A 56,730-nucleotide genomic window follows, 5' to 3' on the forward strand; every position below is an offset into this window, starting at 1 on the left:
GCCCCTGCGTTCCGTTCCGTGCGCGCGGGCCTTCCATTGCCCGCAGCGGTGGCAACGATACGGCAAACGACGGGAAAAATTCCATCGGAAAACAATTTCAGGGACGCAACGGCGGTGTCGCAACCCGCTTCATCAGGACAGGGCGGCGGTTCCCTCCCGCTGTTTGCGGATGCGGTCGTAGGCGGCGTTGATCAGCGCGAGTTTCTGGGTCGCCAGATCGACGAACTCCTGCGGCATGCCCTGGGCGACCAACCGGTCGGGGTGGTGTTCGCGCACCAGCGCCCGGTGGGCGGCCTTGATCGCCGCGTCGTCGTCGGTGGGCGACACCCCCAACACCTGATAGGGGTCGGCGCCGTCGGGGCCGCCCGCCAGATGGTGGCCGGCGAGGATGCGGCGGAAGGCGGTTTCGTCGAAGCCGAAGATGCCGGCGACGGCGTGCAGATAGGCGACCTCGGTCTCGTGCAGCTCGTCGTCGGCCTCGGCGATCATCAGCAGGCTGTCGAGCAGCTCCTCCAGCACCGCGTGCCGGTCCTCGAACAGGTTGGCGATCTGGCGGGCGTACTCCTCGAAGCCGTGGGTGTCGCGGCGGGCGAGGTCGAAGACGCGGCCGACATTCGCCAGCTCCTCCGGCGGGACGCGGAACAGGCGCTTGAAGGTGTCGACCTCCACCCGCTTCACCACGCCGTCGGCCCGCGCCATCTTGGCCGCCAGCGCGATCACCCCGATGGTGAAGGCGACCGACTGCTTGGCGGCCTCCGCCTCCGCGTCGCTCATCGGCTTGGACGCGCCCTCGGCCGGGCCGCAGGGCGACCAGCGGTCCACCGCATGGCCGGCCAGCCCGCCGAGCAGGGCGCCCAGCGGCCCGCCGGTGACCAGCCCGGCCGCGCTGCCCAGGATCTTGCCCCAAATGCTCATGATCCGCCTTCCGCCTCTTGCCTTCCGCTGGCCGATCCGAGGTCGTGCCGGCCGCAGCATAACGGCCGGATCGGGCCGGGCCAACTGTGGCTTCGCGGCAACAAAGGGGAATTGTTCGCATTGCAAAGCTCTAATAAGCGCTTGCGAAAATCGCCCGAGACGCCATGTTGCAATGCAACAAAGAGCGGCGCCGACCATCGGGCGCCCATCGGCCGCCCGCCCGATCCACCAAGAGACCGGATCGCCGCGCGTGGCCCCAAGGTCTGGGGAAAAACGTTCTGCCTGAATGCGTTTTCGGATTCGAGAACCGTGAGCAGAGCCATGCCTGTCATCCGCAAGATCATGCCGACCGAACTGCCCCTGTACCGGGCCCATCTTCTCCGTCTCGACCGCGCCGACCGCTACGCCCGCTTCACCGGCACCCTGTCGGACGACGCGGTGGAGCGCCACTGCGCCGCCATCGACTGGGGACGCACCACGCTGGTCGGCGCCTTCCTGAACGGGGAGCTGCGCGGCGCGGTGGAATTGTGCGGCGACCGCATCCTGTGGCCCAACCAGGCCGAATTCGGGATCAGCGTCGAGAAGGAGCTTCAGGGCAAGGGGGTCGGCAGCACGCTGGTCCGCCGCGTCCTGACCGTCGCCCGCAACCGCGGCGTCCGCCACGTCCATATGATGTGCATGGCCGGCAATGTGCGCATGCGGGCGCTGGCCCGCCGATTCGGCGGCCGGTTGGCGCTGGATTGCGGCGAGATCACCGCGCAGTTCGAATTGCCGCCGCCCAACCAGTTCTCGCTGGCGCTGGAAGCGCTGGAGGACGGCACCGGCGCCTTCAACAGCATCCTGGCCGGTGTGTCCGGCGCCCACCGCGAGCCGATCGCGGCTTGATACCGGCACGTCATTGACGTGCCGTATTGCGTTCAAACGCCACGCGGGCTTGCCCGCGCCCATGGGGGCGCGCCGCCGCCGTCGCGGCGGCCGGCGAGCGCTTGAAAGGGGTCGGTTCAAGCGCTCGCCGGTAGGGTCCCTGTGTTGTTTCCGCCGCGGCGTGGCGCCGTCGTCACGTCGCGGCATGGTGGCGGTTGAAATTCGCTGCCGGATGGCGAAACTCCGGCCCACGCGCGGCGCGGTTGCCGCGCGCGGATTTCGGCGGGTGCGATCATGGGCGTGGGCGTGGGCGTGAGCGGGAACGGGGTGAAGGGCGGGGCGGCCGATGGGGCTGGTGCCGGGGCCGGGCCGGGGCGCTGGCAGTTCTGGGTCGACCGGGGCGGCACCTTCACCGACATCGTCGGGCGCCGGCCGGACGGTTCGGTCGTCACCCACAAGCTGCTGTCCGACAACCCGGAGCGCTACGCCGACGCCGCGGTGCAGGGCATCCGCGAGCTGCTGGGGCTGAAGCCCGGCGAGCCGATCCCCGCCGACACGGTGGAGGTGGTCAAGATGGGCACCACCGTCGCCACCAACGCCCTGCTGGAACGCAAGGGCGAGCCGACCGTCCTGCTGGTGACCGAGGGCTTCGGCGACCAGCTCCGCATCGGCCACCAGGCCCGCCCCAAGATCTTCGCCCGCCGCATCACCCTGCCCGAACAGCTCCATTCCCGCGTCGTCGAGGTGCCGGAGCGGGTGATGGCCGACGGCCGCGTCCTGAAGCCGGTCGACCTGCACGCCGTCCGCCGCGGCCTCGAGGAGGCCTACCGCCAGGGCTTCCGCGCTGCCGCCGTCGTGCTGATGCACGGCTACCGCTACCCGGAGCACGAGCGGCAGGTTGCCTCGCTGGCCCGCGCCGTCGGCTTCACCCAGGTGTCGGTCAGCCATCTGGTCAGCCCGCTGATGAAGCTGGTCGGCCGCGGCGACACCACCGTCGCCGACGCCTACCTGTCGCCGGTGCTGCGCCGCTACGTCGACCGGGTCGCCAACGACCTCTCCGCCGGCGGCGGCCCGGTGCCGCTGATGTTCATGCAGTCGAACGGCGGCCTGACCGACGCCCGCCGCTTCCAGGGCAAGGACGCCATCCTGTCGGGACCGGCCGGCGGCGTGGTCGGCGCGGTGCGCACCGCGACGATGGCTGGCTTCGACAAGGTCATCGGCTTCGACATGGGCGGCACCTCGACCGACGTGTCGCACTACGCCGGCGAGTATGAGCGCGCCTTCGACGCCGTGGTCGCCGGGGTGCGGGTGCGGGCGCCGATGATGCACATCCACACGGTGGCGGCCGGCGGCGGCTCGCTCTGCGTCTTCGACGGCACCCGCTTCCGCGTCGGGCCGGACAGCGCCGGGGCCAACCCGGGCCCGGCCTGCTACCGCCGCGGCGGCCCGCTGACCGTCACCGACTGCAACGTGATGGTCGGCAAGATCCAGCCGCGCTTCTTCCCCAACGTCTTCGGCCCGAACGGCGACCAGCCGCTCGACGCCGAGGTGGTGAAGGCCCGCTTCGCCGAACTGGCGGCCAAGGTCAACGCCGCGCTCGGCACCACCATGACGCCGCAGGAGGTCGCCGAAGGCTTCCTGCGCATCGCCGTCGACAACATGGCCAACGCCATCAAGAAGATCTCGGTGGAGCGCGGCTACGACGTCACCGGCTACACGCTGAACGGCTTTGGCGGCGCGGCCGGCCAGCATGTCTGCGCCGTCGCCGACGCGCTCGGCATGACGCGGGTGTTCCTGCACCCGCAGGCCGGCGTGCTGTCGGCCTACGGCATCGGGCTGGCCGACACGGTGGCGATCCGCGAGCGCGCGGTGGAAGGCCCGCTCAGCGACGCGGTGGTCGACCGGCTGACCATGCTGTTCACCGACCTGGAGACCGAGGGCCGGGCCGAGCTGACCCGCCAGGGCATCGCCGCCGACCGGCAGGTCATCCACCGCCGCGTCCACATCAAGGCCGGCGGCTCCGACACCACGCTGACCGTCGCCTTCGGGTCGAAGGTGGCGATGAGCAAGGCGTTCGAGGAGGCGCACCGCCAGCGCTACGGCTTCCTCACCCCCGGCGCCGCGCTGGAGGTGGAGTCGGTGACGCTGGAGGCGGTCGGCCTGACCGACGTGCTGGAGGACCCCGACCGCCCCGCCGGCACCGCCGTGTTGCCGCGCCGGCTCGCCACCGTCGCCATCCACAGCGGCGGCCAGCGCCGCGAGGCGCCGCTGTACGACCGCAGCCACCTGCAGCCCGGCAACCGCGTCGTCGGTCCGGCGGTGCTGGCCGAAGCGGTGTCGACCACGGTGGTCGAGCCCGGCTGGATGGCCGAGGTGACGCGCAAGAACCATCTGGTGCTGACCCGGCTGGAGCCGGCCACCCAGCGCACCGCCATCGGCATCAAGGGCGCCGCCAAGGTCGACCCGGTGATGCTGGAGGTCTTCAACAACCTGTTCATGTCGATCGCCGAGCGGATGGGCGTGACGCTGGAGAAGACCGCCCGCTCGGTGAACATCAAGGAGCGGCTCGACTTCTCCTGCGCCCTGTTCGACCGCGACGGCGGGCTGATCGCCAACGCCCCCCACATGCCGGTGCATTTGGGGTCGATGGGCGAGAGCGTGCGCGCGGTGATCGGGCGGCGCGGCGGCGCCTTCGCCGCGGGCGAGAGCTTCGCGCTGAACGACCCCTACCATGGCGGCACCCACCTGCCGGACATCACCGTCGTCTCGCCGGTGTTCGACGAGGCGGGCAAGGAGCTGCTGTTCTTCGTCGCCTCGCGCGGGCATCACGCCGACGTCGGCGGCATCACCCCCGGCTCCATGCCGCCCGACAGCACGACCATCGCCGACGAGGGCGTGCTGCTGGACTGCGTGCCGCTGGTCGAGGCCGGCCAGTTCCGCGAGGAGGCGATGCTGGAACTGCTGCGCTCCGGCCCGCACCCGGCGCGCAACCCGGCGCAGAACATCGGCGACCTCAAGGCGCAGGTCGCCGCCAACGAGCAGGGCACCCGCGAGTTGCACCGCGTCGTCCGCCTGCACGGGCTGTCCACCGTCACCGCCTACATGCGCCACGTCCAGGACAACGCCGAGGAGCAGGTCCGCCGCGCCATCGGCGTGCTGAGCGACGGCGACTTCGCGGTGACGCTGGACAACGGGGCGGTGATCAAGCTGCGGGTGTCGATCGACCGCGCCGCGCGGTCGGCCATGGTCGACTTCACCGGCACCAGTTCGCAGCTGTCCAACAACTTCAACGCCCCGTCGGCGGTCTGCCGGGCGGCGGTGCTCTACGTCTTCCGCTGCTTGGTCGACGACGAGATTCCGATGAACGAGGGCTGCCTGCGCCCGATCGAGATCATCATCCCGCCGGGCAGCATGCTGGCGCCCAACCCGCCGGCCGCCGTGGTCGCCGGCAACGTCGAAACCAGCCAGTGCATCGTCGACGCGCTGTTCGGCGCGCTGGGGGTGATGGCGTCGGCCCAGGGGACGATGAACAACACCACCTTCGGCAACGAGTGGCACCAGTATTACGAGACGGTGTGCGGCGGCTCCGGCGCCGGCAACGGCTTCGACGGCACCGACGCGGTGCAGACCCACATGACCAACTCCCGCCTGACCGACCCGGAGGTGCTGGAATGGCGCTTCCCCGTGTTGGTGGAGAGCTTCCGCATCCGCCGCGGCTCGGGCGGGACCGGGCGCTGGCGCGGCGGCGACGGGGTGGTGCGCCGCCTGCGCTTCCTGGAACCGATGACCGCCGCGATCCTCGCCAACCACCGCAAGGTCGCCCCCTTCGGCCTGAAGGGCGGCGCCGACGGGGCGCTGGGGCGCAGCTGGGTCCAGCGCGCCGACGGTACGGTGCTGGAACTGGCCTCGCAGGACCGCGCCGCGATGATGCCGGGCGATGCGCTGGTGATCGAGACGCCGGGCGGCGGCGGCTTCGGCGCGGCGGGCTGACGCGCGGGCAGGGGAGGGGCGGCCCGCGCCGCCCCGGCATTCCACCCCTGCGCCGCGCTGATCTTGCCAAGGGCTTGCCCGCCGCTTTAGCCTTTCTTGGTCATACGAATGAACCACCGAAGCGGGAGGACAAACCCCATGACCGTCATCGCCACCACCCAGCCGCGTGCGGCCCTGACCGAGGAGGCCCGGGCCGAGTTGTCGGCTCTGCTGGGCGATCGGTTCACCACCTCGCTGCCGGTGCGCGAGCATCACGGCAAGGACGAGTCCTACCACACCCCGTGCCCGCCCGACGGCGTCGCCTTCGCCACCTCGACCGAGGAGGTCAGCGCGATCGTCCGCATCTGCGCGCGGCACAAGCTGCCGATCATCCCGTTCGGCACCGGCACCTCGCTGGAGGGCGGCATCGCGGCGCTGGCCGGCGGCATCACCATCGACCTGTCGGGCATGCAGCAGATCCTGCGCGTCAGCCCGGAGGATCTGGACGTCACCGTCCAGGCCGGCGTCACCCGCAAGCAGTTGAACGAGCATCTGCGCGACACCGGCCTGTTCTTCCCAATCGACCCCGGCGCCAACGCCTCGCTGGGCGGCATGACGGCGACCCGGGCCAGCGGCACCAACGCGGTGCGCTACGGCACGATGCGCGAGAATGTGCTGGGGCTGACCGTGGTGCTGGCCGACGGCCGCGTCATCAAGACCGGCGGGCGGGCGCGCAAGTCGGCCGCCGGCTACGACCTGACCCGGCTGTTCGTCGGCTCCGAAGGCACGCTGGGCATCATCACCGAGGTGACGCTGAAGCTCTACGGCATCCCCGAGGCGATCTCGTCCGCCGTCTGCGCCTTCCAGACGATCAAGGGCGCCGTCGACACGGTGATCCAGACCATCCAGTCCGGCATCCCGGTCGCCCGCATCGAGCTGCTGGACGAGGTCCAGATGGGCGCGGTCAACGCCTACTCCAAGCTGGATTACGCCGTCGCCCCCACGCTGTTCTTCGAGTTCCACGGCACCGAGGCCGGCGTGAAGGAGCAGGCGGAGATGGTCGCCGCGCTGGCCGAGGAGCATGGCGGCCTGGAATTCACCTGGGCCACCCGGGCGGAGGACCGGTCGAAGCTGTGGCAGGCCCGTCACGACGCCTATTACGCGGCGCTGGCGCTGCGTCCGGGGTCGAAGGGCTGGCCGACCGACGTCTGCGTGCCGATCTCCCGCCTTGCCGACTGCATCATGGAAACCAAGCAGGATCTGGCGGAGTCCAACATGCTGGCGCCGATGGTCGGCCATGTCGGCGACGGCAATTTCCACCTCGTCTACGTCATCGACCCCGACAAGCCGGAGGAGATGGCCGAGGCCCAGCGTCTGGCCGACAAGATGGTGTCCCGCGCGCTGGCGATGGGCGGTACCTGCACCGGCGAGCACGGCATCGGCTATGGCAAGATGGCGTTCCTGGAGCAGGAGACCGGCGAGGCCTACGCCGTCATGGGCGACCTGAAGCGCAGCTTCGACCCCGACAACCTGATGAATCCGGGCAAGGTGGTGCGGGTCTGAACCACCGGCGGTCTCGCTCGGGGCTATCACCTGCGGCATAGTGCTTACGGTGAAGCCCTGGCTTGTGCGGCGGCGATTATCGCACCTACCGTTGGAGGTACCGACTGTCGGTGCGGCGCGACGATCCCGTGGCGCCGCCGCCCAACCTGGAGACCGCTCATGAAGCTCGCCGTCCTTGCTCTCTCCCTCGGTGTCCTGTCCTTCGGTGCGCTGTCCGCCGCCGCCCCCGTCCTGGCGGACGACAACGCGAAGTGGGTGGCCCAGTGCATGAAGGACAACTCCGATGCCAAGGTGTCGGAAGCGGTCGTGAACAAGTACTGCGTCTGCATGAACAACAAGATGGACGACAGCGAGACCCGCACCATCACCCAGTGGGAAAAGGCCAACCCCGAAGCCCGCAAGGCCTGCGAGAAGGCCGCCGGCTGGGAGTGATCCCGGTCGTCCGCGATTGAGGGTTCAGCCGTGATGGAGGCCCGGTTCCCGAGGGGGACCGGGCCCTTTTCGTGTCAGGCGTCCCTCACCGGAACCGTGGCCGCCGGCCCGCCTTCAGCGCCTGCACCGCCTGGTCCAGCGTCTGGAGGAATTGCGACTTGTCGCGCTGGCTCATCGGGGCGTTGCCGCCGCCGACCACGCCCATGTCGCGCAAATCCTGCATCAGCGCCCGCGTCGCCAGCGCGGTGCCGACGCTGTCCGGCGTGAAGGGGCGTCCCGTCGGGCCGATCACCACGGCGTTGCGCTTCACGCAGCGGTCGGCCAGCTGGATGTCGGCGGTCACCACCACGTCGGTCGCGCCGGCGTGCTCGGCGATCCAGTCGTCGGCGGCGTCGAAGCCGTCGCTGACCACCACCAGCTCGGCCACGCACTCGGTCGGCAGGCGCAGCGGCGCGTTGGCGACCAGCCAGACCTTGCAGCCGGTGCGGCCGGCGACCTTGTAGATTTCCGCCTTCACCGGGCAGGCATCGCCGTCCACGTAGATCTCGACCAACGCCGCTCTCCCTCTCGTCCCGATCAGCCAACATGGTTTCGCCCGCCGTTCTTATGCGCTAAAACCTCGAGTCAGCGAAGTGGCGCCGTTCGGCGGCGCCTTTTTCTTTCCCCGGTTGAGAAAGTCGGAGCGGCGCATGGCGTCCTATCAGTATGTCTACGTCATGAAGGGCCTGACCAAGGTCTATCCTGGCGGCAAGAAGACCCTCGACAACGTGTGGCTCTCGTTCCTGCCGGGGGTGAAGATCGGCGTGCTCGGCGTGAACGGCGCCGGCAAGTCGACGCTGCTCAAGATCATGGCCGGCCTCGACAAGGACTACTCCGGCGAAGCCTGGGTGGCGGAGGGCGCCAAGGTCGGCTACCTGCCGCAGGAACCGCAGCTCGACCCGACCAAGACCGTCCAGGAGAATGTCCTGGAGGCGCTGGGGGAAACCAAGGCCCTGCTCGACCGCTTCAACGAAGTGTCGAACCTGATGGCCGAACCCGACGCCGACTTCGACGCGCTGCTGACCGAACAGGGCGAGCTGCAGGAGAAGATCGACGCCGCCGACGCCTGGGACATCGACCGCACGGTCGAGATCGCCATGGACGCGCTGCGCTGCCCGCCGGGCGACGCCGACGTGACCAAGCTGTCGGGCGGTGAGAAGCGCCGCGTCGCGCTGTGCAAGCTGCTGCTGGAAAAGCCCGACCTGCTGCTGCTCGACGAGCCGACCAACCATCTCGACGCCGAATCGGTGGCGTGGCTGCAGAAGCACCTGGAGGACTACAAGGGCACCGTCGTCCTGGTCACCCACGACCGCTACTTCCTCGACAGCGTCACCGGCTGGATCCTCGAACTCGACCGCGGCGCCGGCATCCCCTACGAGGGCAACTACTCGTCCTGGCTGGAGCAGAAGCAGAAGCGCCTGGAGCAGGAAGGCCGCCAGGAGGAGTCGCGTCAGAAGCAGCTCGCCACCGAGCTGGAATGGATCCGCCAGTCGCCGCGCGCCCGTCAGGCCAAGAGCAAGGCCCGCATCACCGCCTACGAGACGATGCTGGCCGAGAGCGGCAAGGAGCAGGCCGGCGAGACGAAGATCGTCATCCCGGTGCCGCCGCGCCTGGGCAACGTCGTCATCGAGGCGGAGAACATCGCCAAGGGCTTTGGCGACCGCCTGCTGATCGACGGCCTGTCCTTCCGCCTTCCGCCCGGCGGCATCGTCGGCGTCATCGGCCCGAACGGCGCCGGCAAGACCACCCTGTTCCGCATGATCACCGGGCAGGAGGGGCCGGACGCCGGCACCTTCCGCGTCGGCGACACGGTGAAGCTGGGCTATGTCGACCAGAGCCGCGACAGCCTGAACCCGAAGAAGTCGGTGTGGGAGGAGATCTCCGACGGGCTCGACCTCGTCGAGCTGGGCAAGAAGACCATGCCCAGCCGCGCCTACGTCTCCAGCTTCAACTTCCGCGGTCCCGACCAGCAGAAGAAGGTCGGCCAGCTGTCGGGCGGTGAGCGCAACCGCGTCCACCTCGCCAAGATGCTGAAGTCCGGCGCCAACGTCCTGCTGCTCGACGAACCGACCAACGACCTCGACGTCGACACCCTGCGCGCCCTGGAAGACGCGCTGGAGGGCTTCGCCGGCTGCGCCGTGGTCATCAGCCACGATCGCTGGTTCCTCGACCGCATCGCCACCCACATCCTGGCCTTCGAGGGCGACAGTCACGTCGAGTGGTTCGAAGGCAACTTCCAGGACTACGAAGCCGACAAGAAGCGCCGCCTGGGCGCCGACGCCGACCAGCCGCACCGCATCAAGTACAAGCCGCTGGTGCGCGGCTGACCTTACCGGCCGCACCCCCGTCCGTCGGGCGGGGGTGCGGCCCTCCGCCGTCCCGTTCCGGCAGGAGATGTCTCCCATGGCGCGCCCGGACACGGCCAACCTTGTCCGTTACTGGCAGGACCGGACGGTGGGCGGCCTGTTCCTTCTGCACGCCGACTTCACCCGGCATGACTATGCGCCGCACACCCACGAGGCGATCGTTGTCGCCGTCACCGAAGCCGGCGGGTCCGAGTTCCGCAGCCGGGGCGTGACGCAGGAGGCGACGAGCCGCTCCCTGCTGGTGTTCAACCCCGCCGAGGTCCATTCGGGGCGGATGGGGTCGAGCGGCAACTGGCGCTATCGCTCCTTCTATCTGCGCCGTCCGGCCATCGACCATGTCGCGCGGCTGGTCGGCATCGACCGCGTCCCCGGCTTTACCGAAAACCGCATCACCGACACCGGCCTTGCCGACGCCTTTCTGGCGCTTCACCGCCTTTTGGACGGCGATGGTGACCCGATGCTGGCCCAGGAACGGCTGGCCGGCTGCTTCGGCGGCCTGATCGACCGGCACGCCGCAGGGGCCGCGATGGTTCCGCGGGCGCCGGGGGACGCGGTGACGGTGGCGCCGCTGCTGGCGCTGATCCACGACCGTCACGCCGACCCGCTGACCCTCGACGACCTTGCCCGCGAGGCGGGCCTGACCGTCTTCCAACTGATCCGGCTGTTCAAGCGGACGGTCGGGTTGACGCCGCATGGCTACCTGACCCAGGTCCGGCTGACCGCAGCCGTCCGCCGGCTGGAGCGCGGCGCGCGTCTGGCCGACGCCGCAATCGACGCCGGCTTCTACGACCAGAGCGCCTTCACCCGCCATTTCAAGCGGGCCTACGGCATCACCCCGCGCTGCTATGTCCGGGCCTTCCGCGGCTGACATCCCAGCCGGACCGACCCTGCAATTTCCGCCAATACCGTCGTCGACGCGGCCGCCATCATCGCCGGGAACACGGGCGGAGTCCGGAACAGAACGGATGGGGAGCGGGATGGTGGACTTGGTCGGAAGCGGCTTTGGCGGCCAGGTGGTTCTGGTCACCGGTGCGACGTCGGGCATCGGGCGGGCGACGGCGTTGGCCTTCGCCCGCGCGGGCGCCCTGGTGGTGGCCGCCGGCCGCGACCGGGAACGGGGCGAGGCCGTGGCCGGCGCCTGCGCCGACGCCGGGGGCAGCGCGGTCTTCCTGGCCGCCGACCTGACCGAACCGGACGCGGTGCGCGCGCTGGTCGCCGCGGTGGCGGCGCGCTTCGGCCGGCTGGACATCGCGTTCAACAACGCCGGCTATCAGGAACCGCGCGCCGCGCTGGCCGACCAGCCCGACGACGCGTTCCGGCGGGTGTTCGCCACCAACGTCGAATCGCTCTTCCACGCGATGAAGGCGGAACTCGCCGTCATGCTGGAGCAGGGCCAGGGCGTGATCGTCAACAACGCGTCGGTGAGCGGCGTCCGCAACCCCAACCCGGGCCTGTCGCTCTATTCGGCGTCGAAGGCCGCGGCGATCTCCCTGACCCGGTCGGCGGCGCTGGAGTATGCCCCCCGCGGCATCCGGATCAACGCGGTGTCGCCGGGCCGGGTGGTCACGCCGATGATGCTGGGCTCGGGCATCGCCGACATGGCGACGGTCGCGGCCGGGCTGCCGTCACGCCGCCTGGGGGAACCGGGCGAGGTCGCGCAGGCGGTGCTCTGGCTGGCGTCCGATGCCGCGTCCTTCGTGATCGGCCACAATCTGTGCGTGGACGGCGGCTTTCTGGCCACGTGATCGCGTGCGCCGGCCCAAACGGACGGAGGCGGCCCTGGGGCCGCCTCCGTTTGTCGTTGCCGGGACCGTTGGAAGCGTCAGCGCTTCAGGTCGGTGCGGTCGGTCGGCAGGTCGGTGCGCTTTTCGCCGCGGGCGTCGTCGATCTCGACCTCGGTGCGGCGCACGGTGTCGCGGACGGTTTCGGCGCGCTCCTCGACGTCCTTGCGGACCACCACCGTTTCACGGACATGGGCGGTCTTGCCCACCACCGCTTCCTCGTCGGTTTCCGTCACCTCGATGGTGCGTTCGCGGAAGGCGTCGGCGGGGATCTCGGCGGTGCCGCCCGGGCGGCGTTCGACGGTGACCGTCTCGTCGCGCAGGCGCACCTGCTCTTCCACCGGGGTTTCGACGACGTAGCTGCGGACGCGGACGCCGCCGCGCTCGACGGTGCGCTTGCCGATGTGGACCTCTTCCTCGACCAGCGGGATCTGCTGCTCGCCTTCCACCGTGCCGGTGCGGGTGGTTTCGGCGTTGACGTCGCGCATCGCCGTGGCGGCGTCGGTCAGGCGCTCGTCAGCCAAGGACTTGTCGGTCATGGAGGTGTTGACCGAGGTCTGGCCGACCGAGTAGCGCAGGCGCTCCTCGTCCGCCGACCGCTCGTCGTAATAGTCGGAGGTCTCGTCGAAGCCGGTCCAGCCGGCGTTGCGGTAGGCGGTGCTGCGCTCCTCGACGTCGACGACGTTGCCGCGCTCCAGCACATCCATGGCGCGGCTGACGTCGTCCTCGTCGATGCGGAGCTTCAGCAGCGAGCCGCCGCGGCGCACGCCCTCGGCGTAGACCTGGGCGTCGTGGTGCGGCACGCCCCAGCCGGTCAGGCGGGAGAGGATGCTGCCGGCGGTGCGGCCGCTGCCGGAATAGGCGCCGGTCGAGCTGTCCGACGGCACGCTGGTGGGCACGTCGCTGCGCGCCGTCGCCATGTCGGTGTCCCACAGCGCCGCATCCGTCGGGTCCGGGCGGCTGTCGCCGAGCGTTCCGCCCGTGCCGACCCCGGTCAGGTCGGCGTGCGACAGGATCTCGATCGCGCTGACGTCGAAACCGGAGGATTGCAGGTCCTGCGAGGCGCTCATCGCGTCGGTCCGGTGGTCGTAGAGGGCGACGATGGTCTTGGTCATCGGCTTTACTCCTCGAAAGGTGGCTGTGTGGTGGCGGTGGGGGGCCCGGACGCGGCGTCGTGATCCCGCCCGGCGCCGCCTTCCAGGGCGATGCGCTCGACGGTGGCCTGCTCGGAGCGCAGGGTGACGGGCTGCTCGACCTCGGTGGTCCGCTTGGTCTTGCGGACGTGGATCTCCTCGCGGAGCACCAGACGGCGCTCCACCACCAGGACTTCCTCGACCAGCGGGATCACCGTGACGTCGCCCTCCTGGCGGACATCCGGGTAGGCGTCGATCTCCCGGTCGACGGGAACGCGGGTCACGATGGCGTCCTCGTGATCCAGCGTGTCCCGGACCAGGGCCTCGCGTTCGGAGACGCGGGTGGTCACCCGCACGCGGCTGCGGTCCACCCGCTGCTTGTCGACGGTCACCGACTCGTCGTGCAAGGGGATGACCGCGTCCCGTTCATCGGGCGGGGTCATGGCGGGCCGGCCAGGGCGGGTGAGCCCATGGCTCAACGGAACAGAAGGTAGAGGACGATCGCGACGATGATCAGGCCGAGGATGATCCACATCCAGTTCATCCCCGACCCGGCGACTCCGCCGCCGGCGCCGTCATACACACCAACTTTCTTGGGCTTTTGTTCGTCTGCCATGGGAAGCCTCCGGTGATTGTGGCCATGTCTGGCGTGCCACCATCAAACAGGAGGTCGACAAGATCGTTCCGGTGAATAAACGATCCCTATGGTTGAACGATTTCAGATGGAAACCAAGGGCTTGTTCGGGATGCGTCCTGCACGCGGACCGGGTCCGTCCGCGTTCACCCGGCCATCTTCTGGTGTTCCAGGAAGGCGGTCTTCAACAGCGCCTTCAGGTCGTCGCCATACTGGTGGAAACGGACCGACAGTTGCCCGCGCTCCTCGTCGCGGTGCAGGACGACCAGGTTGGCGACGGCGGCGACCTCCTTGCGGTCGGTCATGACGACGCGGGCCTGGAAGGTCTGGCCGCGCTGGTAGGGCTGGTCGACCGCCAGCAGGCACAGGCCGCCGACCGACCAGTTGCGCGCGGGAAAGCTGCCATGTTCGGTGTGGACGACCAGACCGGGGCGGACGAAACGCTTCTGGCGGCGGCGTTCTTCCGGCGGCGGGGGCGGGAAGGGGCTGGCGGCCGACTGGAGGTCGATGCCCGAGCCGTCGGTCAGCGTGTGCGTGAAGACGGCGCCGCGGACGATCGCCGGCCCCATCGTCGAATCCCGCAGGTCGGCGTCGGAGAAGTCGGCGCCCTCGAAATTCGCCGGCCAGGCGCGGCCGCCGGCCAGCGGCACCGGGCGGGCGTCGATTCCGTTCATCAGCGTGTGGGCCAGATAGGCGCGGCGCAGCGTCGCCCCGCGCAGCACGGCGTCGCGCAGGTCGGCCTCGTCCAGGTCGATGTAGGACAGCTCCGCCATTTCCAGGCTGGCCTTGGTCAGGCGGGCGCCGGGCAGGCGGCAGCGGCGCAGGCGGGCCGCCGCCAGCGTGCGCCCGTGCAGGTCGACCCCCGCCACCGTCACGAGGTCGAGGTCGAGTCGCAGGCCCTCCGCGCCGCCGCTGTCGACCCAGCGTTCGTGCCGCTCGACCAGCTCCAGGAACTCGGCGACCGGCATCGCGGTGTAGGTGGGCGGCACCACCGCTTCCGGCGGCAGCGAGAAGGGGATGAAGGTGCGGGTCAGCGTGGCGTGGTCCATCACCGTGTTGCCGAACACCACGCCGTCCAGGTTGGCCCCGCAGAAATCGGTGCCCATCAGCACGGCCGACGTCAGCTCCGCCCCGGTCAGGTCGGCGTCGTTCAGGTCGGCGCCGGTCAGGTCGCAGCCGGTGAAGTTGGCCCCGGCCAGGATCGACCGTTCCATCTTGGCCTCGGTCAGCCGGGTGGTGCCGGTGCCGCGGGGCTGCCCGCCTTCGGCCGTGGCACCATCGACCAGGGAACCGGCGCGGAAATCGGCGCCGCGCAGGTTGGCGTCGGTCAGCAGCGCCCGGTGCAGGTTGGCGCCGCGCAGGTCGGCCCCGGTGAGGATGGCGCCCGACAGGTTCACCCCCTCCATGTCGGCGCCGAACAGGTCGGCCTGCGACAGGTCGGCCTTCACCATGCGGGTGTTGACCATGCAGGCCCCGGCCAGCTTGGCGCCGGCCAGCGACACCCGTTCCAGGTTCAGCCGCGACAGGTCACGAAAGCTGAGGTCGGCGCGGCGGCCGCTGCTGGGACGTTTCAGCCACGCCTGATGCGACTGGATGATCGTCCGCAGTTCGTCGACCTCGGTCGCATCGCGTTCGGCCATGGCGGCGGGATCCCGGTTTCAGCGTATGACGAAGGGCAGGCGCATCGCCGCAAGATAGCCCTTTCGATGCGGCGCGTCACGGGTGCGATCACCCGCCGCTCACCATGCGCGCGCAACCCGCGCATGAAAAGGGCCGCCTTCGCGGGAAGGCGGCCCCTGCAGCCCGGTTGCCGATCCGGCCTGGATCAATCCGCCGGCACCAAATCCGCCGGCACCGATCAGCCGGTCTGGCCGACCTTCTGGCGCAGCGCCTGGATGAGCGCGTCGACCCGGCCGCCGTTCTGTTCGACGACGGAGGCGAATTCCTGCCGCTGGGTTACGCCCATGCTGACATTCTCCACCACCACGTCGATGATCTTGAAGCCGGTGGGGGTCTTGCGGACACGCCAGCTGACGTTGACCGGCGGACCGCTCGGGCGGACGATCTGGGTCGTCACCATGCTGTCGGCCTCGCCGGCCGGCGCCGTGCCGGTGATCTTGAACGTCTCGCCGGAATATTCGACGAAGCGCTCGGCGTAGGTGTTGACGATCATCTGCTCGAACAGCTTCTGGTACTCGGCCCGCTGCGGTTCGGTCGCCGAGTTCCAGTAGCGGCCGAGCACCCAGCGGCCGATGTACGGCACGTCGAAGCCGGCGTTCAGCAGCACCCGGAAGCGCTCCGTCGCCTGGGGACGCGACAGGCTCTTGTCCGAGAAGGTTGCGATGGCGTCGTTCCCCAGTTTCTGGATGAACGCGCTGGCCCCCTGGTCGGCGCCTTGGGCAGCGGCCGGGGAGATGAAGGTGTGGCCGGCCCAACCGCTCACCGCGAGCAGGGCAGCGCACGCGACGAAATGGCGGCGTGTCAGCATGATTGGGCGAAAAGTGGCGGTTGTTGCGGCTTTGTCAACGGTCATCTGACCTTTTGGGCGATCCGGGCCGGCACCGCGGTGACGCGGTGCCGGTCTTGCGGGACCGGTCCCCGTGCCGATCAGGGCTTGGGGGTGCTGGTGTAGTCCGGGAAGTCCGGCGTGGCCGGGCCCTTGCGGTTCTCGATCTCCGCCTGGCGCTGCTGCTGGTGCAGGCTGCGCACGGTGGCGTAGAAGTCCAGCGAGTTGCGGCGCAGGTCGTCCACCGACTTCAGCACTTCGGAGCGGCGGTCGACCGCGCCGACGCCGGCGCGGGTGTACATCAGGCCCTGGCCGTGATGGGCGTAGGCCCAGATGCGGACCGGGTCGCCGACGGTGTCGACGCCATAGCCGACGGCGTCGCGCACGTTCGACGGGCCCAGCAGCGGCAGCACCAGGTACGGCCCGTCGCCGAGGCCCCACACCGCCAGCGTCTGGCCGAAATCCTCCGGCGCGTGCGGGATGCCGGCCTGGCTCGCCACGTCGGCGATGCCGCCGACGCCCAGGATGGTGTTGGTCATGAAGCGGCCGGTCGCGTTCGTCGCCCCGTCAACGTTGCCCTGGAGCAGGTTGTTGGCGATGTAGAGCGGCCCCATCAGGTTGTCGATGAAGTTGTGGATCGCGTCGCGCACCGGGTCGGGCACGACGCCGACATAGACCTCCGCCGCCGGGCGCAGCGCCAGGACGTCGACGGCCTCGTTCGCGGCGAACACGAAACGGTTCGGGATTTCCAACGGGTCGTTGACCTGATAGGCGGCGTCCTTCGCGCCCGGGTCGGCCGGGTTGGTTGCGCAGGCCGTGGCCGTCAGCGCGAGCGCCACCACGGTGACCGTGCGGAGGAGGGAGCGGGAAAGGCTGGCCAGCTTCATGTGCGACGGCTCTTTGGCTGATGGCTCGACTCGGGGCGGGGCGCCGCGGCATCCCTCCACAACCGAAGACTCCGTCATCGGGAGTCCTCAACTCTGGCAAGGTGGCGGCGCGGTCGCTGTGAAGATTGGGCGAGAAATCCCATAATTTCCACTGCTTCGTGACCTAACACAGGCTCGGCCGTTTGGCCAGCGCCCGCCGCCGGTCGATCCGGGGCGCGGCGGCGACTGTGATGGCTTTGCCGCACCGGCCGCGGACACAGTGGAATCCTGCGGCTATGACCATGAAACAGGAGGCAAACGGGGTGGCGGAGCGAAGCGCGGCGCCCGCCGTGCGAAAAGCGGTTTACGACGCATAAAGATATCTTTATATCTGTATCCGGATCGGCGGGGCGTGGTGTCCCGTCCGGCCGGCTGCCATTCTGACCCGAATCGGACACGAGGCGATGGACGATCTGCTGGCGACGCTGAAGGCGGCGGCGGAGACGACGCGGCTGAGGCTGCTGGCGCTCTGCGCGCACGGCGAGCTGACGGTGACCGAGCTGACCCAGATCCTGGGCCAGAGCCAGCCGCGCGTCTCGCGCCATCTGAAGCTGCTGTGCGACGCCGGGCTGCTCGACCGTTTCCGCGAGGGCACCTTCGCCTTCTACAGGCTGGCGGAGCGCGGCGCCTCGGCCGGGCTGGCGCGCGTGCTGGTCGACGCCATCCCGGAGGATGATCCCACCCTGACGCTCGACCTGGAGCGGCTGGAGGCGATCAAGCGCGGCCGGTCGGAAACCGCCGCCGCCTATTTCCGCGAGAATGCCGCCCGTTGGCACGAGATCCGCTCCCTTCACGTCGCGGAAGGCGAGGTCGAGGCCGCGCTGCTGCGCCTGTTCCCGAAAGAGGGGGTGGAGGAGCTGCTGGACATCGGCACCGGCACCGGACGGATGCTGGAGGTGCTCGCCGGGCGCGTCCATCGCGCGGTCGGGGTAGACCAATCGCGCGAGATGCTGGCGGTCGCCCGCACCAAGCTGGAACAGGCGGGCCTGCGCCACTGCCATGTGCGGCAGGCCGACATGTACCAGTTGCCGTTCCCCTCCGGCTCGTTCGACGCCGCGGTGATCCACCAGGTGCTGCACTTCACCGAATCGCCGGCCGAGGTGCTGGCCGAGGCGGCGCGCGTGCTGCGTCCCGGCGGCCGGCTGCTGGTCGTCGATTTCGCCCCCCATCAGCTGGAGGCGCTGCGCGAGGAACACGCGCACCGCCGGCTGGGCTTCTCCGACGCGGAGGTCGCCGGCTGGTGCCGCCAGTCGGGCCTGGAGTGCGGCCCGGTGGTGCATCTGCCGGGCGACCCGCTCACCGTCTCCATCTGGCCGGCCACCCGCCTCGCGGCGGCGGCATCGGCGTCCACCCCTCAAACCGCCCTTTCGCTCAGCGGAGTCCCGTCATGACCGCGCCCCTCTCTGCGCCGCCGTCCGTCAGCTTCGAGTTCTTTCCGCCCAAGACGGAGAAGATGGAGCAGAGCCTGTGGCAGTCGATCCAGCGGCTGGCCCCGCTGGCGCCCAGTTTCGTGTCGGTGACCTACGGCGCCGGCGGCTCGACCCGCGAGCGCACCCACGCCACCGTCTGCCGCATCCAGGATGAGACCGGCATCCCGGCCGCCGCGCACTTCACCTGCGTCGGCGCCACGCGCGACGAGATCGACGGCATCGCCCGCACCTATTGGGACGCCGGCATCCGCCATCTGGTGGCGCTGCGCGGCGACCCGCCGGAAACCGCGGGCGGCGTCGGCGGCCGCTACGAGCCGTTCCCCGGCGGCTACGCCTACGCCGCCGATCTGGTTGCCGGGATGAAGCGCATCGCCGACTTCGAGATCTCGGTCGCCGCCTACCCGGAGAGCCATCCGGAGGCGCCGAGCGCCCAGTTCGACCTGGACAACCTGAAGCGCAAGGTCGACGCCGGGGCAACCCGCGCCATCACCCAGTTCTTCTTCGACAACGACGTCTATTTCCGCTTCCTCGACCGTTGCGCCGCCGCCGGCATCCATGTGCCGATCGTGCCCGGCATCCTGCCGATCACCAACTTCGCCCGCGCGGTGGAGTTCGCCGGCAAGTGCGGCGCCTCGATGCCCGCCAAGCTGGCCGAAACCTTCGAGGGCCTGGACGCCGACCCGGAAACCCGCCTGCTGGTCGCCGCGACGGTGGCGGCGGAGCAGTGCCAGGATTTGCAGGCGCAAGGCGTCAACGACTTCCACTTCTACACCCTGAACCGCTCCGACCTGACCATCGCCATCTGCCGGATGCTGGGCGTGAAGGCGAAGGCGGCGCCGGCGGCGGTGGCCGGGTAGGGCACTGAACGCCGCTCTGTGGTAGCGTGGGGCGGCGGAACGTCACGGGAGGGCGATGCCATGGACAGCCGGATCGGATACGACGCCGATTTCCTCGCCTGGACCGAGGAGCAGGCCCGCATGCCGGCCGACGCATTGCCCGTGGATTGCCCTTACACACTGGATCTTCTGCTGAACGACGATTGGTGGCCGATCAACCGCCACGGCCTCGCCTGACCCCGCCTTTGCCCCGAACCCGCCCAAGCAACGGATAAGAACCCTCCCCATGCCCCACATCCTCGACACCCTGCGTGACCGTGTACTGCTTTGCGACGGCGGGTTCGGCAGCCGCATCCAGGCGCTCGACCTCGACGTGGAGAAGGATTACTGGGGGCACGAGAACTGCACCGACATCCTGCCGCTGTCGCGCCCCGACATCGTCCGCGACATCCACCGCGGTTATTTCGAAGCCGGCGCCGACATGGTGGAGACCGACACCTTCGGCGCCTCCCCGGTGACGCTGGGCGAGTTCGGCATCTCCGAGAAAGCCTTCGAGATCAACCAGCGCGCGGTCGAGCTGGCGCGCGAGGCGGCGGAGAGCTTCAGCGACGGGCTGCCGCGCTTCGTCATCGGTTCGATCGGGCCGGGCACCAAGCTGCCCAGCCTGGGCCACATCGCCTACCAGGCGGCGGAGGACAGCTTCTATGTCCAGGCCGCCGGCCTGATCGCCGGCGGGGCCGACGCCATCCTGGTGGAAACCTGCCAGGACCCGCTGCAGATCAAGGCCGCGGTCAACGGCATCAAGCGGGCGCGGCTGGAGGCCAAGGCCGACACCCCGGTCTTCGTCCAGGTGACGGTGGAGACCACCGGCACGCTGCTGGTCGGCACCGACATCGCCGCGGCGGCCACCGTCATCCAGGCGCTCGACGTGCCGCTGATGGGGCTGAACTGCGCCACCGGCCCGCTGGAGATGAGCGAGCATGTGCGCTGGCTGTCGCAGAACTGGCCGGGGCTGATCTCGGTCCAGCCCAACGCCGGCCTGCCGGAGCTGGTCGATGGCAAGACCCACTACCCGCTGCGCGCCGACGACTTCGCCCACTGGCTGGAGCGCTTCGTGACCGAGGACGGGGTCAACCTCGTCGGCGGCTGCTGCGGCACCAACGTGCCCCACATTTCCGCGGCGAACGCCATGCTGCGCAAGCTGGCGCCGGCCGGCTCGCACCGGCCCAACCCGAAGGGCCGCACGGTGCATTGGGTGCCGGCGGTGGCCTCGCTCTACGGTCAGGTCACGCTGCGCCAGGAGAACGCCTTCTTCGCCATCGGCGAGCGCTGCAACGCCAACGGCTCCAAGAAGTGGCGCGAGCTGCAGGAAAAGAACGACTGGGACGGCTGCGTCGAGATGGCGCGCGATCAGGTCAAGGAGGGCTCCCACGCGCTCGACGTCTGCACCGCCTTCGTCGGCCGCGACGAGGTGGCGGAGATGAACGCGGTGATGTCGCGCTTCGTCGGCTCGGTCACCGCGCCGCTGGTGGTCGATTCCACCGAGTACGGCGTGCTGGAGCAGGCGCTGGCGCTCTATGGCGGCAAGGCGATCCTGAACTCGATCAACTTCGAGGACGGCGAGGAGCCGGCGCGCAAGCGTCTGGCGCTGGCCAAGAAGTTCGGCGCCGCCGTCATCGCGCTGACCATCGACGAAGAGGGCATGGCGAAGACGCCGGACCGCAAGCTGGCCATCGCCAGGCGGCTCTATGATCTGGCGGTGAACGAGTATGGGCTGGCGCCGTCCGACCTGCTGTTCGACCCGCTGACCTTCACCATCGCCACCGGCAACGAGGACGACCGCAAGCTCGCCATCTGGACGCTGGAGGGCATCGAGGCGATCGCCCGCGAGATGCCCGGCTGCCAGATCATCCTCGGGCTGTCCAACGTCTCGTTCGGCCTGAACGCGGCGGCGCGCCATGTGCTGAACTCGGTCTTCCTCGACCATGCGGTCAAGAAGGGCATGACCGGGGCCATCGTCCACGTCTCCAAGATCCTGCCGCTGCACCAGATCCCGGAAAACGAGGTCAAGACCGCCGAGGACCTGATCTTCGACCGCCGCGCCGAGGGCTACGACCCGCTGCACGCCTTCATCGCCCTGTTCGAGGGCCGCAAGGCGGCCGACGCGAAGAAGAAGGCGCGGGCGGAGACTGTCGAGGACCGGCTGAAGGAGCGCATCGTCGACGGCGACCGCACCGGCCTGGAGGACGATCTGGCGGAGGCGATGAAGAGCCACCCGCCGCTGGAGATCATCAACACCTACCTGCTCGACGGCATGAAGGTGGTCGGCGAACTGTTCGGCGCCGGCAAGATGCAGCTGCCCTTCGTCCTGCAATCGGCCGAGACGATGAAGGCCGCCGTGGCGTGGCTGGAGCCCCACATGGAGAAGGTGGAGGGCCAGCAGAAGGGCACGCTGGTGCTGGCGACGGTGAAGGGCGACGTCCACGACATCGGCAAGAACCTCGTCGACATCATCCTGACCAACAACGGCTACAAGGTGGTCAACCTCGGCATCAAGCAGCCGGTGACCGCCATCATCCAGGCCGCCAAGGAGCATAAGGCCACCGCCATCGGCATGTCGGGCCTGCTGGTGAAGTCCACCGTGGTGATGCGCGAGAACCTGGAGGAGATGACCCGCGAGGGGCTGGAGGTGCCGGTGCTGCTCGGCGGCGCCGCGCTGACCCGCGCCTATGTCGAGGGCGACTGCGTCGCGTCCTACGGCTCCGGCCGGGTCGCCTACGCCGGCGACGCCTTCGACGGGCTGACCCTGATGGACAAGGTGGTGGAGGGCAGCTTCGACCAGCAGCTCGCCATCCAGCAGGCCAAGCGCGTCGGCAAGGCGACCAACCGCCGCCGCGTGCTGGGGCAGGCGACCAGCGCCGCCACCGGCCCGGTCGACAAGGACGCCGTCCGCGCCCGCCGCCACCGGCTGGCCGAGGGCGTGCCGGTGCCGACCCCGCCCTTCTGGGGGCCGAAGCTGATCGACCATGTCCCGTTGAAGACGCTGGTCACCTACCTGAACGAGCGGATGCTCTACCAGCTGCAATGGGGCTACCGGAAGGACGGCAAGTCCTTCGAGGAGTTCAAGGAGTGGTCGAAGAAGGAGCTGCGGCCGGTGCTCGACCGCATTCTCCAGATCGCGGCGAAGGAGGAAATCCTGCGCCCCACCGCGGTCTACGGCTATTGGAAGGCGGCGGCCGACGGCAACGACGTCATCCTGTTCGAGCAGGACGGCACCACCGAGGCCGCCCGCTTCTCGCTGCCCCGCCAGGGCAAGGAGGATGGCGAGTGCATCGCCGACTTCCTGCGCGACGTGAACGATCCGGAGCGTGACGTGCTGGGCCTCCAGGTCGTCACCATGGGCCAGCATTGCGCCGAGGTGGCGCGGTCGTGGTTCGCCGAGAACCGCTACCAGGACTACCTCTACCTGCACGGCCTGTCGGTGGAGATGACCGAGGCGATGGCGGAATACGTCCACGCCCGCATCCGCGCCGAATTGGGCTACGGTGCCGAGGACAGCCGCGACAAGGAGAAGCTGCTGCAGCAGGCCTACCGCGGCAGCCGCTACAGCTTCGGCTATCCGGCCTGCCCGAACCTGAAGGACCAGGAGCAACTGCTGACGCTGCTGGACGCCGGCCGCATCGGCATCGAGATGTCGGACGAGGACCAGCTCCATCCGGAGCAGAGCACCTCGGCCATCGTCCTGCACCACCCGCGCGCCAAGTACTTCTCGGTCTGATGGGATCCTCCGCCGCCCGTTCCGTGTTAGGATGGGCGGCGGAGGGCTTCCATGGCGGTTGTCGATGAAAAGCTGCAAACCCTGCTGGACCGGATCGTCCCGGCCCTGCAGCCGGAGGCCGTCTACCTGTTCGGCAGCCGGGCGCGCGGCGACTTCCATGAGGACAGCGACTACGACCTGCTGGTGATCGTGCCGGACGATGCGCCGAAGGAACGGCGGTCGGCGGTGTTTGCCCATGCGGCCAAGGCGGGCACCGGAATCCCGGCGGACATCGTGCCGTGTCGGCGCTCGTTCTTCGAGGCGAACAGGGACCAGGTCGGGACATTGAGCTACAAGGCCACCCATGAAGGGGTGCGGGTCTATGGGGCTTAGGGTCGGACCGGAGGCGTGGCTGACCGCGGCGTCAGTCGATCTGCGTGCGGGCCGGGCGTGCCTGTCCGTTCCCGACCCCATCGTCACGGCGGCGACCTACCATTGCCAGCAGGCTGCTGAGAAGCTGGTCAAGGCCGTGCTGGTCTGGCTCGACGTTGATGTGCCGCGCTCCCATGACATCGACGCGCTCGTGATGCGTATTCCCCGCGGGCTGCCGCTGCGGGAGGCCCTGCTGCCGCTCGGGCGCTTCACCGCCTACGCCACGCTGTACCGATACCCGGGAGAAGCGGGGGATGTCACCGATGAGCCGACCGCGGAGGACGTGTCCGGTTGGCTGGGCGAAATCGCATCTCTGCGGGATGGTGTTGCGCTGGCCATCTCCGCTGGGAACGGAGCCCATCCATGACCACCGCCGCCCCGCTCGACCTCCACCGCGCCACGGTCCGGCCGGAGTGGATCGATTACAACGGGCACATGAACGTCGCCTATTACCTGTTGGCCTTCGACCATGCGACGGACGCCGTGCTCGACCGGTTCGGGATCGGCAAGGCGTATGTGGCGGCGGAGAACCGGTCGGTGTTCGTGGTCGACGCGCATCTGACCTACGCCCGCGAGGTGACGGAGGGGGCGCCGCTGCGCTTTGCCTCCTGGGTGCTGGGGGCCGATGCGAAGCGGCTGCACCTGTTCCACGAGATGCGGCACGGGGATGAGGGCTGGCTCACCGCCACCGCCGAGTTCATGCTGCTGCACGTCGATCTGGCGGAGCGCCGGACCTGCCCCTTTCCGCCGGCGGTCGCCGCCGCGCTGGCCGGGCAGGCCGCCGCCCACGCCGCCGGGCCCTGGCCGCCCCAGGCCGGGCGGGCGGTGCGGCGGTTGGGCGGCGCGAGCGACCCTTGACGGTTGGGCGCGCCGGACGCCGAAGCGTTGAGTTGGCCGCCGATGCCCCCATCTATCGAGGCATGATGCACGTTCCCATCCGGTTGCCCGCCATTCCGCCGTCCCGCCTTCCGCAACACGGTGTCCGCGCCGCCTTTGCCGCCCTGTTGATCCTCGTCGCCGGGCCGGCGCTGGCGGACTGCACCGATGCGGCGCAGCCCAAGGTGAACTGGCGGCGCTGCTCGTTCGAGGGGCAGACGCTGACCGGCGTCGACCTCAGCGGGGCGATGCTGCGCGATGCGACCTTTCAGCGCGCCACGCTGGGGCAGGCGGTGCTGACCGGGGCGGACGGCTATCGCGCCAAGTTCCTCAGCGCGACGGCGCCGGGGGCGGTGTTCGACGGGGCGCGGCTGATCGAGGCCGACTTCACCCGCGCCGATCTGGCCGGCGCCTCGTTCCGCGACGCCGACCTGCGCAACGCCAAGCTGGTGGGGACCACCCTGACCAAGGCGGACCTCACCGGCGCCCGGCTGTCGGGGACCGACCTGCGCAACGCCGATCTGGCGGGCGCGCGCTGGACCGACGGCACGCACATCTGCGCGGAAGGCTCGATCGGCCAGTGCAACTGAAAATACCGAAGCGCTGCAAGCCGGTAGCGAAAACCCGCTTGCCGTAGGGGGAACGTCCGCGTACCGTTCGAAACCTAATGATTCGAGCGGGCGACAAAATTGGCGACCATGGAGGATTTTGACCGGTCCGGCGGCCTCGCCGCGAAGGCCATGGAACGGATGCTGTCGGAGCGCCTGCCGCCCACGCCCGAAAACTTCACGCTCTGGTACATCTATTTCAGTGGCCGCAACCCGGACCTGACACGCGCCATCGATCTGGCGCGGCGCGACGGGCTGACCACCTCGCAAACCCTGTGCGACGAGCTGTACAAGCGCTTCTTCACCCTCGACGCCGAGGCGCAGGCGATCCGCGAGACCTCCGACAAGGCGCGCTACGCGCTGGGCCGCATCCTGGAGCAACTCGGCAATGTCGGGTCGGAGACCGAGCGCTACGGCAACGCGCTGAGCGGTTTCCGCGACGAGCTGGACCAGCCGCTCAGCCTGCCGGAACTGCGCGCCATGATCGCGGCGATCGCGGTGGAGACGAAGGAGATCGTCGACCGCCAGACCGCGCTGCAACTGCAACTCCAGGAATCGAGCCAGCAGTTGGCGGAGATGCGCGTCAGCCTGGACAGCGCCCGACGCGAGGCGATGACCGACGGCCTCACCGGCATCGCCAACCGCAAGGCCTTCGACCTGATGCTGGTGGAGGCGATGGACGAGGCGACGCGCGAATCGCTGCCGCTGTCGCTGCTGATGCTCGACATCGACCATTTCAAGGCGTTCAACGACACCCACGGCCATCTGGTCGGCGACCATGTGCTGAAGCTGGTCGCCCGCATGCTGACGGAATGCATCAAGGGCCGCGACACCGCCGTCCGCTATGGCGGGGAGGAGTTCGCGATCATCCTGCCGCGCACCTCGCTGGAGAACGCGACCAAGGTGGCGGAGCAGGTGCGCGCCTTCGTCGGTGGCCGGCAGATCGTCAACAAGGCGCGCAACGCCAATTACGGCACCGTCGCCCTGTCGATCGGCGTCGCCCAGTTCCACCCCGGCGAGCCGTCGACCACGCTGGTCCGCCGCGCCGACCACGCGCTGTACAGCGCCAAGCGCGGCGGCCGCAACCGGGTCGCCGTCGGCGACTGACCCACCCCCGGGGCCGGGGCTCCCTTACCGGGCGAGCCGGCCCAGCGTCGCCTCGGTGCCGCGCAGCAGGTCGGCCACCAGCCCGGCCGCCGGGCGCCGGCGCGCCAGGCCCAGGCCCTGACCGGCCCACAGCGACAGGAACTCGGCCCGGCCGGCCTTGCCGGCGGCGGTGCGCAGCGGCCGCGTCAGCGTGTTCTGCATCGGGAAGGGCAGCACCGCGTCGGGCGCCCGCGGGTCCTCCACCGTTGCCATGAAGCGGTTGACGATGCCGCGCGCCGGCCGGCCGGAGAAGGCGCGGGTCAGCCGGGTCTGGTCCTCGCGCGCCGCCAGGATGGCGTCCTTGTGCGCGTCGGGCACGCCGGCCTCGTCGCAGGTCAGGAACACCGTGCCCATCTGCACCGCCGCCGCGCCCAGCGCCAGCGCCGCGGCGATGCCGCGCCCGTCCATGATGCCGCCCGACGCGATCACCGGCACGCCCACCGCGTCGACCACCTGCGGCACCAGCGCCATCGTGCCGATCAGGTTGGCGGCCGGGTCGCCGATGAAGCTGCCGCGGTGGCCGCCGGCCTCGCTGCCCTGGGCGATCACCGCGTCGACGCCGACCCGCTCCAGCGCCACCGCTTCCGCCACCGTGGTGGCGGTGCCCAGCACCCGCAGGCCGTGCGCCTTGGCGGCGGCGACGGTGTCGGCCGGCGGCAGGCCGAAGGTGACGCTGTAGAAGGCGGCACCGCTGTCGAGCAGGGCCGCGAACCGCCGGTCGAAGCCGTCCTCGGCATAGGCAGGAGCCTCCGGCGCCGGCAGGCCGAGTTCGGCGTGGAAGGGGGCGACGCGGGCCAGCGCCTCCGCCAGCGCGGGGGAGGGGGCGGGCGCCGGGGTGGGGGCGAACAGGTTGACGCCGAAGGGCAGGGCGGTGCGCCCGCGGATGTCGCGCGCCCGCTCGGCGATCTGGGCGTCGGTCAGATAGGCGGCGCCGACGAAGCCCAGCCCGCCGGCCTCGTTGACCGCCGCGACCAGCGCCGCCGTGTCGCCGCCACCGGCCATCGGCGCCTGGATCACCGGCGAGCGCAGGCCGAGCCGCTCAAGAGATTCGGCGAGGGATTCGCTGTGCGCGGGCATGTCCGCCTCCGTCGGTTCAACAACGGAGGCGATGCTACGCCCGGGCGCCGTTCACGACCAATGACTTGTTCTGAAGGCGGCGTTCACTTCGGGTGAAGTTTCGCGGGACTGCGCCGCCGCAACGGAACCCGGGCCGCCGGCGACGCGAGCACGGCGGCAAGGCGCTCGATCCCGTGCGCGATGTCGCCGGTGTCCAGGCTGGCGTAGCCGATCACCAGGCCGGGATGGTCCGGACGATCATCCGACACCGGATGGTCCGAGATGGGCGACGGGGCGTAGAGCGGGGTGATGGGATGGACGCCGACCCCGGCCAGCCGCGCCGCGGCGACCAGCGCCTCTACGTCACCCCCTCCTGGTACGAAGCCAAGAGCCGGGATGGAAAGGTCGTTCCGACCTGGGACTACGCGGCGGTCCACGCCTACGGTCCGGTCGAGTTCTTCGAGGATGCCGACCGCCTGCCTGGGCGGTCGGCGACGCTCCGCCCGACGTCATCCAGGCACAGCTGCGGGGCATCGTCGGTGTGCGGCTGCCCATCGCCCGGATCGACGCCAAGCGGAAGATGAGCCAGAACCGCAAGGCGGAGGACCGGGCGACGGTGAAGGAGGAGCTTTCCCGGAGTCCGGAGGCGCGGGACCGCCAAGCCGCCGCTCTCATCCCGGACTGAGACCTACAGACCCGTTTCCTGCGCCAGGGCCAGGAAGCCGGCGATGTATGGCACCGCCTCCTCGCCGCGACGGGTGCCGAGATGGATGCTCTTGCCGATCCCCTCGGGCCCGAGACGCACGGCCCGGATCGGCAGGTCCGAGCCCTCCTCGCGCACCAGCCAATCCGGCAGAACCGTGACGCCCCGTCCGGCGGCGACGAGTTGCAGCATGAGGTCGGTCGTTTCGGCGGTGCGATGGCGGCGCGGCCGGCAATGGGCCGGCACGAGGAAGCGGGTGTAGACGTCGAGCCGTTCGAGGCTGACCGGCACGGCAATCAGCTCCTCGTCCAGCAGGTCGTGCGGCAACGCCACGTCGCGGGTGGCCAGCGGATGCGCCTGATGCACCACCAGGACGAGTTCATAGTCGAAGACCGGCGTGAACAGGACCTCGGGCTGATCGATCGGATCCGGGGTGATCAACAGGTCGATCTCGTTGTCCAGCAGCGCGGCGAGGCCATCGAAGCGGAAGGCGGTGCGGACATCGAAATCGACCTCCGGCCACCGCGCCAGATAGGCGGCGGTCATCCGCATCAGCCATTTCTGGCAGGGGTGGCATTCCATCCCCACCCGCAGGGCGCCGCGCCGGCCCGCGGCGAAGTCGGCCAGCACCCGCTCCGCATCCTCGATCTGCGGCAGAACGCGCTGCGCCAGCGCCAGCAGATGGTCCCCGGCCTGGGTGAAGCGGAGGCTGCGCCCCTTCTTCATCCAGATCTCGGTGCCGCAGCGCTCCTCGAACTTGCGGATGGTGTGGCTCAGCGCCGACTGGCTGACGTTCAACCGGTTGGCGGCGGCGGTGACGCTGCCCAGACGGTCCACCTCCCGCAGGATCGCGAGAAGCTGGCGATCAAGCATCCATGACCCCGGATCATCCCTTCATGAAGGAAAACCATTTCCGTTCATAATGGATGACCGTTACTCCTGGATCAATCGCCCTGGGCAATAGCCGCTCCACGCATTGACGGGGTGCCGGCACGACCGGCTCACCGCCTGAGGACCCCAATGTCGCACGCCGAAGCCAGCACCACGACCGACCACGCGCCCGCCAACCCGTATCGCCATGAGTTGGGTAATGTTCTGCGGCTGGCCGTCGCGCAGGCGCTCGCCGGCGCGAACGCGGTGGTCGTGTACGCAACCGGCGCCATCGTCGGCAACACGCTTGCGCCCAGCCCGGCGCTGGCGACGCTGCCGATTTCCATCTTCGTGGTGGGGATGGCGCTGTGCACCCTGCCGGCCGGCGTCATCGCCCGGCGCCACGGCCGCCGTGCCGCGTTCCTGGCGGGAACGGGCTGCGGCGTCGTCGTCGGTCTGCTGTCCACCCTGGCGGTCATCCTGGGCTCGTTCTGGCTGTTCTGCGCGGCGATGATCTTCGGTGGGGCCTATGCCGCGGTGGTCCTTTCCTTCCGCTTCGCCGCCGCCGACTGCGCCCCGTCGGAGCGCCGTCCCCGCGCCATGTCCGCCGTGATGGCCGGCGGGGTGTTTGCCGGGGTCATCGGTCCGCAGCTCGTCACCGTGACGATGAACCTGTGGCCGCCCCACCTGTTCGCCGCCACCTATCTGGCGCAGGCCGCGGTGGCCGCGCTGTCCGCCCTCGTCCTGCTCGGTGTCCGGCTGCCGATGCCGACGGCGGCGGAGGTTGCCGGCGGCCGCCCGATCGGCGCCATCGCGCGCGAGCCCCGCTTCATCACCGCGGTGATCTGCGGGCTGGTGTCCTACCTGCTGATGAACTTCATCATGACCGCCGCCCCGCTGGCGATGCGGTTGTGCGGCTTGTCGCAGGAGGCTTCCAACCTCGGCCTGCAGTGGCACGTGCTCGCCATGTACGCCCCGAGCTTCGTCACCGGGCGGCTGATCACGCGCTTCGGCGCCCCGCGCATGGTGGCCGCCGGCCTGACGCTGACCGCCGCCGCCGCCGCGGTCGGGCTGGCGGGGATGGATGTGGCCCATTTCTGGCTGAGCCTGATCCTGCTGGGCTTCGGCTGGAACTTCGGCTTCCTGGGCGCTTCGGCCCTCGTTCTCCAGTGCCACCAGCCGGAGGAACGGACGCGGGTGCAGTCGTTGAACGACTTCATCGTGTTCGGGACGATGGCCCTGGGGTCCTTCGCATCCGGGAGCCTGCTGACGGCCTATGGCTGGGAAACCGTCCTGCGCATTTCCTTCGTGCCGCTGGCGGTGGCGACCGTGGCGCTGATCGCGGCGGCGCTTTACCGCTCCAATTCGAAGGCGGCGTGAAAACACGTCGGGCGCGGTCTTTCCCCCGCGCCCGACGGCCTTACCCTGACCGCGTCGCTCAGATCACGTAGGTCAGCTCTTTCCCCGACTTCAGGCTGTTCCTGCCCAAGGTCTCGTCGACATAGTCGAGGAGCTGCGCCAGCGCCTCGCTGCGGCTCAGCGTGTCGGTGTCGATCACCAGTTCGGGCTGGTCCGGCGCCTCGTAGGGAGCCGAGATGCCGGTGAACTCGGCGATCTCGCCGGCGCGGGCCTTCTTGTAGAGGCCCTTGGGGTCGCGGTCCTCGCAGGTGGCGAGGTCGGCGGCCACATGCACCTCGTGGAAGCGCTCGCCGCCGATCACCCGCGCCCGCGCCCGGTCGGCCTTCAACGGCGAGATCAGCGAGGCGATGACGACCATGCCGGCGTCGGCGAACAGCTTCGCCGTCTCGGCCACCCGGCGGATGTTCTCCGCCCGGTCGTCGGCCGAGAAGCCCAGCCCGGCGTTCAGGCCGTTGCGGACGTTGTCGCCGTCCAGCACGAAGGTCTGCCAGCCGCGGTCGAACAGCGCGCGTTCCAGCGCCATCGCCAGCGTCGACTTGCCGGCGCCCGACAGGCCGGTCAGCCAGACGATGCCGCCCTGGTGGCCGTTGGCCTGGGACCGCTCGTCCACCGACACGGTGTGCGACACCTCGGTGATGTTGGACGCCGCGGCGTCCTCGATCTCCACCACCAGGCAGCCGCCGACGACGTCGTTGCCGTCGATCAGCGCGCCGCGGCCGGTGCGCGGCAGGTCCGCCGCCAGATCCAGCGCGATCGGCGAGCGGGAGCGCAGGACGACCTCCGCCACCTCGTTGCGGTGGACCGACTTGCCGGGCGTGCTCGACAGATCCTCGACGTTGATGACCGCCGTCACCTGCTCCACCGTCACCCGGTGCTCGGCGGTGGCGATCTTCAGCGTGTAGGTCTTACCGACCACCAGCGGCTCCGACACCAGCCAGAACAGCCGGACGCTCAGCCGGTGGGCCAGGGTCGGCGCGTCCGCCTCGTGGTGGGCGATGTGGCCGCGTTCGGCGAAGATGCGCTTGTCGAGCGTGATGCCGATGCTCTGGCCGGCCTGGGCCGACAGCACCGTCTCCGGATGGTTCCACGCCTCGATGCTGACCACCGTGGCGCTGGTCCCGGTGGGGGAGAAGCGCAGGGTGTCGCCGACGCGCAGGCGACCGCTTTCGATGCGGCCGGCCAGGATGCGGCGGTCGTCCGGCTTGTAGACGTCCTGCAGCGGGAAGCGCAGCGGCTGGTCGGGCGAAACCTGCTGCGGCCGGAAGGCGTCGAGCTGCTCGATCACCGTCGGCCCCAGATACCACTCGGCCGCGTCGCTGCGGCTGACGATGTTGTCGCCGTTGCGGGCGGACACCGGGATCACCGCCTTGGGGAACAGGCCCAGCTCGGCCAGATAATCCTTGATCTCCTGCGCCACCTGCTCGTAGCGGCGGCTGGAGAACTCGACCTTGTCCATCTTGTTGACGACGACCGCGACCTGGCGCACGCCCAGCAGGTGCAGCAGGAAGGCGTGGCGGCGCGACTGTTCCAGCGCGCCCTCGTCGGCGTCGATCACCAGCAGGGCGGCGTCGGCCTGGGACGCGCCGGTCACCATGTTCTTCAGGAACTCGGTGTGGCCCGGCGCGTCGATGATGACGTAGGGGCGCTGCGCCGTCTTGAAGTGGATCTGCGTGGTGTCGATGGTGATGCCCTGGTCACGCTCGGCCTGCAGCGCGTCCATGACGAAGGCCCATTCGAAGGGCATGCCGCGCTTGCGGCTCATCTCGCGGACCTGCTCGACCTTGCCGTCGGGCAGGCTGCCGGTGTCGTTCAGCAGGCGGCCGATCAGCGTGGACTTGCCATGGTCGACGTGGCCGACGATGACGATGCGGAGTTGAGAATGCGGCATCTTACATGTACCCCACGCTGCGCAGACGCTCGAAGCTGTCTTCGGATTCATTGTCCATGGCGCGGCCGGCACGTTCCGGCACGCGGGTCACCTGAAGCTCGGCGATGATCTCGTCGATGGTCGAGGCGGTGCTGTCGACGGGGAAGGTGATGTTCTTCTCGCCCAGCGAACGGTAGCGCTTGCCGTCCCGCGCGAAGTACAGCGGCACGATGGGAATCCCCTCGCGCTGCGAATAGCGCCAGATGTCCAGCTCGGTCCAGGCCAGCAGCGGGTGGATGCGGACATGGACGCCTTCCGGGAAGCGGGTCTTGTAATGGTCCCAGAACTCCGCCGGCTGGTCCTTGACGTCCCAGTCGCCCTCCAGCGAGCGCGGCGAGAACACGCGTTCCTTGGCGCGGGTCGCCTGCTCGTCGCGGCGGATGCCGACCATCACGCCCTGATAGGCGTGGTCGCGCAGCAGGTTCTTCAGCCCTTCCGTCTTGCGCGCGGCGGCGCGGGTCAGCGGCGGCAGGGTCTGGTCCATCTCCGCCTCGGGCGGGCACTGCTCCACCTTCAGGTCGAGGTCCCATTCCTTGGTGATGCGGTCGCGGAACTCGTAGACCTCCGGCAGTTCCATCGCGGTGTCGAGCTGGACCACCGGGAACGGGATGCGGCCGAAGAACGCCTTGCGGCACAGCCACAGCAGCGCGTTGCTGTCCTTGCCGATCGACCAGAGCATCGCCAGCTTGTCGATGCGGTTGTAGGCTTCGCGCAGAATATAGATGCTCTGATTCTCAAGCTGGTCGAGATCGGCGCTCATCGGGCGGTTCCAATCATGGTGGTGTGTATGCCGCATTCGGTCTTGGCGCTGCCGGCCCAACGGCCGGAACGCGGGTCGGCGCCGGGCGCCACGCGCTCGGTGCAGGTGTAACAGCCGATCGACAGGAACCCGTCGGCCTCCAGCGGGTGGCGCGGCAGGTCGCGCCGGGTGAACTCCTCCTCCAGCCGGTCCTTGTCCCAGTTGGCCAGCGGGTTGACCTTGACGCGCCCGCCCTCCGCCTCGAACAGCGGCAGGGCGGCGCGGGTCGTCGCCTGGAAGCGCTTGCGCCCGGTCACCCACGCCTCCAGCCCGGCGGTGGTCAGCGCGCGCTCCAGCGGCACCGTCTTGCGCAGGTGGCAGCAGGCGTCGTAGTCGTTTTTGAACAGCATGCCGCGCGGGTCGTGGACGGCGAGGTCGTCGGCGGTCGGGCCGATCTCCCGCAGGTCGGTCAGCCCCAGCCGCTTCACCAACTGGTCGCGGTAACGCAGCGTCTCGCCGAACAGCTTGCCGGTGTTCACGAACAGGACCGGGAAAGCCGGGGTCGCTTCCGCCGCCAGCGCCAGCAGCACCGCGGATTCGGTGCCGAACGACGACAGCAGCGCGATGCGCCCGCCGAACTCCGCGTGCAGGGCGGCGAGCAGTGGCGCGCCGTCCAGCGTGCCGTAGCGTTCGGTCAGTTCCTTCACCCGTGTCGCGGCGTCCATCATGAGCGGCCTTTTCCGGTGTGGTATTATCTACTTGTCTAGTAGAATTAACGTTTCTGTTTGCACATTACCATCGGCGGAAAACCCGCGCAACGTAAATACATTCTCTACTTGTTTAATAGGTTTGTTGTGCATTGCAGCGGTTAGTGTGAAATGTGTTGATTGTGGCGCGGGCTGTCGGCTAAATACCGCCATGCAGTGCAAACCCGCCCTTTCCGCCGTGATTTACCGGTCGCAACCTGCGGCGTGCCCCGTCGTGTGCCGTCTGGTGCCGGCATGATCCCGCTGGCGCTCGATCCGGCGCGGGTGCCGATCGCGCTGGCCGGCAACGGTCCGCTTGCGGTGCGGCGCCTGACGCAACTGCGCGAGGGCGGGGCCGATCCGGTGGTGTATTCACCGGAGCCGGATGGGGAATTCGCGGCGCTGGCCGGCGACCGTCTGGTGCGGGCGCTGCCTTTCACCGGGGATTTGGACGCGGTCCGCGTGTTGTACGTGATGGGGCTGGAGCCGGCGGTCGAGAAGGCGCTGGCGGAGCTGGCGCGGTCGCGCGGCGTGCTGGTGAATGTCGAGGACGTCATCCCGCTCTGCGACTTCCACTCGCCGTCGGTGGTTCGCCGCGGCGATCTGGTGCTGACGGTGTCGACCGGCGGGCGCAGCCCGACGCTGGCCAGCCTGATGCGCCAGCGGCTGGAGGCCCTGTTCCCGGAAAGCTGGGGGGAGCGGCTGCGCACCATCGCCGCGCTGCGCGACCGGCTGCGCGGGGAGGGGGCGTCGATGTCCGCCGTCGCCAAGGAGACCAAGGACCTGATCGCGCGGGAAGGGTGGCTGCCATGACCGGCGGTCGTCAGTTGCCGACCGCCGATTCCACTGCCCGGCCGGTCCCGGTTCGGGTATGACACCACCGCCTTTCAAGACGACAAGCCAGGAGAGCCAGATGTCGGCCAAGGATCGATCGAAGGAAGGGTCGATGAAAGCCATCACCGCCAACCGCCTGCGCGACGGGGACGTCGTGTTCCTGGGCGAGGGCGGCCGGTGGGTCGAGTCCTTCGCCGAGGCCGCGCTGTTCGCGCGCTCCGACGCCGACGCCGTGCTGGCCGCCGCCAAGGAGAAGGCGGAGCGCGAGCAGTTCGGCGTCGACATCTACGCCTTCGAGGTGACCGAGGAGAACGGCGTCCCGGTCCCGGCGACGATGCGCGAGCGCATCCGCACCGCCGGCCCGACCGTCCGCACCGATCTCGGCAAGCAGGCCGCCTGACCGACTTCGACCGCTTATCCGTGATCGGCGGCCGTGACGGGCGCCCTAGGGATTGATCGACATGAACCACATCGCGCCCGGCGCCCGCGCCGGCATCTACCATTACGACGAGATCGACCGCCGCTTCGTCGCCGAGCGGGTCGAGCAGTTCCGCAAACAGGTCGACCGCCGCCTGTCCGGCGAGCTGACGGAGGAGGAGTTCAAGCCGATCCGGCTGATGAACGGCCTCTACCTCCAGCTTCACGCCTACATGCTGCGCATCGCCGTCCCCTATGGCGTGATGAGCGCCACCCAGCTGCGCAAGCTGTCGGAGATCGGCCGTGTCTACGACAAGGGCTACGGCCACTTCACCACCCGCCAGAACCTGCAATACAACTGGATCAAGCTGGAGGACACCCCGGCGATCCTGAACGCGCTGGCCGAGGTCGACATGCACGCGCTGCAGACCAGCGGCAACTGCGTGCGCAACGTGACGACCGACCCGTTCGTCGGCGCCGCCAAGGACGAGGTGGTGGACGGCCGCGTCTACGCCGAGATCCTGCGGCAGTGGACGACGATGCACCCCGAGTTCACCTATCTGCCGCGCAAGTTCAAGATCGCCATCTCCGGCGCCGCCAGCGACCGCGCCGCCGTGCGTATCCACGACGTCGGCCTGCTGGCGCGGCGCAACGACCAGGGCGAGGCCGGCTTCTCCTTCTACGTCGGCGGCGGTCTCGGCCGCTCGCCCTTCGTCGGCAAGCTGGTGCGCGACTGGGTGGCGGAGGAGGATTTCCTCGCCTATCTCGAAGCGATCCTGCGCGTCTACAACCAGTACGGCCGCCGCGACAACATCTACAAGGCGCGCATCAAGATCCTGGTGCACGAGCTGGGACTGGAGACGTTCACCGCCGAGGTGGAGGAGGAGTTCGCACGGCTGCGCGGGCCGAAATACCGCCTGGACAAAGGCATCGTCGAGGGCATCCGCCACCATTTCGCCCCGCCGCCCTTCGAGGAGCTGCCCGACCATTCCGAGGCGCTGGAGCGTGCCAAGGCGTCCGACCCGGCCTTCGCCAACTGGCTGGCGGTGAATGTCGCGGAGCACAAGGCGCCGGGCTACGCCATCGCCACCATCTCGCTGAAGCCGGCCGGCGGCATCCCCGGCGACGCCACCTGCGACCAGATGGACCTCGTCGCCGACCTCGCCGAGCGCTACAGCTTCGGCGAGCTGCGCGTCACCCACGTCCAGAACCTCGTGCTGGCGCACGTCAAGAAGGACGAGCTGTACGATCTGTGGAAGCAGTTGGATGCCGCCGAGCTGGGCAGCGCCAACGCCGGCCTGATTGGCGACATCATCGCCTGCCCGGGGCTGGATTACTGCGCGCTGGCCAACGCCCGCTCGATCCCGCTGGCCCAGGCGATCTCGGCCCGCTTCGCCGACCCGGTCCGCCAGCGCACCATCGGCGAGCTGGGCATCAAGATCAGCGGCTGCATCAACGCCTGCGGCCACCATCATGTCGGCGCCATCGGCATCCTCGGCGTCGACAAGAAGGGCACCGAGTATTACCAGATCACCGTCGGCGGCGACGCGACGCTGACGACGGCGATCGGCGACATCCTGGGCCCGTCGGTGACCGAGACCGAGGCCGTCGACGCCATCGAGGCGATCGTCGACGTCTATCTCGCCAATCGCAGCGATGAGGGCGAGCGCTTCGTCGACACCCTCCGCCGCGTCGGCCATGCCCCGTTCAAGGAGAGAATCTATGCCGCTGATTGAGAATGGGCGCATCGGCGAGGACGCCTGGAGCTTCGTTCCCGACGGGGAGCCGGTGCCGAACGACCGTCCGGTCATCATCAGCTTCGAGCGCTGGCAGGCGGAGCGTGACCGCTTCGACGGCCGCAACGCCAAGCTGGGCGTGCGGCTGAAGGGCGGCACGCTGGCCGGGGCCATCGCTGCCGACCTCGACCGCTTCGCCCTGGTGGCGGTGGAGTTCCCGAAGTTCCGCGACGGCCGCGGCTTCTCCACCGCGCGCGAGCTGCGGGAGCGCTACGGCTACACCGGCGAGATCCGCGCGGTCGGCCACGTCATCCCCGACCAGTACCTGTTCCTGGTCCGCACCGGCTTCACCTCGGTCGAGGCGCCGGAAGGCACCAACCCGGAAAGCTGGGCCAACGCGCTGACCGAGATCACCGTCGCCTTCCAGCCCAGCCTGGACGACACGGCACCGCTGTCGCTGCTGCGACGCAAGCTGGGCGTGGGGTAAGGGGGGCGGGCGCCGGCATTCCCGGCGTTCTTTCCTGGCATCCGAATGGGCGCCGGTTCCTGCGGGATCCGGCGCCCATTGCCTTTTCCGGGCCCGTCGGCTTGGCAGGCCGGAACGACCCGGCCGAGCGGAACAATTTCAAAGGGAAAATGGACGGACTCCAATCTGCTTCGGATCATTGTTGTATTTTTTATCAATCTGCACGAGAATTTCTCCCCGACATATCGGGTCCGACGGTGTGCCGACCGCCGGGCCATCGTGACGGGGGACCTTTCCAATGGATGCCAAGGCACAGACACCGGACAAGACCATCTATCTCGGCCTGGCGATGTCCGGCGCGATTTCCGCGGGCGCTTACTCCGCCGGCGTGCTCGATTTCCTGGTGGAGGCGCTGGAGGAATGGGAGGAGGCCAAGCGACGGGATATCGCCAACGGCACCAGGACGGTCCCTCACCACAAGGTGGTCATCGCGACGATGACCGGCGCGTCGGCCGGCGCCATCACCAGTTCGATCGGGGCGCTGTGCGCCGGGATGGGTGCTAGGCCCTCGAAGGCCGGCCGCGAGACCGACAAGACCTATGCGGCGCGTGACGATGCCGATCCCAAGGGAAAGATTCCCTGGCACGTCCTGCCCGAGCTTTACCGCGCCTGGGTGGACGGTCCCGCCTTCGTCAAGTCCGAGCTGGAGACGGCGGTCGCCAAAGCGGCACCGGGCAGGACGCCGCCGGTCGTCGGGCTGCTGGACAACTCCGATCTGCCGACCGGGACCAAGCTGGACGGCGTGTATTCGCTCCTCAATGCCCAACCGCTGATGAACATCGGCCGCAAGGCGCTGGAGGAGCTTGAAGCGGCGGCCAGCGATCCGAAGCGCCTCCCGCCGCGCCCCTACATCGCCGAAACCCTTCACCTGCTTCTGACCCAGACCAACACCCGCGGCATCCCCTACAAGATCGAGGTGCAAGGCGGTACGGGTGGGTCGGCCTACGGCATGATGAATCATCTCGACCACGCCCACTTCGCCTTGCAGGGCTTGGGAAGCGCCACCTTCGTCAGCCCGTGGGCGCAGTCCGACGCGGCCCACGGCTACAGCGTCGAATCGAACGCCAACGGCGCGGCGGCGCGGAACAAGGGCTGGCTCTGGTACGATGGCAAGGATGGGGAAAAGCCCGAGGACTACACCCAGCCCAACAGCAAGCGGCTGGTCAAGAACACGCTGGCGTCCGGAGCCTTCCCGATGGGGCTGTCGGCGCTGGACCTGATCACGCCCCTGACCCACTACAACCAGCGCGCCTGGCCGCTGAACATCCTTCCCAGCCGGTTCAAGGAGATCAAGCCCGAATGGCCGTGGCGGCCGGTCGGCGCTGCCGTCGACGGGGCTGTCCTGCAGCCGCCGGTGGACTACCGGTTCGCCGCCGTGGATGGCGGCGCCATCAACAACGATCCGTTTGACCTCGCCCGCTACGCGCTGATGGAGAATCCGCCCGAACGGTCGCCGAGCGATGTCGCCGAGGCCAACCGCATCGTCGTGATGATCAGCCCCTTCCCGGAGGCTCCGACGATCGATGGCCTCAACCAGGATGGGACGGCAAACACCCGGCTGACCAAGATCCTCTCGAAGATGATCGGCATGTTCGTCGAGCAGAGCCGCTTCCGGCCCGACGTGCTGATGCGCGCCCTGGACAACACCGGTGCCGACCTGTGGCGGATTTCCCCGTCGCGCAAGATCGGTGATGAGTCGCAGCCTGCGGCCATCGCCTGCGGCTTGTGGGGCGGCTTCGGCGGCTTCCTCGACATCGAGTTCCGCCGCCACGACTACGAGCTGGGGCGCGCCAACTGCCGGAAGTTCCTGCAGTCCTGGTTCGGCCTGCCCAGCAACAATCCCCACATCGACATCGTCGGGCCGCCCATCAACACGGTGATGGCCACCGACCAGCGCGGCGAAGAGGTCCGTTATCCGATCATCCCGCTCTGCGGCAGCGCGCTCACCGATGTGACGCCCCGCGCCTGGCCAACGATCACCCCCGAAACCTACCAGCGCTTCATCGATGCGGTCATCGCCCGCTATCTCCGGCTGAGCGATCCGGCTTGGGACAAGGTGAAAGAACTGCTGGGGGGATGGAGCAAGTTCTTCCTCGGCAAGAACCCGCTCGGCTGGTTCACGGGCACCGTCGAGAAGAAGGTCCGCCGTCTCACCTTCCCGGATCTGGTCCGCCGCGATCAGATCCTGCTGGAAGAACAGCGCCGGGTGCTCGAATGCTGCCTGGACGACAAGCCGTCCCCCTACATCCTGACCATGCGGCTGTTGAGGAGCTTCCCCGACCTGAAAACCTCCAAGCGGGTGATCTTCGACGTCATGCGCAGCACGGTTTCGCTGCCGACCGACGTCATGGCCCAGAACATCTGCCTGCTTTTGCAGAATTCGATCAAGCCTTGCCCGGTCAAGATCGACCACGCCAAGGCGTTGTTTCTTGAAGACGCTCCGATCTACCGCACGCCGGCCAGCGTGCTCGATGAGCTCCTGTTGACCTTCTCTGATATTCCCCGTGATACCTCCCCCGACGACGTGGCAAGGATCATGGAGAAGCTCAAGGAGTACCGCTATATGGAGGTCAGCTGGTGGACTGGGGTCGGCACCGACACGCCCAGAAAGGCGGGCTGGGCTCCCTGGAGTGAAACCACGGCGGCCTACCGCTACACCGACCGTGACGACGGCGACACGCTCGACATCTGAGCGCGCGGCCGGCCGTCAGACGCGTGCGATGGAGGCCCGCTCACCAGTGGCGCAGCGGGCCGACGTCGACGTGGACGAAGTTGCTCTCCGGGTAGTAGCCGACCCCGCCGCCGCGCAGGCTCAGCGCGGCGCGCTGCAGGTTGCGGGTCGACATGCCGGGGACGCGCAGGTCGATCGCCATGCCGCGCATGTGGAAGCTGTTCTGCGCCACGCCGGAGCCGTCGGCCTCGTGCAGCATCGCGTTGCTTTCCGGCGAACGGTAGCCCGACACGATCTCGACCGGGCCGCGGCGTCCGATCTTGCGGCCCAGCGCGTGCACCAGATCCAGCAGCTTCGGGTCGATGGGATGGACCGCGTTGGTGCGGTGGTCGCGCAGCACCCGGTTGATCGCCCGCATGGCGTCGCGCTGGTAGCGGCCCTTCGACCAGTATTCGGCGCTGATGCGCTCGCCGGTGTGCAGGTTCACCAGCGACAGCAGGCGCGGCGGGGCGCGCAGTGCCGCGGCCTCCGCCTCCTCGGCGCCCAGACCCGCGGTGGCGGCGGCCGCCGCGGCCAGCCCCAGGCCGGCGCGCAGAAGATGACGGCGGTCGAGATGACGGCATTCGGCGGCGCGGCGGTTGCCGGCGCTCGGGCGGTCGGTCGTGATCGACCGGGCGTCCGCATCCTTCATCATGCTTCTTTCATGTCCCGTTGTTGCGGCCCTGTGGGTCCGGTCCCGTTGTCCGGGAACCGTCGCCCCGGCCCGGAGTGATCCGGCCAAGGCCAAGGCGCGTTGCGGTGCGTTAATCCGAAAGGTGGGACACTTTTAGGATGCCTGTGGTCTTTGCTGTCAAGACACCAATGTTTAACGAATTCTGTTTCTTCGGATTCGCAAGCGTTTCCGCGGCGTTGGGCCCGGAGAGCGAAAGTACAGGCTTCGAAGACGTTCGCGACTCGTTCGCAAGTGGTTCGGTTACAGAACGGTAACGGCCGCGACTCGGGTGCGAATCGGGCGCTGCGACCGGATCGACCCGGCGTCCGGGCCGGTCGCGGCGGCGGGCGGGGAGGGGACCGGGGGCCGACGCCGTGTCGCGACTCCGGCCAAGCCGCTGTTTTCGCCAGCCCGAACCGTCCGGGCGCGGATGGTTCCGACCGAATGCCATAGCCGTGCTGCACCGAAGCGCATCCTCCGAAAGAGAGCGCGCGAAAGAGGGACTCATTCAGCCTTCGGTAAGGAATGAATCGCATGATTGTCGCGGTGTAACCCTTTTCGCGGCGTCAACCTGCCCGTGCCCACTGCGATCATCCCCACCGCTGCGCCCGTGTCCTTCTTTCGGCCCGATCAACTGGCCGAGGTGCTGGACCGGCATGCCCGCTGGATCAAGGGCCAGCCGGGCGGCGTGCGCGCCAACCTCGCCATGGCCGACCTGGAAGGGGCGGACCTGTCGCAGCGCGACCTGCGCGGCGCCCGGCTGGTCGGTGCCCGGCTGGCCCGCGGGCGGCTGAACGGCACCAACCTGGCCGGCGCCGACCTGTTCGGGGTCGATCTGCGCGACGCCGACATCAGCCGCGCCAACCTGATGCAGACCGACCTGCGCGGCGCCCGCCTGCGCGCGGCCGACTTTTCCAACGCCAACCTGAAGGGCGCCGACCTGCGCGCCGGCACGCTGGAGCCGGGCGGGACTGCGCGGCGCGGCGCCGGGCCCGACGCCCAGGACGCCGACGGCGCCCGCCAGATCCACAAGGCGGCGCTCGCCCGCCTCCACAACGGCGCCACGGCCGACGGCGGGGCCGGGGGCGGTGTTCCCACCGACCTGACCGGCGCCGTGCTGCGCGGCGCCAACCTGTCGGACGCCGACCTCGCCGAGGCGGTGCTGCGGAACGCCGACCTGTCGGGGGCGGTGCTGACCGGCGCCAACCTGTCGGGGGCGCGTCTGAACGGCGCCAACCTGTCCGGCGCGGCGCTGGAGGGCACCCGGTTCGACAACGCCGACATGGTCGGCACCCGCATGGCCGACTGCGACCTGTCCGCGACCCAGATCGGCGCGGCGCAGATGCCCCGGCCGATCGACAGCATGGGATCGGAAATCCAGCGGGCGATCTTCGACCACGAACGCTGGATCGACAGCGTCGGCCAGCGCGGCGAGCGGGCCGACCTCGATGGCGCCGACCTCAGCCGCGCCGACCTGCGCAACGTCAACCTCAGCGCCGCCTCGATGCGCGGGGCGAACCTGTCGTCGGCGGCGCTGACCGGCGCCCGCCTGATCATGACCGACCTGTCCGGCGCCAACCTGGAGGGCGCCAACCTGATGGGCGCCGACCTGTCGGGCGCCAACCTCAGCTACGCCGTGCTGACCGGCGCCGACCTGACGCGGGTGCGGCTGGGCCCGGCGGCGATCAAGGATCCGTCCGGCCGTCCGACCGGCCGCTCCTGGGCGGCGAACCTGATGGGCGCCGACCTGCGCCGCGCCCTGATGCTGGGCACCTGCCTGGTGCAGGCCAACCTGTCGGAAGCGAACCTGGACAACGCCGACATGGACGGCGCCGACCTCGCCGGGGCCAAGCTGCAACGCGCCACCCTGCCGGGCCGCCCGCCGCGGCGCGGCTGACGCCGCCGCCCCGTCACCGTCTTCACCACGACGCCACCGGCCCTCACGGCAGCCGTATCGTCACCGTCGTGCCGACGCCGGGGCTGCTCTCCAGGGTCAGGGTGCCGCCATGCGCCTCGACGAAGCGGCGGGCGAGCGGCAGGCCGAGCCCGGTGCCGGCCTCCGCCTTGGTCAGGTAGTTGTGGACCTGCCGGAACGGCTCCATGGCGATGACCAGCTCGTCCGGGCTCATGCCGACGCCGGTGTCGGCGATGACGATCACGGCGCCCTTGCCCTCCGGTCCGGCGGCGGCCTCCAGCCGCACGGCACCGCCGGAGGGGGTGAACTTGATGGCGTTGGACAGGATGTTCAGCACCGCCTGCCGCAGCCGCACCCCGTCGACGGTCACCTGCAACGCCGGATCGACGGCGCCGCCGGTCACGGCGACGCCCTTGCGCAGGGCCAGCGCCTCCACCAGCCCCAGGCAATCGCCCAGCAGTTCGCCCAGGGCGACGCGGGCCGGGAACAGCTCCAGCCGCCCGGCCTCGATCTTGGCCATGTCCAGCAGCTCGTTCACCAGATCGAGCAGATGGTGGCCGGACTGGTGGATCGCCGTGATGTACTCGACATGCTTGGGCGGGGCGGGGCCGAAGATGCCGGACATCAGCGCCTCGGTGAAGCCGATGATGGCGTTCAGCGGCGTGCGCAGCTCGTGGCTCATGTTGGCGAGGAACTCGCTCTTGGCCCGGTTGGCGGCCTCGGCGTGCTCCTTCTCCGATTCCAGGCGGCGGCGCTGTTCCAGTAGGATGGCGTCGCGGCTGCGGCGGACCTCCTGCTCGGCGCGGGTGCGGCGGCGGAAGGCGCGCGACACCAGCAGGGCCAGCGCCAGCGTCGCCGCGCAGGCGCCGACGGCGCCGCCGATCACCACGGCGCGTTTGGCGTTCAACTGGTGCTCGACCACGCGGACCGGCACGCCCAGCGCCACCGCCCAGCCGGTCTCGGGCGAGCGGCGGTAGACGGCGAAGACGTCCTCGCCGTCCTTGGTCTTGGCGATGAACGCCCCCTCCGGGCCGGCGGTCAGGCGCGCTTCCAGCGACGGCGTGATCCGGTGGCCGAGGAAGGCGGCGGCATCGCGCGAGCGGGCGGCGATCAGCATCGTCGGGTCGATCGCCGCCACCGTCCAGTCCGGCGGGATGTCGCGGGTCTTCAACGCCCCGCCCAGCCCTTCCAGCCCGACCGCCAGCGACAGCACGTAGCGCACCTTGCGGTCCTGGGCGAGCGGGTCGGCCTGCAGGATGGGCGCGCGCAGGATCAGCGACGGCCGGCCCGGCGGCCCGCCCGGCGGCAGCACGCCGCCGATCACCGCGCGGCCGCTGTCCACGACACGGCGGGTGACCTCGTCCAGCCGCGGCGGCGGCAGCGGCTGGACGCCCAGCGGGTAGAGGGTGTGGAAGACGAAGCGGGTGCTGGCGGCGTCGATCAGCCCGATCGCCAGCCAGCCCGCCTGACTGTGCGCGGCGGTGGCGGTCTGGTCGTAGAGCGCCGGCAGATCGTCGGCCCGCGGCTGCGACAGCGCCGCCAGCAGCTCCAGCGGGCGCAGTTGGCTCGCCAGCTCGCGGTCGACCGACAGCGACAGCGACTGGGCGATCGACCGCAGCTCGTCTTCCAGCGCCGCGCGCTGGCGGACGTCGATCTGCCAGACCAGCACGGCGCTGAACAGCAGCAGCGGCGCGCTGACGGCCAGACCGATGGCGAGCAGGGAACTGGGCAACCGTATCCGCAACCGCCGATGCTCCAACCGCTGTCGAATGGTTTGTATACGCGTGGCGGACCCCGGTTCCAAGAACGGCCGGCGCCGGCTGACGGTTTCTCCGGGGTCAGGCGGCGCCGGTCAGCAGCCGGGTCAGCTCCACCGCGGTCTTCACCCGCATCTTCTCGAAGACGTGGGAGCGGTGGACCTCCACCGTGCGCATGCTGATGCCAAGCTCGTCGGCGATGACCTTGTTCAGGCGGCCGGCGACGACCAGGTCCATCACCTGCCGTTCGCGCTGGGTCAGGGTGGCCAGCCGCGCCGCCAGCCCGGCCTGACCGGCCTCGCGCTCGCGCTGCTCGGCGTCGAAGGCCAGCGCCTGGATCACCCGGTCGACCAGCTCGTTGTCGTTGAAGGGCTTCTCGACGAAGTCGCGGGCGCCCTTCTTCAGGGCGTTGACGGCGATCGGGACGTCGCCGTGGCCGGTCAGGAAGATCACCGGCATGCGGCAGCCGCGGGCCAGCAGCCGGTCGAACAGCTCCAGCCCGCTCATCCCCTCCATCCGGATGTCGAGCAGCAGGCAGCCGCCGGTGTCGGGCCGCCACGCCTCCAGGAAGGCTTCGGCCGACGCCCAGCCCACCACCGGCACGTTGCGCGACTGGAACAGCCAGCCCAGCGCGTCGCGGATCGCCTCGTCGTCGTCGACGATGTGGAGCGTGGTCATTCGGCGGCCTCCGCGGCGTGGGCATGGATGGGCAGCGTGAACAGGAAGCGGCTGCCTCCCGCCGCCCCGTCGGCGCCGACCACCGCCGGCTCGAACCACAGCCGGCCGTGGTGGTGCTCGACGATGGACCGGCAGATGTTCAGGCCCATTCCCATACCCTCGCGCTTGGTGGTGAAGAAAGGGGAAAACAGCCGGTCGGCGACATCGGGCGTCACGCCGCAGCCGCGGTCGCGGATCGCCGTCAGCATCACGCCGTCCTCGACGCGGACGGTGACGGTCAGCCGGCGGTCGGCGCGCGGGGTGCGGGCCATCGCCTCGATGCCATTGCGCATCAGGTTCAGCACCAGCTGCTGCAGCAGGATGCGGTCGCCGGTCACCGCCGGCAGGTCGGCCGGGGCGTCCAGTTCCACCCGCACGCCCAGCCGGGCGGCGTCGGCGCCGGTCAGCCCGACGCAGTCCTCCAGCACCTGGGCCAGCGAGCAGGGGGCGATGTTCGGCTCGCGCTTGCGGACGAAGTCGTGGATGCGCCGCACCACCAGCCCGGCGCGCTTGGCCTGCGCCGCCAGCTTTTCCAGCGCCGCCGCCACCTCGTCGGTGTCGAAACGGCCGGAGCGCAGCCGGTTCAGGCTGCCGGTGCAGTAGCTGGCGATGGCCGACAGCGGCTGGTTCAGCTCGTGCGCCAGGGTGGAGGCCATCTCGCCCATGGTGATCAGGCGCGAGGTCTGCTGCAGCCGCTCCTGCTGCTGCCGCGCCAGATCCTCGCTGCGCTTGCGCTCGGTGATGTCGAGGACCGAGCCCATCCAGCCGGTCTGGCGGCCGTTGGCGTCGATCAGCGGCGCCTCGTAGATCAGCGCGTCGAACCGCTCGCCGTTGGCACGGCGGAAGCGCATCTCCAGCCCGATCTCCGGTGCCCGCCCGGCCAGCACGTCGGCGAAGGCGGCCTCCGCCCGCTCCAGCTCGTCGGGCAGCCAGTAGGGCATCGGCGGCCCGCAGCCGACCAGCTCCGCCGCGCTCAGCCCGACCATCCGGCAGAAGGCCGGGTTGACGTAGGTGATGCGGCCCTCCAGGTCGCGGGCGCGCATGCCGACGGTCAGGCTGTCCTCCATCGCCTTGCGGAAGGCGTGCTCAGTGCGCAACGCCTCCTCCGCCCGCAGCCGGCCGGCGATGTGGCGGCGCAGCGACCACAGGCTCCACAGCGCCGAGCCGGTCAGCGCGAAGATCGCCGCCACCAGGATGGTGCGGACGAGGTTCGAGTCGCTGGGGTAGGCGGTCGCCACCAGCGTCACGCCGTGGCCGGGCGGGTCGAAGGGGATGACGTGGCTGCGCGCCGGGTCGGGCGCCGGCCCGGCCATCGACCCCGGCACCGCCATGCGCGACTTCGCCCCCAGCACCGTCCCGGCGGCGTCGACCACCTCGAGCTGGTAGCGCTGGGCGAACCACCAGGGGACATGGTGGGTCAGCATCTGCTCGAACGAGAAGACGCCGACCAGCATGCCGACGAACACCCCGTCGCGGTGGAGCGGGAAGGCGACGTCGAAGCCGTGGTCGGTGGCGTCGATCCGGTAGGGAGCGCCATAGGCCCGCAGCCCCGACGACCGGGCGATGCGGAAGGCGTCGGTCCGCGTCGGATTCTCCGCCGCCTCGCCGCCGTCGGAAAGCGGCGGTTCGGCCAGCGTGGCGTGGCCCTGGGCGTCCAGCCACAGCAGCCGCTCGATCGCCGGGTTGGTGTTCACCACCAGCCGGGCCATCGTCGCGAACTGGCGCATGTCCACCTCGCTGCGGCCCAGCGCCTCGGCCAGCCGTTCCAGCTTGTCCTCGTCGGAGGCGAGCTGGAAATGCAGGTTCTGCTCCACCCACAGCGCGTCCTTGATCAGCGCCAGCGCCTCCTCGTCGCGCTCGTTGCGCTGGAGCAGCCACAGGAAGGCGCCCAGCAGCACGACGACCAGCACCATCGCGACGATCGGCATGGCGTGCGGCACCGTGCGGGCCGGGCGGGGACCGGCGGTCGGCTGCGGGGTGGGGGATGGCTGATCGGGCATGGACCAAGGGCGGGGGGCGTGGATGGCGGGCTGCGACGAAAGTGGGTGCGGCGGACTCTGCGGATATCCACAATAGCCGCAAACGGCCGCATCATGAACAATGCGCGATAAGTTTGATGCGGAACATTCCGCATCGCCGATAATCAATACGAAACCCAGAGGGGGACGCACCCATGAAGATCGTCAAGCTCCTGTGCGCGGCTGCGGTCGGCTGCCTGATGTCGGCGCCGCTGGCGCTGTCGACGGCCTACGCCCAGGACCCGATCGTGATCAAGTTCAGCCACGTCGTCGCCCCGGACACCCCCAAGGGCAAGGGCGCCGAGAAGTTCAAGGAACTGGCGGAAAAGGCCACCGCCGGCAAGGTGAAGGTCGAGGTCTACCCGAACAGCCAGCTCTACAAGGACAAGGAAGAGCTTGAGGCGCTGCAGCTCGGCGCCGTCCAGATGCTGGCCCCGTCGCTGGCCAAGTTCGGCCCGCTCGGCGCCAAGGAGTTCGAGGTCTTCGACCTGCCCTACATCTTCCCGAACAAGGAGGTGCTGCGCCGCGTGACCGAGGGCCCGATCGGCAAGCAGCTGTTCCAGAAGCTGGATTCCAAGGGCATCGTCGGTCTGGCCTATTGGGACAACGGCTTCAAGATCATGAGCGCCAACAAGCCGCTCATCAAGCCGGAGGACGTCAAGGGCCTGAAGATGCGCATCCAGTCCTCCAAGGTGCTGGACGCCCAGATGCGGGCGCTGGGCGCGCTGCCGCAGGTGATGGCCTTCTCGGAAGTGTACCAGGCGCTGCAGACCGGCGTCGTCGACGGGACGGAGAACCCGCCGTCGAACATGTACACCCAGAAGATGCACGAGGTGCAGAAATACGCCACGCTGAGCGACCATGGCTATCTCGGCTACGCGGTCATCGTGAACAAGAAGTTCTGGGAGGGCCTGCCGGCCGACCTCCGCACCGCGCTTGACGGCGCGATGAAGGAGGCGACCGCCTACGCCAACGACATCGCCCAGAACGAGAACGACGTCGCGCTGGCCCAGATGAAGGCGTCGGGCAAGACCGAGTTCCACACCCAGACCAAGGAAGAGCGCGCGGCCTGGATCAACGCGCTGAAGCCGGTCCACAAGGACGCCGAATCCCGCGTTGGCAAGGACCTGATCCAGTCGATCTACAAGGAAGCCGAGGCCGCCGGGTTCAAGATGTAACGGCTGGGCGACTTGATACGTCCCTCTCCCGCCCCGGGAGGGGGAAGGGGCCCATGGCGCGAGCCATGGGAAGGGTGAGGGGTGGTCCGAACATGGATCGTTCCTCCTCGGATCACCCCTCACCCTCCCGCCTCCGGCGGGTCCCTCCCTCTCCCGGGACGGGAGAGGGCAAACGGACGTCAGCCTATCCCCGCCGACCGGGAGACCCCCGACATGCTCATGAAAATTCTCGACCGCCTTGAGGAGACGCTGATCGCCTCGCTCATGGCGGTGGCGACGCTCGTCATCTTCGCGGCCGTCGTCCATCGTTACCTGTCCGGCCTGCCGGTGATCCAGGACTATGTGCTGCACTGGAACCTCGCCTGGGCACAGGAGCTGTGCATCTACCTGTTTGTCTGGATGGCCAAGTTCGGCGCCGCCTATGGCGTGCGCACCGGAATCCATGTCGGCGTCGACGTCATCATCAACCGGATGGAACCGGGGCTGCGCGGCAAGTTCGTGCTGTTCGGCCTGGGCGCCGGCGCGCTGTTCACCGGCGTCGTCGGGTCGCTGGGCGCCCGCTTCGTCTGGCACATGTCGGAAACCGACCAGGTGTCGGCCGACCTGGAATGGCCGATGTGGATCATCTATCTGGCGGTCCCGCTCGGCTCCTACCTGATGTGCTTCCGCTTCCTCCAGGTCGCCTGGACCTTCATCCGCACCGGCCTGCTGCCGCACCACGACCACGCCCAGGTCGACGGCATCGATCCGGTCGAAGCCGCCAACGAGGGAGGCCCGGCATGAACGCGCTCATCATCTTCGGGCTTCTGCTCACCCTCATGCTCACCGGCATGCCGATCTCGATCTCGCTCGGCCTGACGGTGCTGTCCTTCCTGTTCTTCATGACCGACGTGCCGATCGACGCGGTGGCGCTGAAGCTGTTCACCGGCATCGAGAAGTTCGAGATCATGGCGATCCCGTTCTTCATCCTGGCCGGCAACTTCCTGACCCACGGCGGCGTCGCCCGCCGGATGATCAACTTCGCCACGGCGATGGTCGGCCACTGGCACGGCGGGCTGGGGCTGGCCGGCGTCATGGCCTGCGCCCTGTTCGCCGCGGTGTCGGGCTCCAGCCCGGCCACGGTGGTCGCCATCGGCTCGATCATCCTGCCGGCGATGGTGACCCAGGGCTTCCCGAAGAACTTCGGCGCCGGCATCATCACCACCTCGGGCGCGCTGGGCATCCTGATCCCGCCGTCGATCGTCATGGTGATGTATTGCGTCGCCACCACCGGCCACCCGCAGGCGGCGTCGATCGGCCAGATGTTCATCGCCGGCGTGGTGCCGGGCATCCTGCTGGCCTGCTTCCTCGGCTTCACCACCTGGTTCCGTGCCCGCAAGTTCGGCTATCCGCGCCTGCCCAAGGCCAGCCTCGCCCAGCGCCTGCACGCGCTGCGGGAAAGCTTCTGGGGCCTGCTGCTGATCATCGTGGTGATGGGCGGCATCTATTCCGGCGTCTTCACCCCGACGGAAGCGGCGGCGATGGCCGCGGTCTATGCCTTCGTCGTCGCGGTCTTCGTCTACAAGGACATGCCGCTCAGCCGCGTGCCGAAGGTGCTGCTGGACAGCGCCAGCATGTCGGCGATGCTGCTCTACATCATCACCAACGCCGTGCTGTTCTCGTTCCTGATGACGTCGGAGCAGATCCCGCAGAACATGGCGGCCTGGATCCTCGGCCAGAACATGGGCGTCTGGGTCTTCCTGCTGGTGGTGAACATCCTGCTGCTGGCGGCCGGCAACTTCATGGAGCCGTCGTCGATCGTGCTGATCATGGCGCCGATCCTGTTCCCGGTCGCGATGAAGCTGGGCATCGACCCGGTCCATTTCGGCATCCTGATCATCGTCAACATGGAGGTCGGCATGTGCCACCCGCCGGTCGGCCTGAACCTCTACGTCGCCTCGGGCATCACCAAGATGGGCATCACCGAGCTGACGGTGGCGGTGTGGCCGTGGCTGCTGACCATGCTGATCTTCCTCGGCCTGATCACCTATGTGCCGGCGATCACTCTGTGGTTCCCGCGGCTGCTCGGCTTCATGTAAAGCCCTAAGTACAAAGGGGTCATAACCCGGTCCGGCGCACAGGCCGCGAAGTCCCACCCGGGCTTCGCGGCCTGTCGCGTTTCCAAGCGTTGCGTTCTTGTGCATTGAAGAGGGAAGGGGACGCGGCCTACACTCGCCGCTTCCTTGCCGCTCGCCAGACCAGAGGTTAGCCTTGTCGGCCCAATTCCTCCCCACCGCCTGCCCGCACGACTGCCCCAGCACCTGCGCCCTGGAGGTGGAGCGTCTCGCCCCCGACCGCATCGGCAAGGTGCGCGGTGCGGCGGAGAACAGCTACACCGCCGGCGTCATCTGCGCCAAGGTCAGCCGCTACGCCGAGCGGACGCATTCGCCCGACCGGCTGAAGACGCCATTGCTGCGCATCGGCCCCAAGGGCGGCGGCCAGTGGGCGCCGATCGGCTGGGACGAGGCGCTGGACCGCATCGCCGACGCCTTCCTGGCGGCCGAGCGCACCCACGGCGCCGAAGCGGTGTGGCCCTATTTCTACGCCGGGACCATGGGTCTGGTGCAGCGCGGCGCCATCCAGCGGCTGCGCCACGCCAAGGGCTATTCGCGCCAGACCAGCACGGTGTGCGACACGCCGGCCAACATGGGCTGGCTCGCCGGCTATGGCGACATCCGCGGCGCCGACCCGCGCGAGATGGCGGAGAGCGACCTGATCGTCAACTGGGGCGGCAACCCGGTGGCGACCCAGGTCAACGTGATGACCCACGTCAGCCGCGCCCGCAAGGGCCGCGGGGCGAAGCTGGTCACCATCGACCCCTACCGCACCGGCACCGCCGAGGTGTCGGACCTGCACCTGATGCTGCGGCCGGGCACCGACGGGGCGCTGGCCTGCGCGGTGATGCATGTGCTGTTCCGCGACGGCCACGCCGACCGCGCCTATCTCGCCCGGCTGGCCGCCGACACCGCGGCGCTGGAGGCGCATCTCGCCACCCGCACCCCCGAATGGGCGGCCTCCATCACCGGCCTGACGGTGGCGGAGATCGAGGCGTTCGCCAAACTCTACGGCAGCACCAGGCGCGCCTACCTGCGCGTCGGCTACGGCCTGTCGCGCGCCCACAACGGCGCGGCCCAGGCCCACGCGGTGAGCTGCCTGCCGGTGGTGACCGGCGCGTGGCAGCACCGGGGCGGCGGCGCGCTCTATTGCTCGTCGGGCATCTACAAGATCGACAAGACCCTGTCGGAGGGGCTCGACCGGCTCGACAGATCGGTCCGCAGCTTCGACCAGTCGCGCATCGGCGCGGTGCTGACCGGCGACCCGCGCGACCTGACCAGCGGTCCGCCGGTGACGGCGATGCTGATCCAGAACACCAACCCGGCGGCGATCTGCCCGGATTCGACGCGCGTCCGCCGAGGCTTCCTGCGCGACGACCTGTTCGTCGCGGTGCACGAGCAGTTCATGACCGACACGGCCAAGCTGGCCGATCTGGTCATCCCCGCCACCACCTTCCTGGAGCATGACGACCTCTACCGCGGCGGCGGCCAGATGCACATCCTGATCGGCCGCAAGGTGATCGAGCCGCAGCACGAGGCGCGCGAGAACCATTGGGTGATCAGCGAGATCGCGCGGCGCGTCGGCGCCGAGCATCCCGGCTTCGGCATGACCGCGCTGGAGGTGATCGACGCGATGCTGAAGGCGTCCGACCTCGGCGACGCGGCGACGCTGACCGAACAGCGCTGGATCGACGCCCAGCCGGATTTCGAGACCTCGCATTTTCTCAACGGCTTCGCCCATCCCGACGGCAAGTTCCGCTTCGCGCCGGACTGGGCGGCGCTCGGCCCCTATGGCGGCATGCCGGCGATGCCGGACCACATGGCGCCCGGCCGCGACGCCGACGCCGAGCACCCGTTCCGCCTCGTCACCGCGCCGGCCCGCCAGTTCCTCAACACCTCCTTCGCCGAGACGGTGACCTCGCAGCGCCGCGAAGGCCGCCCGACCGCGCTGATCCACCCGGAGGACATGGCCGGGCAGGGGCTGGCCGACGGCGACGCGGTGCGGCTGGGCAACGGGCAGGGCAGCGTGGTCGTCCACGCGAAGCCGTTCGCCGGCGTGCCGCGCGGCGTGGTGATCGTCGAAGGCATCTGGCCCAACGGCGCTTTCGTCGAGGGCATCGGCATCAACAGCCTGACCTCGCCGGAACCGGTCCCGCCCGCGGGCGGCGCGGCGTTCCACGACACGGCGGTGTGGCTGCGGGCGGCGTAGGGTGTTGCGGCGGTTGCCCCCTCCCTAACCCTCCCCCGCTCCGCGGGAGAGGGGACTGCCGCCGCTCCTTCGTGCGACCGTTCCTTTCACCGCAAAGCTCCTGCCCCCTCCACCGCCATAGGCGGGGGAGGGATGGGGAGGGGGCAACCAGCTCGACAACTCCCCACCCCCACATCCCACCCCTGCCCACGCCCGCCGTGCAGCGCGTGCGTATGTCTGCTATGGCTGTGCCCCCATCCCCGACCGCGCGTAGCACCGCCATGACCGACACCGCCGCCTTCCTGAACGTCGCCCAGTCGCTGTCCGGCAAGCGCTGGCAGGCGCGGCCCTGCGACGTGCGGCAGGCGATGGCGCTGACCCAGGGGCGCGGGCTGCCGGAGATCGTCGGCCGGGTGCTGGCCGCCCGCGGGGTGACCGAGGAGAGCTGCGAGACCTTCCTCAACCCGACCCTGAAGGCGCTGCTGCCCGACCCGTCGCGTTTCCGCGACATGGACGTCGCGGCCGAGCGCATCGCCCGCGCCATCCGCGACGGCGAGCCGGTGGCGGTGTTCGGCGACTACGACGTCGACGGCGCGACCTCCGCCGCCCTGCTGCGCCGCTTCTTCCATTCGGTGGGCGCCGAGCTGAGGGTCTATGTCCCCGACCGCATCACCGAGGGCTACGGCCCGAACGCCGCCGCCCTGCTGCGGCTGAAGGCGGAGGGGGTGCGGCTGGTGGTGACGGTCGATTGCGGCGTCTCCGCCTTCGCGGCGCTGGAGGCGGCGGCCGACGCCGGGCTGGAGGTGGTGGTGCTCGACCATCACGCCGCCGAGCCGCGCTTGCCGCCGGCCGTCGCCCTGGTCAACCCCAACCGGCTAGACGAGGACGGCGCCTACCGCACGCTGTGCGCCGCCGGCGTCACCTTCATCACCATCGTCGCCGTCAACCGCGCCCTGCGCCAGTCCGGCTTCTACCAGAGCCAGGGCCGCGGCGAGCCGAACCTGATGGACTGGCTCGACCTCGTGGCGCTCGGCACCGTCTGCGACGTGGTGCCGCTGACCGGGCTGAACCGCGCGCTGGTCGCGCAGGGGCTGAAGGTGATGGCGCGCCGCGCCAACCCCGGCCTCGCCGCGCTCTCCGACGTCGCCGGCGTGAAGGAGAAGCCCGACGCTTACCACGCCGGCTATGTGCTCGGCCCGCGGGTGAACGCCGGCGGCCGGGTCGGGGCGTCCGACCTCGGCGCCCGGCTGCTGTCGACCGATGACCCGGTCGAGGCGATGGAACTGGCCCAGCGGCTGGAGGGCCACAACGCCGAACGCCGCACCATCGAGCAGGCGGTGCTGGACGAGGCGCTGGAGCGGGTCGCCGCCGAGGCCGGCCGCGCGACCGACCTGGTCTTCGTCACCGGGGTCGGCTGGCACCCGGGCGTCATCGGCATCGTCGCCGCCCGCCTGAAGGAGCGCTATAGCCGCCCCGCCTGCGTCATCGCGCTGGAGGAGTTGGCCGACGGCACGGTGATCGGCAAGGCGTCCGGCCGCTCGGTGCGCGGCGTCGACCTCGGCGCCGCGGTGATCGCCGCCCGGCAGGAGGGGCTGCTGATCGGCGGCGGTGGCCACCGCATGGCGGCCGGCTTCACCGTGGCCGGCGACAAGCTCGACCCGCTGCGCGACTTCCTGTCCGGCCGCATCGCCGAACAGCTTGCAGCCGCGCCGCTGGTGCCGACGCTGGAACTGGACGGCGCGCTGTCGGTCGGCGGCGCCAGCGTCGGGCTGGTGACGACGCTGGACAAGCTCGGCCCCTACGGCACCGGCAATTCCGAACCGCGCTTCGCCATCGCCGACGCCCGCATCGTCCGCGCCGACGTGGTCGGCGCCAATCACGTCCGCTGCATCCTGCAGGGCAACGACGGCGCCCGGCTGAAGTCGATCGCCTTCCGCGCGCTGGACAGCGACCTGGGCCAGGCCCTGCTGAACGGTCGCGGCGCCCCGTTCCATCTGGCCGGCATCCTGCGCATCGACCGCTGGAACGGATCGGAGGGCGTCCAGCTTCTGATCGACGACGCCGCCCCGGCGCGCTCGGCCTGACCGGACGCCGTTAAGGCGTTGGCGGGGTAGGGAAGGGCGGCACACAAAAAAGTGCCGGAGGGTGCAAAAAAGCGCTTGCGCTCCCCGGCCCCGATCTTTAGAAAGCGCGTCACCGCGAACGACGTCCCCGTCGTCTAGAGGCCTAGGACACCGCCCTTTCACGGCGGCGACACGGGTTCGACTCCCGTCGGGGACGCCACTCTCTCCAGAGTGCGCGACACGCTTCAAGGGCCCGGCTGAACAAGCCGGGCCTTTTGCGTTTGCCGATGCGGGTGTTTGGTGGTTGCCGACCCGCACCGCCCCACACAGCGTTGAACACGATGACCGTCCCGGCCACAGCAGGTCCGACCGCCATGACCGTCGCCACCCCCGCCATTCCCCTCAGCGTCGCCCCGATGATGGACTGGACCGACCGGCATTGCCGGTACTTCCACCGTCTGCTGTCGCGCTCGACGCTGCTCTACACCGAGATGGTGACGACCGGCGCCGTGCTGCACGGCGACCGCGAGCGGCTGCTGGGGTTCGACGTGGCGGAGCATCCGGTGGCGCTTCAGCTCGGCGGCTCCGACCCGGCCGACCTCGCCGCCTGCGCCCGCATCGCCGAAGAATGGGGCTATGACGAGGTCAACCTCAACGTCGGCTGCCCCAGCGACCGCGTGCAGTCCGGCCGTTTCGGCGCCTGCCTGATGGCGGAGCCCGATCTGGTGGCCCGGCTGGTCGGCGCAATGCGCGATGCGGTGTCGATCCCGGTCACCGTCAAGTCGCGCATCGCCATCGACGAGATGGAGGAGTGGCCGACGCTCGACCACTTCATCCGCACCGTCTCGGCCGCCGGCTGCAGCCATTTCATCGTGCACGCCCGCAAGGCGTGGCTGAAGGGCCTCAGCCCCAAGGAGAACCGGGACGTGCCGCCGCTGCGCTACGACCTCGTCCACCGGCTGAAGGCGGAGCACCCGCAACTGACCATCGCCATCAACGGCGGCATCAGGACGCTGGACGAGGCGGAGGCGCATCTGACCAAGCTCGACAGCGTGATGATCGGCCGCGCCGCCTACGAGACGCCCTACATCCTGGCCGACGCCGACCGCCGCCTGATGGGTGGCGCCCCCGGTCCCGACCGTCACGCGGTGATCGCGGCCATGCTGCCCTACATCGAGGCGCGCATGGCCCGCGGCACGCCGCTGTCCTCGATCACCCGTCACATGCTCGGTCTGTTCCAGGGCCTGCCCGGCGCCCGCGCCTACCGCCGCCACATCGCCGAGAACGCCCACCGCCCCGGCGCCGGCCCGGAGGTGTTGGAACGTGCGGCTTCCCTGGTGCGCCGGCGTGGCTCTGGCGAGGATGTCGAAGAGGCGGCGTAATGCTCATGGCGGGGCGGCGCTCGTTTTCCCGAAGTATACGAGGCGTTGGGCAATGTTGACACGGATGTCACGAATTTAGACACGGATGACACGGATTTTTATTATTGTCTTGCAAGGGCGGGGCTGGCGGGTCGTCCTGAGCGATGCCAAACGACATCCGTGCAATCCGTGTTCAAATCCGTGACATCCGTGGAGATCTTGCCCCCAACTCCAGAACGCCCCAACCGTCCCGGACCGCCCCAAGCCCGAGTGGAACACTGGAACACCCCCCGGAAACCTGTTTCACGGTGTTCCAAACGTTCCATCCGGAGCCACCGGGCCAGAGCCACCGGGCGCCCCAACCGGACGGAATATGCGCCGTGCGTCCCGCACCGCTTGCGTGCGGGCGGGCACCTCGCTAACTATGCCCACTTCATCGGACGGAGTTGAAACGGTGCGGTACGTCAGCACGCGGGGCGCGGCCCCGGTCCTGGGTTTTGAAGACGTTCTCCTGGCCGGGCTGGCCCGTGACGGTGGGTTGTATGTGCCGGAGACTTGGCCGCAATTCACCGCCGACGACATCCGCGCGATGCGCGGTCTGCCCTACAGCGAGATCGCCGTCCGGGTGATGCTGCCCTTCCTGGGCGGCGCCATCGCCGAGGACGAGTTCCGCGCCATCGTCCAGGACACCTACGCCAGCTTCGACCACGCCGCGGTGACCCCGCTGGTGCAGATCGACCCGACAACCTGGGTGCTGGAGCTGTTCCATGGGCCCACGCTCGCCTTCAAGGACGTGGCGCTGCAACTGCTCGGCCGCCTGTTCGACCATGTGCTGACCAAGCGCGGCGAGCGGGTGACCATCGTCGGCGCG

The 56,730-nt window shown here is 69.5% G+C and carries 50 protein-coding genes and 1 tRNA gene (1 of these 51 cut by a window edge); 32 read left to right on the top strand and 19 right to left on the bottom strand.

Annotated elements, in window-relative coordinates; all coding sequences use genetic code 11:
• Positions 1-132: 132 nt before the first annotated feature.
• Together TSO352_RS24940 and TSO352_RS33630 are read right to left on the bottom strand one after the other, a co-directional pair.
• On the bottom strand, positions 133-915 hold the full coding sequence (locus TSO352_RS24940) for a TerB family tellurite resistance protein (RefSeq protein ID WP_109109832.1): 783 nt from the start codon (positions 913-915) through the stop codon (positions 133-135).
• On the bottom strand, positions 912-1,238 hold the full coding sequence (locus TSO352_RS33630) for a hypothetical protein (protein WP_146210794.1): 327 nt from the start codon (positions 1,236-1,238) through the stop codon (positions 912-914). Before TSO352_RS33630 ends, TSO352_RS24940 begins: the two co-directional genes overlap by 4 nt.
• On the opposite strand from TSO352_RS33630, the gene TSO352_RS24945 reads away from it, so the two are divergent.
• The 4 genes from TSO352_RS24945 (at position 1,237) to TSO352_RS24960 (ending at position 7,743) form a co-directional block, all read left to right on the top strand.
• A complete protein-coding gene (locus TSO352_RS24945; protein ID WP_109109833.1) occupies positions 1,237-1,800 on the top strand; it encodes a GNAT family N-acetyltransferase in 564 nt (187 codons plus the stop codon). The two genes, TSO352_RS33630 and TSO352_RS24945, sit on opposite strands and share 2 nt — an antisense overlap.
• Before the next feature lie 306 nt (positions 1,801-2,106).
• Positions 2,107-5,769: a hydantoinase B/oxoprolinase family protein gene (locus TSO352_RS24950; protein ID WP_109110862.1), complete on the top strand. Its 3,663-nt coding sequence runs from the start codon at positions 2,107-2,109 to the stop codon at positions 5,767-5,769.
• A 138-nt stretch (positions 5,770-5,907) separates the two neighbouring features.
• Positions 5,908-7,311, top strand: coding sequence for an FAD-linked oxidase C-terminal domain-containing protein (locus tag TSO352_RS24955; RefSeq protein WP_109109834.1), 1,404 nt, complete (start codon positions 5,908-5,910; stop codon positions 7,309-7,311).
• A gap of 159 nt (positions 7,312-7,470) precedes the next feature.
• On the top strand, positions 7,471-7,743 hold the full coding sequence (locus TSO352_RS24960) for a hypothetical protein (RefSeq protein WP_109109835.1): 273 nt from the start codon (positions 7,471-7,473) through the stop codon (positions 7,741-7,743).
• Positions 7,744-7,828: 85 nt separating this feature from the next.
• Here TSO352_RS24960 and TSO352_RS24965 read toward each other — a convergent pair whose 3' ends face one another.
• Positions 7,829-8,296 (bottom strand): YaiI/YqxD family protein, encoded by a 468-nt coding sequence (locus TSO352_RS24965; RefSeq protein WP_109109836.1) that lies wholly within the window; start codon positions 8,294-8,296, stop codon positions 7,829-7,831.
• Positions 8,297-8,432: 136 nt separating this feature from the next.
• Between TSO352_RS24965 and ettA the strand changes: the two genes are divergently transcribed.
• The 3 genes from ettA to TSO352_RS24980 all read left to right on the top strand — a co-directional run bounded on the left by ettA (position 8,433) and on the right by TSO352_RS24980 (position 11,893).
• A complete protein-coding gene (gene ettA, locus TSO352_RS24970; RefSeq protein ID WP_109109837.1) occupies positions 8,433-10,109 on the top strand; it encodes an energy-dependent translational throttle protein EttA in 1,677 nt (558 codons plus the stop codon).
• 76 nt (positions 10,110-10,185) lie between these two features.
• Positions 10,186-11,016, top strand: a complete 831-nt coding sequence (locus TSO352_RS24975; protein ID WP_109109838.1) for an AraC family transcriptional regulator — start codon at positions 10,186-10,188, stop codon at positions 11,014-11,016.
• Between the two features lie 109 nt (positions 11,017-11,125).
• The gene (locus tag TSO352_RS24980) at positions 11,126-11,893 is read left to right on the top strand and encodes a glucose 1-dehydrogenase (protein WP_109109839.1); all 768 of its coding nucleotides are present in this window, start codon (positions 11,126-11,128) and stop codon (positions 11,891-11,893) included.
• A gap of 77 nt (positions 11,894-11,970) precedes the next feature.
• On the opposite strand, the gene TSO352_RS24985 is transcribed toward TSO352_RS24980, so the two are convergent.
• From TSO352_RS24985 to TSO352_RS25005, 6 genes are all read right to left on the bottom strand, one after another.
• Positions 11,971-13,044: a YsnF/AvaK domain-containing protein gene (locus TSO352_RS24985; protein ID WP_199231716.1), complete on the bottom strand. Its 1,074-nt coding sequence runs from the start codon at positions 13,042-13,044 to the stop codon at positions 11,971-11,973.
• Positions 13,045-13,049: 5 nt separating this feature from the next.
• A complete protein-coding gene (locus tag TSO352_RS24990; RefSeq protein WP_109109840.1) occupies positions 13,050-13,505 on the bottom strand; it encodes a YsnF/AvaK domain-containing protein in 456 nt (151 codons plus the stop codon).
• 32 nt (positions 13,506-13,537) lie between these two features.
• Positions 13,538-13,678, bottom strand: a complete 141-nt coding sequence (locus tag TSO352_RS33330) for a hypothetical protein (RefSeq protein ID WP_158284632.1) — start codon at positions 13,676-13,678, stop codon at positions 13,538-13,540.
• 164 nt (positions 13,679-13,842) lie between these two features.
• Positions 13,843-15,336, bottom strand: a complete 1,494-nt coding sequence (locus TSO352_RS24995; RefSeq protein WP_109109841.1) for a pentapeptide repeat-containing protein — start codon at positions 15,334-15,336, stop codon at positions 13,843-13,845.
• A gap of 218 nt (positions 15,337-15,554) precedes the next feature.
• On the bottom strand, positions 15,555-16,184 hold the full coding sequence (locus TSO352_RS25000; RefSeq protein WP_109109842.1) for an ABC transporter substrate-binding protein: 630 nt from the start codon (positions 16,182-16,184) through the stop codon (positions 15,555-15,557).
• 119 nt (positions 16,185-16,303) lie between these two features.
• Positions 16,304-17,089 (bottom strand): VacJ family lipoprotein, encoded by a 786-nt coding sequence (locus tag TSO352_RS25005; RefSeq protein WP_109109843.1) that lies wholly within the window; start codon positions 17,087-17,089, stop codon positions 16,304-16,306.
• Between the two features lie 443 nt (positions 17,090-17,532).
• Here TSO352_RS25005 and TSO352_RS25010 point away from each other — a divergent pair, with 443 nt between their 5' ends.
• The 9 genes from TSO352_RS25010 to TSO352_RS25045 all read left to right on the top strand — a co-directional run bounded on the left by TSO352_RS25010 (position 17,533) and on the right by TSO352_RS25045 (position 26,174).
• Positions 17,533-18,519 (top strand): metalloregulator ArsR/SmtB family transcription factor, encoded by a 987-nt coding sequence (locus TSO352_RS25010; protein ID WP_109109844.1) that lies wholly within the window; start codon positions 17,533-17,535, stop codon positions 18,517-18,519.
• Complete coding sequence (metF, locus tag TSO352_RS25015) at positions 18,516-19,415, top strand: methylenetetrahydrofolate reductase [NAD(P)H] (RefSeq protein ID WP_109109845.1); 900 nt, start codon at positions 18,516-18,518, stop codon at positions 19,413-19,415. Before TSO352_RS25010 ends, metF begins: the two co-directional genes overlap by 4 nt.
• A gap of 60 nt (positions 19,416-19,475) precedes the next feature.
• Positions 19,476-19,631 carry a DUF29 domain-containing protein gene (locus tag TSO352_RS33635; RefSeq protein WP_146210795.1) on the top strand — a complete coding sequence of 52 codons (156 nt, stop codon included), beginning with the start codon at positions 19,476-19,478 and terminating at the stop codon, positions 19,629-19,631.
• A gap of 49 nt (positions 19,632-19,680) precedes the next feature.
• Positions 19,681-23,172 (top strand): methionine synthase, encoded by a 3,492-nt coding sequence (gene metH, locus TSO352_RS25020; protein WP_109109846.1) that lies wholly within the window; start codon positions 19,681-19,683, stop codon positions 23,170-23,172.
• A 51-nt stretch (positions 23,173-23,223) separates the two neighbouring features.
• Complete coding sequence (locus TSO352_RS25025; protein WP_109109847.1) at positions 23,224-23,544, top strand: nucleotidyltransferase domain-containing protein; 321 nt, start codon at positions 23,224-23,226, stop codon at positions 23,542-23,544.
• Positions 23,534-23,950, top strand: coding sequence for a HEPN domain-containing protein (locus tag TSO352_RS25030; protein WP_109109848.1), 417 nt, complete (start codon positions 23,534-23,536; stop codon positions 23,948-23,950). Before TSO352_RS25025 ends, TSO352_RS25030 begins: the two co-directional genes overlap by 11 nt.
• The gene (locus TSO352_RS25035; protein WP_109109849.1) at positions 23,947-24,441 is read left to right on the top strand and encodes a thioesterase family protein; all 495 of its coding nucleotides are present in this window, start codon (positions 23,947-23,949) and stop codon (positions 24,439-24,441) included. Before TSO352_RS25030 ends, TSO352_RS25035 begins: the two co-directional genes overlap by 4 nt.
• Positions 24,442-24,506: 65 nt before the next feature.
• Entirely contained in the window at positions 24,507-25,049 is a 543-nt protein-coding gene (locus TSO352_RS25040; RefSeq protein WP_109110864.1) for a pentapeptide repeat-containing protein, read from the top strand.
• Between the two features lie 108 nt (positions 25,050-25,157).
• The gene (locus TSO352_RS25045; protein WP_247872419.1) at positions 25,158-26,174 is read left to right on the top strand and encodes a GGDEF domain-containing protein; all 1,017 of its coding nucleotides are present in this window, start codon (positions 25,158-25,160) and stop codon (positions 26,172-26,174) included.
• 24 nt (positions 26,175-26,198) lie between these two features.
• On the opposite strand, the gene TSO352_RS25050 is transcribed toward TSO352_RS25045, so the two are convergent.
• Both TSO352_RS25050 and TSO352_RS34115 read right to left on the bottom strand, forming a co-directional pair.
• A complete protein-coding gene (locus TSO352_RS25050) occupies positions 26,199-27,290 on the bottom strand; it encodes a nitronate monooxygenase (protein ID WP_109109851.1) in 1,092 nt (363 codons plus the stop codon).
• 83 nt (positions 27,291-27,373) lie between these two features.
• A complete protein-coding gene (locus TSO352_RS34115; RefSeq protein WP_247872420.1) occupies positions 27,374-27,706 on the bottom strand; it encodes a hypothetical protein in 333 nt (110 codons plus the stop codon).
• A 104-nt stretch (positions 27,707-27,810) separates the two neighbouring features.
• On the opposite strand from TSO352_RS34115, the gene TSO352_RS33650 reads away from it, so the two are divergent.
• Positions 27,811-27,954, top strand: a complete 144-nt coding sequence (locus tag TSO352_RS33650) for a hypothetical protein (protein ID WP_199231783.1) — start codon at positions 27,811-27,813, stop codon at positions 27,952-27,954.
• A gap of 3 nt (positions 27,955-27,957) precedes the next feature.
• Here the strand turns inward: TSO352_RS33650 and TSO352_RS25060 are convergent, their stop codons facing one another.
• Entirely contained in the window at positions 27,958-28,845 is an 888-nt protein-coding gene (locus tag TSO352_RS25060; protein ID WP_109109852.1) for a LysR substrate-binding domain-containing protein, read from the bottom strand.
• Positions 28,846-28,992: 147 nt separating this feature from the next.
• Between TSO352_RS25060 and TSO352_RS25065 the strand changes: the two genes are divergently transcribed.
• Entirely contained in the window at positions 28,993-30,222 is a 1,230-nt protein-coding gene (locus TSO352_RS25065) for an MFS transporter (RefSeq protein WP_109109853.1), read from the top strand.
• A 58-nt stretch (positions 30,223-30,280) separates the two neighbouring features.
• Here TSO352_RS25065 and cysC read toward each other — a convergent pair whose 3' ends face one another.
• Genes cysC through TSO352_RS25080 form a run of 3 tightly spaced genes read right to left on the bottom strand, consistent with a single transcriptional unit; the run spans position 30,281 to position 33,655 of the window.
• On the bottom strand, positions 30,281-32,149 hold the full coding sequence (cysC, locus tag TSO352_RS25070; RefSeq protein ID WP_109109854.1) for an adenylyl-sulfate kinase: 1,869 nt from the start codon (positions 32,147-32,149) through the stop codon (positions 30,281-30,283).
• Position 32,150: 1 nt separating this feature from the next.
• Positions 32,151-32,948, bottom strand: coding sequence for a sulfate adenylyltransferase subunit CysD (gene cysD, locus TSO352_RS25075; RefSeq protein ID WP_109109855.1), 798 nt, complete (start codon positions 32,946-32,948; stop codon positions 32,151-32,153).
• Positions 32,945-33,655, bottom strand: coding sequence for a phosphoadenylyl-sulfate reductase (locus TSO352_RS25080; RefSeq protein WP_348770665.1), 711 nt, complete (start codon positions 33,653-33,655; stop codon positions 32,945-32,947). The genes cysD and TSO352_RS25080 overlap by 4 nt, the downstream gene beginning before the upstream one ends.
• A 273-nt stretch (positions 33,656-33,928) precedes the next feature.
• On the opposite strand from TSO352_RS25080, the gene TSO352_RS25085 reads away from it, so the two are divergent.
• The 5 genes from TSO352_RS25085 to TSO352_RS25105 all read left to right on the top strand — a co-directional run bounded on the left by TSO352_RS25085 (position 33,929) and on the right by TSO352_RS25105 (position 39,878).
• Positions 33,929-34,486 carry a bifunctional precorrin-2 dehydrogenase/sirohydrochlorin ferrochelatase gene (locus TSO352_RS25085; RefSeq protein WP_109109856.1) on the top strand — a complete coding sequence of 186 codons (558 nt, stop codon included), beginning with the start codon at positions 33,929-33,931 and terminating at the stop codon, positions 34,484-34,486.
• 133 nt (positions 34,487-34,619) lie between these two features.
• Positions 34,620-34,907 carry a DUF2849 domain-containing protein gene (locus TSO352_RS25090; protein ID WP_109110867.1) on the top strand — a complete coding sequence of 96 codons (288 nt, stop codon included), beginning with the start codon at positions 34,620-34,622 and terminating at the stop codon, positions 34,905-34,907.
• Positions 34,908-34,968: 61 nt separating this feature from the next.
• Positions 34,969-36,660: a nitrite/sulfite reductase gene (locus TSO352_RS25095; protein ID WP_109110866.1), complete on the top strand. Its 1,692-nt coding sequence runs from the start codon at positions 34,969-34,971 to the stop codon at positions 36,658-36,660.
• Complete coding sequence (locus tag TSO352_RS25100) at positions 36,647-37,147, top strand: DUF934 domain-containing protein (protein ID WP_109109857.1); 501 nt, start codon at positions 36,647-36,649, stop codon at positions 37,145-37,147. Before TSO352_RS25095 ends, TSO352_RS25100 begins: the two co-directional genes overlap by 14 nt.
• 277 nt (positions 37,148-37,424) lie before the next feature.
• A complete protein-coding gene (locus TSO352_RS25105; protein ID WP_109109858.1) occupies positions 37,425-39,878 on the top strand; it encodes a patatin-like phospholipase family protein in 2,454 nt (817 codons plus the stop codon).
• 40 nt (positions 39,879-39,918) lie between these two features.
• Here TSO352_RS25105 and TSO352_RS25110 read toward each other — a convergent pair whose 3' ends face one another.
• A complete protein-coding gene (locus TSO352_RS25110; RefSeq protein WP_247872421.1) occupies positions 39,919-40,551 on the bottom strand; it encodes a DUF882 domain-containing protein in 633 nt (210 codons plus the stop codon).
• Positions 40,552-41,179: 628 nt separating this feature from the next.
• Between TSO352_RS25110 and TSO352_RS25115 the strand changes: the two genes are divergently transcribed.
• Positions 41,180-42,466: a pentapeptide repeat-containing protein gene (locus TSO352_RS25115; protein ID WP_247872422.1), complete on the top strand. Its 1,287-nt coding sequence runs from the start codon at positions 41,180-41,182 to the stop codon at positions 42,464-42,466.
• A gap of 43 nt (positions 42,467-42,509) precedes the next feature.
• Here TSO352_RS25115 and TSO352_RS25120 read toward each other — a convergent pair whose 3' ends face one another.
• From TSO352_RS25120 to TSO352_RS25130, 3 genes are all read right to left on the bottom strand, one after another.
• Positions 42,510-44,216 (bottom strand): sensor histidine kinase, encoded by a 1,707-nt coding sequence (locus TSO352_RS25120; protein WP_247872423.1) that lies wholly within the window; start codon positions 44,214-44,216, stop codon positions 42,510-42,512.
• A 106-nt stretch (positions 44,217-44,322) separates the two neighbouring features.
• Entirely contained in the window at positions 44,323-44,919 is a 597-nt protein-coding gene (locus TSO352_RS25125) for a response regulator (protein ID WP_109109861.1), read from the bottom strand.
• Positions 44,916-46,958: a PAS domain S-box protein gene (locus TSO352_RS25130; protein ID WP_109109862.1), complete on the bottom strand. Its 2,043-nt coding sequence runs from the start codon at positions 46,956-46,958 to the stop codon at positions 44,916-44,918. Before TSO352_RS25130 ends, TSO352_RS25125 begins: the two co-directional genes overlap by 4 nt.
• Positions 46,959-47,131: 173 nt before the next feature.
• Here TSO352_RS25130 and TSO352_RS25135 point away from each other — a divergent pair, with 173 nt between their 5' ends.
• The 8 genes from TSO352_RS25135 to thrC all read left to right on the top strand — a co-directional run.
• Entirely contained in the window at positions 47,132-48,154 is a 1,023-nt protein-coding gene (locus TSO352_RS25135; RefSeq protein WP_199231720.1) for a TRAP transporter substrate-binding protein, read from the top strand.
• 213 nt (positions 48,155-48,367) lie between these two features.
• Complete coding sequence (locus TSO352_RS25140; protein ID WP_199231721.1) at positions 48,368-48,937, top strand: TRAP transporter small permease; 570 nt, start codon at positions 48,368-48,370, stop codon at positions 48,935-48,937.
• On the top strand, positions 48,934-50,232 hold the full coding sequence (locus TSO352_RS25145; RefSeq protein ID WP_109109863.1) for a TRAP transporter large permease subunit: 1,299 nt from the start codon (positions 48,934-48,936) through the stop codon (positions 50,230-50,232). The genes TSO352_RS25140 and TSO352_RS25145 overlap by 4 nt, the downstream gene beginning before the upstream one ends.
• 172 nt (positions 50,233-50,404) lie before the next feature.
• A complete protein-coding gene (locus TSO352_RS25150) occupies positions 50,405-52,456 on the top strand; it encodes a molybdopterin oxidoreductase family protein (protein ID WP_109109864.1) in 2,052 nt (683 codons plus the stop codon).
• 260 nt (positions 52,457-52,716) lie between these two features.
• Entirely contained in the window at positions 52,717-54,519 is a 1,803-nt protein-coding gene (gene recJ / locus TSO352_RS25155; protein WP_109109865.1) for a single-stranded-DNA-specific exonuclease RecJ, read from the top strand.
• A gap of 123 nt (positions 54,520-54,642) precedes the next feature.
• A tRNA-Glu gene (locus TSO352_RS25160) sits at positions 54,643-54,718 on the top strand.
• Positions 54,719-54,872: 154 nt separating this feature from the next.
• Entirely contained in the window at positions 54,873-55,880 is a 1,008-nt protein-coding gene (gene dusA / locus TSO352_RS25165; RefSeq protein ID WP_109109866.1) for a tRNA dihydrouridine(20/20a) synthase DusA, read from the top strand.
• 433 nt (positions 55,881-56,313) lie between these two features.
• A protein-coding gene (thrC, locus tag TSO352_RS25175) for a threonine synthase (protein ID WP_109109868.1) crosses the window boundary here: on the top strand, positions 56,314-56,730 show its 5' end (the start). Its footprint extends 1,005 nt past the window's final position; only the first 417 of its 1,422 coding nucleotides appear in the window; its start codon is at positions 56,314-56,316; the stop codon falls past the right edge of the window.

It is taken from the genome of Azospirillum sp. TSO35-2 (genome assembly GCF_003116095.1).
Classification (GTDB): Bacteria; Pseudomonadota; Alphaproteobacteria; order Azospirillales; family Azospirillaceae; genus Azospirillum.

Excerpts from the sequence above, each read along its gene's own strand:
- TSO352_RS24940 (WP_109109832.1), bottom strand. The coding sequence starts at position 915 with ATGAGCATTTGGGGCAAGATCCTGGGCAGCGCGGCCGGGCTGGTCACC.
- TSO352_RS25060 (WP_109109852.1), bottom strand. The coding sequence starts at position 28,845 with ATGCTTGATCGCCAGCTTCTCGCGATCCTGCGGGAGGTGGACCGTCTG.
- TSO352_RS25105 (WP_109109858.1), top strand. The coding sequence starts at position 37,425 with ATGGATGCCAAGGCACAGACACCGGACAAGACCATCTATCTCGGCCTG.
- ettA (WP_109109837.1), top strand. The coding sequence starts at position 8,433 with ATGGCGTCCTATCAGTATGTCTACGTCATGAAGGGCCTGACCAAGGTC.
- TSO352_RS24955 (WP_109109834.1), top strand. The coding sequence starts at position 5,908 with ATGACCGTCATCGCCACCACCCAGCCGCGTGCGGCCCTGACCGAGGAG.
- TSO352_RS25090 (WP_109110867.1), top strand. The coding sequence starts at position 34,620 with ATGAAAGCCATCACCGCCAACCGCCTGCGCGACGGGGACGTCGTGTTC.
- TSO352_RS25100 (WP_109109857.1), top strand. The coding sequence starts at position 36,647 with ATGCCGCTGATTGAGAATGGGCGCATCGGCGAGGACGCCTGGAGCTTC.
- TSO352_RS24945 (WP_109109833.1), top strand. The coding sequence starts at position 1,237 with ATGCCTGTCATCCGCAAGATCATGCCGACCGAACTGCCCCTGTACCGG.
- TSO352_RS25005 (WP_109109843.1), bottom strand. The coding sequence starts at position 17,089 with ATGAAGCTGGCCAGCCTTTCCCGCTCCCTCCTCCGCACGGTCACCGTG.
- TSO352_RS33630 (WP_146210794.1), bottom strand. The coding sequence starts at position 1,238 with ATGGCTCTGCTCACGGTTCTCGAATCCGAAAACGCATTCAGGCAGAAC.
- TSO352_RS25080 (WP_348770665.1), bottom strand. The coding sequence starts at position 33,655 with ATGATGGACGCCGCGACACGGGTGAAGGAACTGACCGAACGCTACGGC.
- TSO352_RS24980 (WP_109109839.1), top strand. The coding sequence starts at position 11,126 with ATGGTGGACTTGGTCGGAAGCGGCTTTGGCGGCCAGGTGGTTCTGGTC.
- TSO352_RS25130 (WP_109109862.1), bottom strand. The coding sequence starts at position 46,958 with ATGCCCGATCAGCCATCCCCCACCCCGCAGCCGACCGCCGGTCCCCGC.
- TSO352_RS24985 (WP_199231716.1), bottom strand. The coding sequence starts at position 13,044 with ATGACCAAGACCATCGTCGCCCTCTACGACCACCGGACCGACGCGATG.
- TSO352_RS25035 (WP_109109849.1), top strand. The coding sequence starts at position 23,947 with ATGACCACCGCCGCCCCGCTCGACCTCCACCGCGCCACGGTCCGGCCG.
- TSO352_RS24975 (WP_109109838.1), top strand. The coding sequence starts at position 10,186 with ATGGCGCGCCCGGACACGGCCAACCTTGTCCGTTACTGGCAGGACCGG.
- TSO352_RS25065 (WP_109109853.1), top strand. The coding sequence starts at position 28,993 with ATGTCGCACGCCGAAGCCAGCACCACGACCGACCACGCGCCCGCCAAC.
- TSO352_RS25050 (WP_109109851.1), bottom strand. The coding sequence starts at position 27,290 with ATGCCCGCGCACAGCGAATCCCTCGCCGAATCTCTTGAGCGGCTCGGC.
- TSO352_RS25110 (WP_247872421.1), bottom strand. The coding sequence starts at position 40,551 with ATGATGAAGGATGCGGACGCCCGGTCGATCACGACCGACCGCCCGAGC.
- TSO352_RS25085 (WP_109109856.1), top strand. The coding sequence starts at position 33,929 with ATGATCCCGCTGGCGCTCGATCCGGCGCGGGTGCCGATCGCGCTGGCC.
- TSO352_RS24960 (WP_109109835.1), top strand. The coding sequence starts at position 7,471 with ATGAAGCTCGCCGTCCTTGCTCTCTCCCTCGGTGTCCTGTCCTTCGGT.
- metH (WP_109109846.1), top strand. The coding sequence starts at position 19,681 with ATGCCCCACATCCTCGACACCCTGCGTGACCGTGTACTGCTTTGCGAC.
- TSO352_RS25025 (WP_109109847.1), top strand. The coding sequence starts at position 23,224 with ATGGCGGTTGTCGATGAAAAGCTGCAAACCCTGCTGGACCGGATCGTC.
- TSO352_RS25040 (WP_109110864.1), top strand. The coding sequence starts at position 24,507 with ATGCACGTTCCCATCCGGTTGCCCGCCATTCCGCCGTCCCGCCTTCCG.
- TSO352_RS25135 (WP_199231720.1), top strand. The coding sequence starts at position 47,132 with ATGAAGATCGTCAAGCTCCTGTGCGCGGCTGCGGTCGGCTGCCTGATG.
- recJ (WP_109109865.1), top strand. The coding sequence starts at position 52,717 with ATGACCGACACCGCCGCCTTCCTGAACGTCGCCCAGTCGCTGTCCGGC.
- TSO352_RS33635 (WP_146210795.1), top strand. The coding sequence starts at position 19,476 with ATGGACAGCCGGATCGGATACGACGCCGATTTCCTCGCCTGGACCGAG.
- TSO352_RS25045 (WP_247872419.1), top strand. The coding sequence starts at position 25,158 with ATGGAGGATTTTGACCGGTCCGGCGGCCTCGCCGCGAAGGCCATGGAA.
- cysD (WP_109109855.1), bottom strand. The coding sequence starts at position 32,948 with ATGAGCGCCGATCTCGACCAGCTTGAGAATCAGAGCATCTATATTCTG.
- TSO352_RS25030 (WP_109109848.1), top strand. The coding sequence starts at position 23,534 with ATGGGGCTTAGGGTCGGACCGGAGGCGTGGCTGACCGCGGCGTCAGTC.
- TSO352_RS25095 (WP_109110866.1), top strand. The coding sequence starts at position 34,969 with ATGAACCACATCGCGCCCGGCGCCCGCGCCGGCATCTACCATTACGAC.
- TSO352_RS25125 (WP_109109861.1), bottom strand. The coding sequence starts at position 44,919 with ATGACCACGCTCCACATCGTCGACGACGACGAGGCGATCCGCGACGCG.
- TSO352_RS25010 (WP_109109844.1), top strand. The coding sequence starts at position 17,533 with ATGGACGATCTGCTGGCGACGCTGAAGGCGGCGGCGGAGACGACGCGG.
- TSO352_RS33330 (WP_158284632.1), bottom strand. The coding sequence starts at position 13,678 with ATGGCAGACGAACAAAAGCCCAAGAAAGTTGGTGTGTATGACGGCGCC.
- dusA (WP_109109866.1), top strand. The coding sequence starts at position 54,873 with ATGACCGTCGCCACCCCCGCCATTCCCCTCAGCGTCGCCCCGATGATG.
- metF (WP_109109845.1), top strand. The coding sequence starts at position 18,516 with ATGACCGCGCCCCTCTCTGCGCCGCCGTCCGTCAGCTTCGAGTTCTTT.
- cysC (WP_109109854.1), bottom strand. The coding sequence starts at position 32,149 with ATGCCGCATTCTCAACTCCGCATCGTCATCGTCGGCCACGTCGACCAT.
- TSO352_RS24990 (WP_109109840.1), bottom strand. The coding sequence starts at position 13,505 with ATGACCCCGCCCGATGAACGGGACGCGGTCATCCCCTTGCACGACGAG.
- TSO352_RS25145 (WP_109109863.1), top strand. The coding sequence starts at position 48,934 with ATGAACGCGCTCATCATCTTCGGGCTTCTGCTCACCCTCATGCTCACC.
- TSO352_RS25000 (WP_109109842.1), bottom strand. The coding sequence starts at position 16,184 with ATGCTGACACGCCGCCATTTCGTCGCGTGCGCTGCCCTGCTCGCGGTG.
- TSO352_RS24995 (WP_109109841.1), bottom strand. The coding sequence starts at position 15,336 with ATGGCCGAACGCGATGCGACCGAGGTCGACGAACTGCGGACGATCATC.
- TSO352_RS25140 (WP_199231721.1), top strand. The coding sequence starts at position 48,368 with ATGCTCATGAAAATTCTCGACCGCCTTGAGGAGACGCTGATCGCCTCG.